A 57,671-nucleotide genomic window follows, 5' to 3' on the forward strand; every position below is an offset into this window, starting at 1 on the left:
CCGCCCCCCCCCCCCGCCCCGCCGGCCGTCGAGCCGGTCTCGGGTGATGCGGCCGACCCGGAGCTCACGAGCCTGCGTCAGCGCCTGATCGGGTCGATCGTGCTGTCGACGCCGGTGATCCTGCTGGCGATGATCCCGGCGCTGCAGTTCACCTACTGGCAGTGGGCGTCGCTGGCGCTCGCGGCGCCGGTCGTGGTGTGGGGCGCCTGGCCGTTCCACCGGGCGGCGTGGGTCAATCTGCGCCACGGCGCCGCCACGATGGACACGCTGATCTCGCTGGGCGTCTCGGCCGCGTTCCTCTGGTCGCTCTACGCGCTCTTCCTCGGCCACGCCGGCATGCCCGGCATGACGCACGCCTTCGAGTGGTCGGTGACCCCGAGCGATGGCGCCGGCGACATCTATCTCGAGGTCGCCGCCGGTGTGACGACCTTCGTCCTGGCCGGAAGGTACTTCGAGCAGCGCTCCAAGCGCCGGGCGGGCGCCGCCCTGCGCGCGCTGCTCGAGATCGGTGCGAAGGACGTGGCGGTGCTGCGTTCTTCCGGCGACGAGGTGCGGGTGCCGATCGCCGACCTGCGCGCCGGCGATGAGTTCGTCGTGCGCCCGGGCGAGAAGATCGCGACCGACGGGATCGTGGCCTCGGGCACGTCGGCTGTCGACGCCTCGATGGTCACGGGTGAATCCGTGCCGGTCGAGGTCGCACCCGGCGACTCCGTGGTCGGCGCCACGGTCAACGTGGGCGGGCGCCTGGTGGTGCGCGCGACGCGCGTGGGCGACGACACCCAGCTCGCGCAGATGGCGCGACTCGTGGAGGACGCGCAGTCGGGCAAGGCGAAGGTGCAGCGCCTGGCCGATCGCATCTCCGGCGTCTTCGTGCCGATCGTTCTGCTGATCGCGCTCGGCACACTCGCGGGCTGGCTGCTCACGGGTGCCTCCGCGTCGATGGCGTTCACCGCCGCGGTCGCGGTGCTGATCATCGCCTGCCCGTGTGCGCTCGGCCTCGCCACCCCGACCGCGCTGCTCGTCGGCACCGGCCGCGGGGCTCAGCTCGGCATCCTGATCAAGGGTCCTGAGGTGCTCGAATCCACACGCACCGTCGACACCGTCGTGCTCGACAAGACCGGCACCGTCACGATGGGGCGCATGTCGCTGATCGACGTCGTGGTCGCCGGTGCGGCCTCCGCGAACGCGGGAACGGATGCCGCATCCACTCCAGCCGCGGCCGGCTCGGCGTCTGCCGGAGCACGGGCCGAGCTGCTGCGTCTGGCGGGCGCCGTCGAGCACGCCTCGGAGCACCCGATCGCACAGGCGATCGCGCGGGGCGCCGTGGCCGAGGTCGGCGCCCTCCCCGCCGTCGAGTCGTTCCAGAACGTGCCGGGCAAGGGCGTGTCGGGCATCGTCGACGGGCACGCCGTGCTCGTCGGACGCGAGTCGCTGCTGGCCGACTGGACGCTGACCCTGCCCGCGGAGCTCGCCGCCGCGAAGGCGTCGGCCGAAGCGCTCGGGCGCACGGCGGTGCTGGCCGCGTGGGACGGCGAGGTGCGGGGACTCTTCGTGGTCGCGGATCAGCTGAAGCCCACGAGCGCCGAGGCGGTCGCGCAGCTGCGGGCCCTCGGGCTCACGCCGGTGCTGCTCACCGGTGACAACGCGGCCGCGGCGCGCGCGATCGCCGACGAGGTCGGCATCGAGCGCGTGATCGCCGAGGTGCTGCCGCGCGACAAGGTCGCGGTCATCACGCAGCTGCAGGCGGAGGGGCGCGTCGTCGCGATGGTCGGCGACGGCGTGAACGACGCCGCCGCGCTCGCCCAGGCCGACCTCGGTCTCGCGATGGGAACCGGGACGGATGCCGCGATCGAGGCATCCGACATCACGCTGGTGCGGGGCGATCTGCGCAGCGCGGCCGACGCGATCCGCCTGTCACGCGCCACTCTCCGCACGATCAAGGTCAACCTGTTCTGGGCCTTCGCCTACAACGTCGCGGCCATCCCCCTCGCCGCGCTCGGCCTGCTGAACCCTATGATCGCGGGAGCGGCGATGGCGTTCTCGAGCGTGTTCGTGGTGGGCAACAGCCTGCGGCTGCGGAGGTTCCGGAGCCTGTCCGGCGGTACCGGCGGCCGCGCATCGCGGAAGGAACCGGTGCCCTCCGCGCTGGTCGGAGCCTCGTAGCGGACGGCGCTGATGGCTCCACGTTTCCACCCTTATACATAATGAACATTGTTCACAATGAAGGACAGACAGACATGACGATCGACACTCACGGCGACGCGATCCTCGACCACGCCTCCGCGCCCGGCGCCGACGCCGCACACCACGGCTACATCACGGACAAGGACAAGTACCTCAACCGCCTCAAGCGCATCGAGGGGCAGGCCCGCGGCATCCACAAGATGGTCGAAGACGAGAAGTACTGCATCGACATCCTCACGCAGATCAGTGCCCTGACCTCCGCGCTCGAGGCCGTCGCCGTGGGGCTCCTCGACGACCACCTGCGCCACTGCGTGGTGGATGCTGCACGCCTGGGCGGCGCCGAGGCCGACGCGAAGATCACCGAAGCCACGCAGGCCATCGCCCGCCTCGTGCGCTGAAGCCGCGAGACCGGGGCACGATCACCGAAACCGGGGGTTGCGGCCGAGACCGAGGACGTCAGCCCCCGGTCTCAACGCGGATCCGCGGTTTCACCGCATCCAACGGGGGCGCGTCACGTCACCGGAGTCACCGCGGCGCCGCCGGCGGACGCCGGCGTGAGCGCCCAGCGCGCGCCGGGCGCCGGAATCACCGCAGGCAGCGCGGCAAACGCCGGCGTCAGCGCGCGGCGCGCGTGCGCCGGGCGTACAGCACCGAGTCCACCGTGAGCACGACGAGCGCCACCCACACCAGCCCGAAGCCGATCCAGCGCTCGACGGGCATGGGCTCGTGAAGCACCCACACGCCGATGATGAACTGCAGCACCGGCGCGACGAACTGCAGCAGGCCGATCGTCGTCAGCGACACGCGTCGCGCGCCGGCGGCGAAGAGCAGCAGCGGAATCGCGGTGACGATGCCCGCGAGGCCCAGCAGCACCGCATGCTCCCAGCCGTTCGCACCCATCGTGAGGCCCTGCGTGACGCCCACGACCACCAGGACGACCGTCGCGATCGGGGTGAGCCACAGCGTCTCGAGCGTGAGACCGCTCACCGCGTCGACCGACGGACCGACCTTCTTCTTCACCAGGCCGTAGACGCCGAAGGATGCCGCGAGCGTGAGTGCGATCCACGGGAAGGCCCCGTAGCCGATGACGATGACGAGCACGGCGACAGCCGCGATGCCGATCGCGACCCACTGCGTCGTGCGAAGGCGCTCGTGCAGCACCAGCACCGCGAGCAGCACCGTCGCGATGGGATTGATGAAGTAGCCCAGGCTGGTCTCGATCACCTGGTCGCTCAACGCGCCGTAGATGAAGACCTGCCAGTTCACGTAGATCAGCAGGCCGGCGATCACGGTGAGCCCCAGCAGGCGCGGCTGCCGGAAGATCACCGCCAGCCGGGGCCACGTGCGCGTCACCGTGAGCAGAAGGGCGCAGAATCCGAGCGACAGCACGATGCGCCATGCCACGAGCTCCCACGGCCCGGTCGGCACGAGCAGCAGGAAGTACAGCGGCATGAAGCCCCAGAGCAGGTATGCGCTGAAGGCGTACACGCCGCCGATTCTCCGCTCCCGCGAGGAGTGGAGCTCCGATCCGGATGCCGCGGGCAGAGCGATCCCGCCGGTCGCAGCGGCGGCTTGCGCGAGTTCGTCGATGCCGCCTTCGCCAGGTTTCGAGGACGGTTCGGGAGTCACCGCACAAGCCTACGTCCGAGCAGGTCCGGCCAGCCGCGGAGGGTGGACCGCTCCGACCAGCCTCGAGGGTCACGACATGCCGCAACGTCGCCCAGGAACCCGCCGTTCGTGACACCTGAACCATGCGCGCTCCCACGCCGGGCATGACGAGAGGGCCGGATGCCGAAGCATCCGACCCTCTCGGTACGCGCTGTGCGCGGAACTCAGCGAACGACGACCGCGAGCACGTCGCGAGCCGACAGGACGAGGAACTCGTCGCCACCGAACTTCACCTCGGTGCCGCCGTACTTGCTGTAGATCACGCGGTCGCCGACGGCGACGTCGAGCGGGATGCGGTTGCCGTTGTCGTCGATGCGACCCGGACCCACCGCGAAGACCTCGCCCTCCTGGGGCTTCTCCTTGGCAGTGTCGGGGATGACCAGACCGCTGGAAGTGGTCTGCTCGGCCTCGACCTGCTTGATGACGATGCGGTCCTCGAGCGGCTTGATGGAAACCGACACGGTCTACCTCTTCTTTCTTGAGACTAAGACTCGTTAGCACTCTGACGTTGAGAGTGCTGATGACAGTCTAGGCAACCGTCTGGCACTCATGCAACGTGAGTGCCAATTGCGGCGTCACACCCGGCGCCTCGTACACACCTGCCCGAAACACAACCGACACATGCCCTTGAGGCTTTGTCCGGCCGCGGCGTATCATCGCAGCAGCGACTCATCTCTGGGGAGAGAGGATCGCTGCGAGTTCGGGGGAGCTCGCACACAACGTGGGGGCATGCTTCATCATGGCTGAGCGGTATTTCCTGGCTGTGGATCTCGGGACCAGCAGGCTGGGAGCAGCGACAGCGCGCGTCGCTTCGGACGGCAGCATCACGGCTGCCGCGTTTCCACTCGGGCGTCGCGGCGACAGCGTCGCGACGGTGGTCTTCGTCGCCGAGGACGGCGAACTCCTCTTCGGGGATGCTGCGGAACGCCGCGGCGTCGGCGCGCCCGAGCGACTGATCCGCGAGTTCAAGCGGAGCATCGGCGACGAGGTGCCGCTGGTCGTCGGCGACCAGTCGATCCCGGCCGAAGAGCTGTACGCGCGGACGGTGGCGGGGGTCATCGACGCGGTGACCGAACGCGAGGGCGGCGCGCCGGCAGGTGTCATCATCACGCACCCTGCGATGTGGGGTCCGCACCGTGTCGGAACGATCAGCTCGGCGTTCGCAGCGATCGGCATCCGCGATGTGGAGTTCATCACCGAGCCCGAAGCCGCGGCGCGGCACTACGAGGCGTCGCGTGTGCTCGAGCCGGGAGAGACGATCGCCGTCTACGACCTGGGCGGCGGCACGTTCGACTGCGTGCTGCTGCGGAAGACCGAGACCTCGTTCGAGCTCGTGGGAGAGCCGATGGGGCTCGACAATCTCGGCGGGGCCGACTTCGACGACGCCGTGGTGCGCCACGTGCTGCGCTCCGCCGAGGTCTCCCCCGAGGCGCTGGACGACTCCTCCGCCGACGCGCGGATCGCGCTGTCGCAGCTTCGCCGCGAATGCGTCGACGCCAAGGAGGCACTGTCGTTCGACTCCGATGTCGTCATCCCGGTTCTGCTGCAGGCCGGCCGCTCGAGCGTGCGACTGACGCGCGCCGAGTTCGAGGACATGATCGATCCCTACGTCGCGCAGACGGTCGACGTGCTCGAGGATGCCCTGGAAGCGGCCGACGTCGAGCCCGAGCAGCTCGAGTCGGTGCTGCTCATCGGCGGATCCTCGCGGATCCCGCTGGTCACGCAGCGGATCTCCGAGCGCCTGGACCGGCCGACCGCGATCGACGCGGACCCGAAGGCGTCCATCGCGCTCGGCGCGGCCCACACGGCTCTCGTCCGCGCGATGGATCGCGAGATCGCCGCTCCGGGAGAGCTCGTCGTCTATGAAGGCGCCTCGGCCGGCGGGCTGGAGCTCGCCCTCCCGGCCGGCGCTGCGCTCGCGGCACCGGTCGCGCCCGTCGCGGCATCGTCGGCGCACGGCGCGCGCCACTACATCGCCATCTCGGCGGCGGCGGCCCTCGTCGCCGCGGCGATCATCTTCGGCAGCACCATGACGCTCGGCAACGGGAGCGGCACTTTCCTTTCACTGTCGGGCTGGGACCCGGCCGCCCCCGCACCCGCCAAGGCTGAGGCCGACCCCGCCGCTCAGGTGGAGCCCGCCGGTGAAGCGAACCCACCCGAGACCGCGACGGCTCCCGAGCCGGACAAGAGGGCAGGCGGCACGGTGAATCCGAAGGCCGGGAAGCCGAAGTCGCAGAACGACCCTCCGGTCTCGAAGGCGGGGCCGGACCGGACCACCACGACCACGACGACGGCCGCGACGAAGGAAGGCACGTCCACGCAGCCGGCCGCCGGATCGTCGGGCACCGCTCCCACGTCGACCGGCGGCGAGACGCCGGGCCAGACGACACAGCCGCAACCCGAGCCGACCACCCAGCCGGAACCCGAGCCGGCGACGCAGCCGGAGCCGGAACCGGAGCCGACCACCCAGCCGGAGCCCGAACCGGAGCCGGAGCCGGAGCCGGAGCCCGAGCCCGAGCCCGAACCCGAGCCCACGACTCCACCGGCCGACCCCGAGCCGGAGCCGGCCCCCGCTGATCTGCAGCCGGCGCCCGAGACCTCACCCGCGCCCGAGATCGTCCCCTGACGCCGGGTTCGCCTGGGGAATCTCATGTCAACGCCGACAGCCGCACTGGCTACGTTCTTCGACGCCGCCGACTTCACAGGATCTCGCCATGCGCATCCCCTCATCGACGCTCTCGCCACACGCGAAACGCCGCCTCGCATGCTCATCTCGGGCAACGCCGGATCGGGCAAGTCGACGATCCTGCGCGGGGCCCAGCGATTCCTCACCCGCAACCGTGTGCCGCTGCACCTGCTCGGGCCCGACACCGACGTGACGGGCGTTCCCGCCGCCAGCGTGCTGCTCGTCGACGATCTGCATCTGCTGCCGCCGGCGCAGATCGAGGGCCTCATCGTGCGGGCCGCGGATCCGGACACCGCGCTCGTCGTGACGAGCAGGCCGTGGCCGAGCTCGCACGAGCTGGCGAGCATCGCGCGACACCTGGAGCGCAGCCGCCCCGCGGTCGTCCTCGGACACGTGACGCGCTCGGACGTCCTGGACTACCTCGCGGGAACGGGTCGCGACATCCCGGCGCCGTGCCTGGATCACATCCTCGAGATCACCGGCGGCGTCTCATGGCTCGTGTCGGCGGCACTGTCGGCACACGACGAGAGGGACTGCGCCGACGACATCGACCACTCAGCGCTCGGTCGTGTGCTCGAGCAGAGCGTCGCCCACCGCCTCGGGGTGGTCGACACGGACGTGAGACGAGCGGTCGAAGCGGTCAGCGTGGCGGCGGCGGAGGAGAATCCGCTCGACCCCGAGCTGCGCGGCGACTCGGAGGGGATCCTCGTCCAGGCGTACGCCGACGGCCTGCTCCTGCGCAATGGCCGACCGGTGCCCGTCGTGCGCACCGCCGTCCGCGCGACCCTTCCCACGCGCCGGCTCGTCGAACTGCTGACGGCCCATCCCGGGGGTGTCGACCCGGCTGCCCAGCACGGAACCGACTGGCTGTCGGACGTGTCCGACCCTCGGCTGGGGGCGGCGCTCGTCGAACGCGGGGACCAGTTGATCGACGCGGATCCGGCGCGCGCCGGCAGCTTCTACCGCGCCGCCGCCGAGGCGGGGACATCGTCCGCCGACCTGCATGCGAAGCGGGCGCAGGTGGCCTGGGCGACCGGAGACGTCGACGGCGCCGCGCATCACATCGATGAGGCCATGGCGTCCGGCGAGCGCGACGCCGCGGTGGACACCCGGCTCGCCGATGTCGCCGCGGCGACCTGGTCGATGCGGGGGATGCTGCAGACCGGGTGCACCGTCTACGACGTGCTGCCTCCCGCGTCGGCCGAGGCGTCCGCTCGCGAGTACATCGCCCGGATCGGCGTCGGGGATCCTCGCGCGCAGGATGACGAGGGCAAGACGGCAACGGCCGCGCTCGCGGCGCCCTCGACCCTCACCGTTGCGATGAAGCTCGTCCATCGAGGTCTGCGTGCATCGCTGCGGGCAGACCGGGCCGACACCGCGCTCGCCGACCTCGTTCGCGGGTCTCATCTGTACACCGCGTCCCGGTCCTCGGCACCCATGCCGGAGCTTCCCGCCGTGATCGCCGCGGTCGCCGCGATCAGCTCCGGCGACCTCTCGACGGGGCGATCGGTCATCGACGCGGCCATCGAGGGTCACACGGGAACACCGTGGATGCTCTCGCGGCTGCTGCTGTGGCGCGCGTGGATCGCACTCGGTCTCGCCCAGGGCGGGAAGGCGCGCGAGGACCTCGACGCCGCGCTCACCCTCGCACCGACGCCGGTGCCGCGGGACGACCTGCTGGCGCAGGCCATCCGCGTCGGCCTCGCGCGACGGTACGAGGATGCCGCAGGCCTCGCCGAGGCATGGGAGTCCGGGCGCGACAGCCTGCTGGACGCGGACGTCGACCTCTACACTCTGCTGCCGGTCGCGGAACTCGTGACCGCCGGCTCGCGCCTCGGCGACGAGTCGGCGACGCAGCCGCTGTTCGCACAGGCCCTGCGCATCGTGGAGTCGCTGGGTTCGCCGCCGGTCTGGGCCGCGCACCTGCGGTGGGCCGGCATCCAGCGCGGGATCCTGCTGGACCACCCCGACTACCTCGGCCCGCACGCGCATGCGCTCGTCGACGCCGCGCCCGGCAGCCGCGTGGCGGCGACGATGGCCACCGCCGGACGCCTGTGGACGTCGGTGCTCGCCGGGACGGTGGACGCCGACGCCGTCGAAGCCTCGGCCCAGGGGCTCGGCGCCATCGGGCTGAGGTGGGACGCCGCACGCCTCGCGCGACACGGCGCCAACCGCTCGGACGACCGGAAGGTCTCCGCCCGCCTGCTCGCGTGCGCGCGCGAACTGCACCCGCAGGAGACCCGCGCGACCGATGCGTCGGCGGAGAGCTCCCCGGCATCCCGCGCGAGCGCAGCCGCCGGACTCAGTGAGCGCGAGACGGATGTCGCGCGCCTGGTCGTGCAGGGCAAGACGTACGCCGAGATCGGCGAGACGATCTTCATCTCACCACGCACGGCCGAGCATCACATCGCGAGCATCCGGCGCCGACTCGGAGCGACATCGCGCTCGGATCTGATCGCCAAGCTGCGTGTCGCGCTGAGCCCGACCGGCCTTTCCGCGGACGGGAACACCTGATGCCCTCGCCTGCCCGCGCAGATCCCCGTGCCGCCTCCCGTCGGCATCGGGGAAACCCCCGATTCACCGAACACACCAACCACCTACTCTCGAGAATGAGCCTCGAAGTGACAGGAGCCGAGACATGACAACACCGCTCGCAACAATCGCCGATGCACTGATCGAGTTCATCCTCAGTCTGCTCAATGACCCCGCGGCAGCCGCGGAGTTCGAGGAGGACCCGGAGGGCACCCTCGCCCGCAACGGGCTCAGTGACGCCTGCGTCGACGACGTCCGGGCCGTCGCGCCGGTGATCGTGGACCGTCCCGACGTGTATCCGAAGCCGGCGGGACAGCCGGCGGCCCCTCCCGGACCTCCGAAGCCGACGACCGTGGAGAAGGAGATCACGAACATCACCCAGTCCTTCTCGATCGACAACCGGGCGACGATCGTCGACCAGTCGGTCAACCAGAACATCTGGGCGGACGGCGACGTCAACCAGATCTTCGACCAGGAGGCTGTAGTCAACAGCGGCGACAACGGCGCCGCCGCCGGCGAAGACGCCACCGTGGACAACTCGAACGACACGACGACCGTCGGCGATGTCAGCATCGGCAACGAGGACACGACGACGAACATCGACGGCTCGTTCAACGACGGTTCGACCAACACCGAGACCGACATCGAGGTCGGCGTCGAAGACTCCGTCAACGACAACTCCACGGATGTGGCGGTCGACGTCGAGGTGGAGGAGTCGTTCAACGACACCACCACGACCGAGACGGCGACCGACGTCGACGTGTCGAACGAGGGCAACTACGAGTCCGAGGACGCGACGGCCATCTCCATCGACGAGACCTACATCGAGCCGGAGTCCGAGGAGGAGTTCTGAGGCCCGACGTGACCGATCCGGAAGACGACGACCGCTCGCGCGCCTTGGCACACCCAAGGCGCGCGAGCGCGCGCCCGAAGCCGCAGCCACCGAGCTTCGGAGATACGGCGCCGGCGACCGGCACGGCGATCGGTCGCGTGCCGGTGGCGAAGCTGCCCGCCTCCGAGGTGCTGGCCCCGCAGCCGAGCCCCTCACGCGACCGGACTCCGCCTCCACCTCCGCCGCGAGAGCGACGTGAAGCGCCTGAGCGTCCGCCGACGGCGAGCCCGAACGTCGCGCCCGTCTTGACGAAGCTTCCGCCGCCGTTCACGGTGCGCCTGAGTCAGCTCCTGTGGGTGCTGAGCCTTCTCACCGGTGGCGTCGCGGTCGTCTACCTGTTCGTGATCCGCGAAGACCTGGTACCGCTCATCACGGAGGTCGTGAAAGGCGTCGCGGAGGGGCGCAGCGAGGAGACCTACACGGCGGCCGCCGACATCCTCTACTGGTCCGTCTTCGCCGTGGCGGTCACCCTGCTGCTGATCCAGACCGTTCTGCTGGTGTCGTTCTCGAATCGCAAGCCGAATGCGCGGTGGTGGCAGCTCGCGACGGTGGTGGGACAGATCGGGCTCTTCCTGCTGTCGTCCGAGTTCTTCGCCACCGGTGAGCACGGCACCGTCCTTCGCCAGGTGCTGTTCGCACAGTGGTCGCTAGCCCTCCTCGCGCTCCTCTTCAGCTCGTTCCGCGGCGCTCTGCACTGGACCGCCCGCAAGTACGACGTCCGTCGAGCCGGTGGCGGCGAAGGTGACTTCTGACGCCACCTCTTCGAGACTCCGGATCACCTGACGGGCCACCTCGACCGTCGCCCGTTCCGCGATCGGAGACGCGCTGAGCTTTCGCCATCGCGCCAGCAGCTCCTCGACCTTCTCGCGCAGCTCTGACTGCGTCGCCGAATCGGGCAGCCCGAGGCGGGCCGATGCGGACGGGCCCTCACCTCCGATGATCCGCTCCGCCTCGGTGGCGTCGGACCGGCTCAACGGCAGATCGGACGACCGCGCGCGGGCCAGGAGCGACAGTTCGCGCAGCGAGTGCGCGGAGGCGTAGATCCGCTCCACTCCCCCGACGATCGTCTCGGTGCCGGGCCGCGGGCTGTCGCGCAGAAGCGTCTGGAGGGCGTCGAGCACACCCCGCACTTTGAGCGCTGCCGCTCGCGTACGGAACTGCAGCCGAATGAACTGCTGGAGTTCGTTGAGCCCGCTCTGCTGCACGAGCAGCTCCGACAGTTGTGTGGAGTCCGTGGCGCCGGCGCGGATGAGCGCGCTCGCGAGACGCACGCCGAAGATGCCGAAGCGGCTCAGGAGCTGACGGCGAACCTCCTCGCTCAGCGACATCGAATCGGAGGGTCGCACGAACCGATCGGCAGAGACCATGAGCGCCTCTCGTGCCTTGCGCTCGAGGGAGGCGAGCTCCTGGAAAGAGCTGAACTCGTCCTCGCGCATCGTCCGTGCGCTCTCGGCGAGGAGTCCGGCGACCGGGACCACACCGAGGGACAGCGCCGCGAGCTCGCCGTCCTTCTCGTAGCGCCGCGCGACCTTGCCGGCCGACAGCAGGGAGTCGATGCGGCCGGCGCCGATCTCGTCCGCACGGGACAGCACGGCCACGGCGTTGACCGTCTGTGAAGCCCCTGCCGCGGTGTCGCGGAAAGACTCCAGGAACTTGAGGTCGGACGCGTGCATATGGCGCATGAGGTACACGATCGCGTCGGCCGACGACGGCTCGGTCTCGGGAACGAGGAAGTCCGTGGAGCGGGCCGATACGTCCTTCGAGAGCGATGCAATGCCGGGCGTGTCGATGAGGATGAGATTGCGCAGCCCGGTCGACGGCCACCCCACATCGATCCAGGCCGTCTCGTCCGGCGAGATGTCGCCGAGCTCGAGGACGAGGCGGCCCTCTTCGCGACGGATCGGCATGCGCCGCGGCGGCCCGTCGTGGGGGTGGAGCGTGATGGTGGGCGTCGCCGAGTACCGATACCACGTGACCACCCGGGTGCACTCGCCGGCGTCGGTCGGCGCGAGCCGCTCGCCCAGCATCGCGTTCAGGAGTGTGGACTTCCCGGCCTTCACCATCCCCGCGATGGCCAGACGCAGCGGCTCCCGCAGCCGCCGATCCAGGTCGGACAGCACGTCCATGGCCGCGGGGTCATCGATATAGAGCTCCGAAGCGGCGCGGATCAGGGCGGCCGTATCGTCTTGGGTGGTGGTCCTCACCGCTTCGCCGCCTCCAGGGCCCGCGCCGGGGGCAGCGCGGGGATCCTGGCCCTGAGCGCCTCGAGCTGCTGCACCTGGGCGTTCAGCTCCTTCACCCGCTTCTCGCTCTCTCCGGCATAGGTGCCGGCCGCCTGCTTGGCGGCGAGCACCGCATCGGACAAGGAGCGGTGGATCTCATCGGCCATGCTGCCGAAGTGGTCGCGCGCCGCCCGCTGGACGAGGCGCAGGCGGTCCTTCAGCTGCTTGCCCACCTGGAACTGCACCTCATCGAGGTACTTGCGGACGAGCGACTTCGCCTCGAACCGCCGGCGGGACAGCCGCGAGCTCATGTCTTCGCGATACGCCCGGCGGCCGACGAGCACGCCGGCGAGGAGTGAGAGCGGGTTGATGAGGGTCAAGCCGATGAGGCCGGTCGCGAGGCCCACCATGAGCACGCCGCCATACGAGCCGCGGACGCCGATGAAGATCTTCTCGGCTGCGCCCATCTGACGATGGCCGAGGTCGGACAGACCCTCGACCGGGTCCAGCACGCCCTCGGTGTCGCCCACGTCGATGAGCGGGAGGCCGGCTTCACCTTCGCTGAACAGCTCGGCGACCTCCTCCGACAGCCACCGTGAGCGCTCGTCGGTCCACACGAACGTCTCCGAGACTGCCGCCGACACCCGCTGGTCGAGCCATTCGGTGATCTGGTCCCAGATGGGGCCGGGGTCGCCCTCGTCGATCGCATCCTCGGCCTCGCGCTGCACCTTGCGGAGTCGATCACGGAGGTCGTGCTCCATGTCGGAGATGAGGTCGGCGACGCCGTCGTTGAGGGTGATCTGCCACTTGGACGAGCGACCGCGGAAGTCGTCCGCGCGCGCCTTGGCATCTTCGAGCTGCGCGATGAGCCTCGGGGTGTCCTCCGGGTGGAGGATCGCCTCCAGCTCGGAGGTGAGCGACATCTTCAGCTGTTCGACCACCGACACCAGATCGTGCACGGCGCTGCGCGCATGGATGATCTCCGCGCGGCCGAGCACCTCCTGCCGGAGGTGCGCCACGAGCGCGGGGAATCCGGACTCGCTGTTGAGCTCGCGGTCCTGCTCCTCGGCCGCGATGAGGCGCAGATCGCTGGAGACCGCGAAGATCGGGACGTCCCCGATGTCGCCGAGATGCGCGCGATCGATGCGCTCGATGTCGCGCCACTGCGGGTACATGTCGGTCTTCGCGAGCACGGCGGCCACGTTGGGCGACACGCGCATGGCGTGCTTGAGGAACTGCACCTCGGGCTCGGTGTACTCCTGCGAGGCATCGGACACCAGCAGGACGGCATGCGCCGATGACAGCGCCGCCAGAGTGGCGAGGGCGTTCGTCGAGTCGAGGCCTCCGACACCGGGTGAATCCACCAGTCGGAGTCCGCCCTTGAGCAGTTCGCGAGGGAGCACGACCTCGGCGGCGACGACTCTGCGCTCGTTGGCGGGGTTGCCGCGCTCCGACACGAACTGTGCGATGTCTTCCAGCGCGATCTGCTGACGGACCGGCGCTTCGGACTCGTTCGCGGACTGCAGGGTCACCCATGCGTCGGGGGTTGCCGCATAGCCGACCGAGGTCGGCACGCTCGTGGCCACGTCATCGTCGACGGGGCACACCGGGGCGTTCACGAGGGCGTTGATGAGCTTGCTCTTGCCCTGCTTGAACTCGCCGACGACGATGACCCGCACGTTGGGGTCCTGCAGTCGTTCGTGGGTGTGCTCCAGCCGCCGCGCCAGGTCCGCGCGCCCCGTCGATGAGGCGAGCTGACCGACGTTGTCGACGATCGTGACGAGCGCCTTGCTCGTCGAACGCTCCACCGCGGACGGCACCGCCGGCTCGGCATCCTCCCGGCTCGGCTTGTTGACGACTACAGCTTCAGACACGTGTGTCCCCCTCGACGCATGTCCCCCGCATCACGCTACGGCATCCGAGCGGCCTCGGGGTTGCGGACCGGGCGATCGATCCGCATCGCAAACTGGTCTTGCCCGGCCGCCTCGAGAGAGGCGACCGGGCAAGGGTAGAGAGGGATCAGAGGTCGATGAGGTTGTCGCCTGCGACGTCCCCACCAGGGCTGAAGTAGTTGCCGCTGTTCTCCCACTCGAAGTCGTTCTCGACCTCGGTGTTGAACTCCTCGTTGAAGGCGTCCTCGATCTCGACCTCGACGTTGGTGTTGTCCGAGTAGTCGTTGAACGAGTCGTCGATCTCGACCTCGAACTCGTTCCACTCGTTGGTCGAGTTGTCCTGGAACGAGTCGTTGATGTGGGTCTCGATCCAGGTGTTGCCGATCGAGACGTCGCCGACCTCGGTGTTGGTCCACGAGTTGTCGACGGTCGCGTCGTCGCCCGCGGCAGCTCCGGCGTCACCCGAGTTGACGACGGCCTCCTGGCCGAACCCCTGGTTGACGTCGTCGCCGGCCACGATGGACTGGCTCACCGACTGGTCGACGACCGTCGCACGGTTGTCGAGCTCGAGGTGAAGGGCACCCGCACCCGCAGCCGCAGCCGCAGCGCCGCCGCCCAGGACGCCGCCGATGCTGAGGTCGCCGCCGACGCCGGTGTTGTACTGGCGCACGCCGACGGTGACGGAGTCGTCGTTGAGCGTGGTCTCGTTGAAAGAGTCCGTGATGTCGACGTCGATGTCGGTCTCGTTGTACGAGTCCTCGTTGCCGACGTCTTCGACGTCGACGTCGGTCTCGTTGTACGAGTCCTCGTTGCCCGAGTCCTCGATGTCGACGTCGGTCTCGTTGCCCGAGTCTTCGATGTCGACGTCGGTGTCGTTGTACGAGTCCTCGTTGCCCGAGTCCTCGATGTCGACCTCGAGGTCGTTCTCGGTCGAGTTGTCGGTGTTGCCCGAGAAGTTGCCGTTGCCGGAGTCGTCGATGTCGGTGGCGTCGCCACCCACGTTGTCGGAGAAGTTGCCGTTGCCGGAGTCCTCGACGTCGACGTCGGTGTTGCCGATCTCGTTGTCGGAAGCGATGTCGTTGCCGACGGCGCTGTTCACGTTGTTGTCGTCGTTGCCGACCGCACTGTTGACGTTGTTGTCCTCGACGTCGACGTCCGTGTCGTTGCCGACCACGTTTCCGTCGTTGCCGACAACGTTGTCCTCGACCTCGACGTCGGTGTTCCCGACCTCGTTGTTGGAGAGGACGTCTTCGATGTTCGTCTGAACACCCAGCACGTTGGTGTTGTCGTCAGCCATGATTGATCCTTTTCTCGCTGAGCCAGGGTGGCGGTGTATGAAGAGTCTCTTCCCAGGCGGTCGCGGCCACATCCGGAGGTTCCCCGCACTTCCCCCCTCCGTGGAGGGGGATCCGGTCGGGGGTTTCGGGGATGCACCCCGGGGTACCCCCGTAGGCTCGGCGGGTGGAACTCTCCGAATTCGAGGCGCTCCTGACGCCCGAGGGACTCCGGCTGCTCGACGCCATGCCGCCGGTCGACTCGTCCGACGACGTCGCGCGGGCGGTGACCCGGCTGCGCCGCGACGGCCACTCCCCCGATCTCGTCTCCGCCGTGGTCGGGCAGGCCCGCCTTCGCACGCGCGGGCGCGCGAAGTTCGGTGATCTCGCCGAGCGGATGCTGTTCACCCGGGCGGGTCTCGAACAGGCGACGCGCCTGTCCATCGCCGCCCGCCATGCCGCGCGGTTCCGCGACACCGGCTTCACGCACATCGCCGATCTCGGCTGCGGCATCGGGGGCGACGCCCTCGGTCTCGCCGGGCTCGGGCTGCGTGTCACCGCCGTCGACGCGGACGAGGTCACCGCCGGCATCGCCGCATACAACCTCGCCCCGTTCGGCAGCGACGTAGAGGTGCGCCTCGGCACGGCCGAGACCACCGACCTCGACGGCATCGACGCCGTCTGGCTCGACCCCGCGCGGCGCACGGCCGGGCACACCGAGACCGCCCGCACCCGGCCGGCGGACTGGTCACCGTCGCTGGAGTGGGTCTTCGACCTCGCGCGACACATGCCCGTCGGCGTCAAACTCGGTCCCGGCCTCGATCGTGAGGTCATCCCCGACGACGTCGAGGCGCAGTGGGTGAGCGCGGACGGCTCGACGGTCGAGCTCGTGCTGTGGTCGGGCGCGCTGGCTCGCGAGGGCGTGCGGCGAGCGGCGCTCGTCATCCGCGATGACAGGGCGCACGAGCTGACGGCGGAGACGGATGCCGCGGACGAGCCCGCTCGCGAGCTCGGTGCCTACGTGCACGAGCCCGACGGCGCCGTCATCCGCGCACGGCTCATCGGCGAGGTCGCCCGGAGCCTCGAGGCCGGCATGCTCGACGAGCACATCGCGTACCTCACGTCCGATGCCGCCCTCACCTCACCGTTCGTGTCGACGTTCCGCGTGCGGGAAGTGCTGCCGGCGGAGGTGAAGGCGCTCGGCAAGGCCCTCCGCGAGCGCGACATCGGGCGTCTGGAGATCAAGAAGCGCGGGGTGGATGTCGATCCCTCGGCTTTGCGTACCCGCTTGAAGCTCCGCGGGTCGGCGTCGGCCACGCTGCTGCTCACGCGCATCGGCAACCGGCGCACCGCGATCCTCGCCGACCGGGTCTGAGCCAGCCCCGCTGCTGGCGGTCCGCGATGTCCGGACATCACGGGTTCAGGATGCCGGAACTCGGGCGACTTCTGGACCGCGTCGCAGCCGGCTCCCGCGCGGCGCCGCGCGTCAGCGCGGTCCGGACATCGCAGGTTCAGGATGCCGGACCTCCGGGACTTCTGGACCGCGTCGCAGCCGGCTCCCGCGCGGCGCGTCCGCGCCGTCCGGACATCGCAGGTTCAGGACCCCGGAACTCCGGCGACTTCTGGACCGCGTCGCAGCCGGCTCCCGCGCGGCGCGTCCGCGATGTCCGGACATCACGGGTTCAGGGTGCCGGAACTCGGGCGACTTCTGGACCGGACGACCGGTCGGCCAGCAGTGGGCACCGCGAGGTCACCGATCGACGTGGTGACGCACCACGCGCACCCGGGGCGCACTTCGCACCCATACGCGCGACGCGCGGGCTTTGCGCTGAACCGCGTCAGCCGATGAGGTTCGCCCGCATCGCGGTGTAGAGCAGCCAGCCTGCGCTGTAGAGGATCGACAGCCCGCCGAGGGTGATCGCCCACACCGCGAGCGCGCGATTCTCGAGCGGACGACGCAGCGCCAGGATCGCGCAGACCACGGCCACCAGCCCGATGGGGAAGCCCCAGCCGACGAACAGCGAAACGAGGAGGCCGACGACGGCGAAGGCGAGTGCCCAGCCTGCCAGGCCGCGGTGGAACGCGGAGTCGGTCGCGTGCCACGACGTGTCGTCGGGCGTGAAATCCCCGCCCGGCTCGGCGGGAGCGGTCTCCACGGTGACGGCGACCGGTGCCGTGGGCAGCCGCTGGAACCCTCCGCGGTGCGCCCCTGGGAGTGGCGAGGCGTCCTGCGCGAGATCGACGTCGGGCGAGACCGACGTCACGGTCGGACCGGCCGGTCGCGCGGGAGGCGCCGGGATCGGTGCCGGTTCGCTTGCGCCGATCGTGGGCCGGGCCGCGGCTGCCGGCGACTCGGTAGCGGCCGACGCCGGGTCGGTCGTCACTGCCGCCGGTTCAGGCGCCGCCGGCGCCGCGTCGGTCGCCGCTGCTGCCGGATCGGTCGCCGCCGCCGGCGCCGCGTCGGTCGTCACTGCCGCCGGTTCAGGCGCCGCCGGCGCCGCGTCGGTCGCGGCTGCTGCCGGATCGGTCGTCGCCGCCGGCGCCGCGTCGGTCGCCGCTGCCGCGGGGTCTGTCGTCGCCGGCTCAGTCTCGACCTCCGCACGGCCGCTCGTCGGGCCAGCGGGCTCGGTCTCGTCCGCAGGCGGGTCGCTCGTCTTCGCGGCCGGCCGAGGCGGGGCGGCGGGGGCCGGCTCGGTGGTTTCGGCGGGCGGCGGCGTGGTCGCCGCGCCGGGCAGGACGGGCTCAGGCGTGACGTCGTCGCCGGGCGGCGGCATCCGTTCGTCCGTCATGCCGATTCCGCGACCTGGATCTCGGTGACGGGCAGCGTCGAGTCGGCGCCGAACTCGAGGGTCGAGGGCGCACGCCCCGCCATGATGAGCTCGGAAGTCAGCGCGGCGATCATCGCGCCGTTGTCGGTGCAGAGCGACAGGGGCGGAATCCGCACCGTGACACCCTCGGCCACGGCGCGTTCGAGCGCCACCTCGCGCAGGCGACGGTTGGCGATGACGCCGCCGCCGAGCAGCAGGCGCGGCACGTCGTGGTCGCGGCACGCGGCGAGCGCCTTGGTCACGAGCACGTCGACGACGGCTTCGCGGAAGCTCGCCGCGACGTCCGCGACCGGAACCGGCTCGCCCGCAGCCTCGCGCTGCTCGACCCAGCGGGCCACGGCCGTCTTCAGCCCCGAGAACGAGAAGTCGTAGCGATGCCCTGCCATGTCGGACGCCCGCGACAGCCCGCGGGGGAACGGGATCGCCTTCGGATCTCCGGATGCCGCGGCCCGGTCGATCTCGGGCCCTCCGGGATACGGCAGCCCGAGCAGCCGCGCGACCTTGTCGAACGCCTCGCCGGCCGCGTCGTCCATCGTCTCGCCGAGGAGCTCGACGTCGGTGGTGAGGTCACGCACGAGGAGCAGCGACGTGTGCCCGCCGCTGACCAGGAGCGCGACCGTCGGATACTCCAACGGGGGCGCCTCAGCATCGAGGACGTCGGCCGCGATGTGACCGACGAGGTGGTTCACGGCGTAGAGCGGCTTCTCGAGCGACACAGCGAGCGCCTTCGCCGCGCCGACCCCGACCATGAGCGCCCCGGCGAGCCCTGGACCGCTCGTCACGGCGACGGCGTCGAGGTCGGCGAGCGCGACGCCTGACTCGGTCAGCGCCGCCTCGATCGAGGGCTGCAGCGCCTCGAGGTGCGCGCGGGCGGCGACCTCCGGCACGACGCCGCCGTAGCGGGCGTGTTCGTCCATCGAGCTCGCGATCGTGTTCGACAGCAGCGTGCGACCGCGGACGATCCCGATGCCGGTCTCGTCGCAGCTCGTCTCGATGCCGAGCACCAGCGGTTCGGCCCGGTTCACGTGCACACTCCTCCTGCAGAACTCCACGGATCCGCGTCGGTCGCCGCGGCCTCGCCGACGCTGAGAGCGGCCGACGAGCGAATCCGTGGAGTTTCGCCGGCGCGCTGAGAGGCCCAGGCCCGCACGTCGAGCTTCATCACCACGGCGTCGACGTCATCAGGCTGGTAGTACCGCGGCTTCCGGCCGATCTCGGCGAACCCCTCCGACGCGTACAGCTTCTGGGCCACGGGGTTGTCGGCGCGCACCTCGAGGAAGACGTGGGCGACCTCCCGGTGTGCGGCCTCGTCGAGCAGCGTGCGCAGGAGCGACCGCCCCCGGCCGCGGCCGCGCGAGACATCGGCGATGGCGATGGTCTGGATGTCGGCATCCTTCGCCCCGGCGACCGCGCGCAGTCCCGCGTAGCCGACGAGGCGGCCGGCCTCGTCGTCGACGACATACCAGCCGTGCGGCGACACGAGCTCTTCGCGCATCATCGCCTCCGACCACGCGTCGGTCGGGAACGACGCGCGCTCGAGCGTCATGATGGCGGCGAGGTCGCCGGCGGTGGCCCTGCGGATGCTCATGCCTCATCCCGCTGCTGTTGGTAGGCCTGTCGCTCGGCCGACACCGGCGTGCGCTGCTCCCCCGGCGTGCCCGACGCGAGCGGGTTCACCCGCTTCGGGGCGTGGGGCAGGGTGACGTCGGGTGACCGCAGGTAGAGCGCGTCGGCGTGGCTGATCGTCCGCCCGGCCGAGAGGGCGCGAGCCGCGGCGAGGGCGAGCATCGCCGCGGGGATGTGGTCGGCGTCGCGGCGTTTCGCCTCGGCGTGTGCGAGCGCGGCCTCGAGCTCGTCGCGGGGAACGAGTGCGGGCTCGGCCACCCGGATGGGCAGGCCGTCGTCGTCGATCCCTCGGTACAGCGTGTACGCGAATTCACGCCGGCGTGCGTCCGTCACCACCGCGAACGTCTCTGCCGCTCCGTCGTCGACGTCGCCGACGAATCCCCAGTCGGCCGTGAGCGCGCTGTGCAGCAGCAGCTCGAGCGCGACGGCGTCGTGGCTCACGACGGGCACGACGGGCAGGCCACGCCCGAGGGCGAATGTGCGTGCCGCGGCGATGCCGACGCGCAGCCCGGTGAACGGGCCGGGTCCCATTCCGGCGGCGACATGCGTGATGTCGGAAGGGGTGACGGATGCCTCGGCCATCGCCCGCTCGAGCAGCGTGCCGATGACCTCGGCGTGGCCGCGGGGGTCGAGGCTCCGGACCTCGGAGCGGATGACGCCGTCGGGCTCGACGACCGCCACTGCGGAGCCGAGCGACGTGTCGATGCCGAGGATCACCCTTCCAGGGTAGTCGGCGCCCTGCGTCCCTCGGCCGGCACCCCGGCGCCTGGGATCGCGAAAGGGTATGTCTCCGCACGCGGGGCGGCGCTCGCGGTGTGAGGAGACATACCCTGTCGCGATTCCCGGCCGCGAGGAAGCGGATCCGGCGCAGAACTACGGGTGCCGGGCGATCTTGACGAGCCGGGGCGCATCGGCGTCCAGCTCTGCCTCGTGCGCAACGCCGTAGCAGGCGTCGTCCTGTCCCCGTCCGTGCCACTCCCGCTCGAGCTCGACGTCCCACCAGTGGTCTCGGATGCCGTCGACCAGGCCCCGGCCCCACTCCACGATGACGACCGAGGCGTCGAAGTCGATGTCGAGGTCGTCCAGCTCAGCGGCCGAGCCCAGCCGGTACGCGTCGACGTGCACGAGCGGCGCACCGCCGATCAACGACGGATGGGTCCGGGCGAGCACGAACGTGGGGCTCTGGATCGGGCCCCGCACGCCCAGCCCGCGCCCGATGCCGCGGGTGAGGGTGGTCTTGCCGGCACCGAGCGGGCCGGTGAGCACCACCATGTCGCCGGGGCGCAGCATCCGTCCCATCTCCTCGCCGAGCGCCTCCATGGCCTCGGGCGACGAGATCTCCCGCGTGCCGACGAGTGCGTCGATTCCCTGAGTCACGGTCTTCGAGGTTGCGGTGTCCACGCTCGGTTCAACAACGGGCGTGTCGTCGGCGTTCCCGCTCATTCCGCTACCTGCCGGCGGGCGACCCGGGGGCCGACGCGCGTGACGATCTCGTAGTTGATCGTGCCCGCGGCATCCGCCCACTCCGTCGCGTCCGGAGCGCCGAGCGTCGGATCGCCGAACAGCACGACCTCGTCGCCGACGGCGACGGGAGCGTCGCCCACGTCGACGACGAACTGGTCCATCGCGATGCGGCCGGCGACCGTGAACCGGCGGCCGCCGATCGACACCGGTCCCGCGCCCGAGGCCTGTCGCGGAACGCCGTCGGCATAGCCGAGCGGCACGAGGGCGAGGGTCGTGTCGCGCTCGGCGCGGTAGTCGTAGCCGTACGACACCCCCTTGCCGGCGGGCACGCGCCGTACCGCGGCGACCGCGCCGCGCAGCGTCATCGCCGGTCGGAGGCCCAGGTCGGCCGAGGTGCGGTCGGCGAACGGCGACAGTCCGTACAGGCCGATGCCGATGCGCACGCAGCCGAGGCGCGACTCGGGCAGGTCGATGGCCGCGTGGGTCGCGGCCAGGTGCCGCAGCGGCGGCGCGAGGCCGAGGGTGGCGGCGATGCCGATGCCCTCCTCGAAGGCGCGCAGCGCGGCCCGGTCGTCCTCGACCGAGGCGTTCGAGAGGTGGCTGAACAGGGCGATGACGCGCACCCGCCCGATCCGCTCGAGCCGCGCCGCCTCGGCGAACACGACGCGAGAGTCCTCGGGCGCGATGCCGTTGCGCGACAGCCCGGTCTCGAGTTTGAGGTGCACTCCGACGGGACGATCGGCGGATGCCGCAGCCGCCGCCTGCTGCAGCTGCTCGAGGCTCGAGATGCCGAGCTCGATCCCGCGTGCGGCCGCCTCGGCGAAGTCGGCGCCGGGGGCGTGCAGCCACGCGACGATCGGCGCATCGATGCCGGCCCGGCGGAGGGCGAGTGCCTCGGTGATGTCCGAGACTCCCAGGCGCGTGGCGCCGCCCGCGAGGGCCGCGAGCGCCGAGCGCACCGCGCCGTGCCCGTACCCGTCGGCCTTGACGACGGCGATGATCTCGGACTCGGTGAGCCGGCGGAGGTGACGCACGTTGTCCGCGATGGCGCCGACGTCGACGACGGCCTCGCGCAGCGCGCCGCCGGGGAGGCGGCTCATGCGGCCCCCTCCGCGGTCGGGGCGGCCGCACTCACCGAGCGCCGAGACAGGGGATCCGCGCCGACACCGATGACGTCGCCCTCGGTCTCGGCGCGATTCCCCTGGTTCGGCGAGACCGGGGATTCCGGCGCCGCCTCGGCGATCACGTACGCGGTCGCGAGGCCGGCGTCGTGCGACATCGAGAGGTGCAGCGCGGTGATCCCGCGCTCCGCGATGACGGCGGCCGTCGAACCTGTCAATGAGAAATGCGGGCGACCGGATGCCTCGGACGCGATCTCGATCTCGGTCCAGTGCACGCCGTCCGAGCCGCCGAGGGCCTTGATGAGCGCCTCCTTCGCCGCGTACCGCGCGGCGAGCGAGTGCGGCTTCAACCGGCGTTCCGCGTCGGAGAAGAGCCGCTCGACGAGCCGCGGTGTGCGCTCGATGGTCCGCTCGAACCGCGGGATGTCGACGAGGTCGACACCGATTCCGACGATCACGTGAACCTCCTGCCGCGCCGCGCGCGCGGCATCCGTCAGACTATCGCGCCCCGATTCCCGGTCCTCGAGCGGGCCGGTGAAACAACCCGCCCCCGCTCGCTCAACGACCGACAGGCCTTATTCCACAGTGACGGACTTGGCGAGGTTGCGCGGCTGGTCGACGTCGAGGCCCTTGGCCGTGGCGAGGCCCATCGCGAAGATGTGCAGCGGCACGACGGCCAGGAGCGGCTCGAAGAACGGGCCCGCGAGGGGGATGCGCAGCACCTCGTCGGCCTTGGGAAGCACCGCGGCGTCGCCCTCCTCCGCGATCGCGATCACGCGGGCGCCGCGGGCGCGGATCTCCTCGATGCTCGAGATGACCTTCTTGTGCATCTCGGCCGACTTGCGCGGCGACGGCACGACGACGAACACGGGCTGGCCGGGCTCGATGAGGGCGATGGGTCCGTGCTTGAGCTCGCCGGCGGCGAAGCCCTCGGCGTGGATGTACGCCAGCTCCTTGAGCTTGAGCGCGCCTTCGAGGGCGATCGGGTAGCCGACGTGGCGACCGAGGAACAGCACCGAGCGCGTGTCGGCCATCCAGTGCGCCAACTGCTCGATGCGGGGCTGCTCGCGCTCGAGGATCTGCGCGATCTTGCCCGGAATCGCCTCGAGCTCGCGCACGTGGTCGGCGGCATCCGTGGCGGCGATCGCCCCGCGGATGCGGCCCACGTGCAGGCCCAGCAGATACAGCGCGGTGATCTGCGCGACGAACGCCTTGGTCGAGGCGACCGCCACCTCGGGGCCCGCGTGGGTGTAGACGATCGCGTCGGACTCGCGCGGGATGGTCGCGCCCTGGGTGTTGCAGATCGACAGGGTCTTCGCGCCGCGCTCGCGCGCGTACTTGACGGCCATGAGCGTGTCCATGGTCTCGCCCGACTGGCTGATCGACACGACCAGCGTGTCGGGTCCGATCACCGGGTCCCGGTAGCGGAACTCGTGCGCGAGCTCGACGTCGACCGGGATGCGGGTCCACTGCTCGATCGCGTACTTGCCGACCTGGCCGGCGTACGCCGCCGTGCCGCACGCGATCACGATGATGCGCGAGATGCCGAGGAAGAGCTCGTCCAGGCCGTCGAGCTCGGGGATGACGACCTGGCCGTCGCGCACACGCCCGCGCAGCGTGTTGGCGACGGCGTCCGGCTCTTCCGAGACCTCCTTGGCCATGAACGACGACCAGCCCCCCTTCTCGGCGGCGGCGGCATCCCAGGTGACTTCGAACGGCTCGACCTCGACCGGGTTGCCCGCGAAGTCGGTGACCTCGACGCCGGAGGGCGTGATCGCGACGATCTGGTCCTGCCCGATGGCGAGCGCGTTGCGGGTGTGCTCGACGAACGCCGCGACGTCGGAGCCGAGGAAGTTCTCACCCTCGCCGAGCCCGATGACGAGCGGCGAGTTGCGGCGCGCGCCGACGACGAGCCCCGGTTGGTCCTGGTGCATCGCGAGCAGCGTGAAGGCACCCTCCAGGCGCGAGACGACGGCGCGGAAGGCCAGGACGAGATCGCCGGTGCGGTCGTACTCACGGCCGAGCAGCACGGCGGCGACCTCGGTGTCGGTCTCGCTGCGGAAGGTGAAGCCGTCGGCGAGCAGCTCATCCTTGAGCTCACCGAAGTTCTCGATGATGCCGTTGTGGATGACGGCGAGCTTGTCGTCGTCGGCGAGGTGCGGGTGCGCGTTGCCGTCGGTCGGGCCGCCGTGGGTCGCCCAGCGGGTGTGGCCGATGCCGGTGGTGCCGTCGGCGAGCGGCCGGGCGGCGAGGTCGTCGCGCAGCACCTGCAGCTTGCCCGCGCGCTTGCGCATGCCCAGGCTCCCGTCGCCGTCGATCACGGCGATGCCGGCGGAGTCGTAGCCGCGGTATTCGAGACGCGAGAGCCCCGAGATCAGCACGGCCTGGCTCGGCCGCGGGCCCACGTATCCGACGATTCCACACATGCCGACAATGGTAGGCGGGGGCTTTCGCAAGGAGCCTTTACGAACCCGTCACCCCGCCGTCTCTGCGGTCCCGCATCAGCCGGTCGGCCGCCGCGTGCGGTCGAACCTCAGTCCGCTCTCCCCCTCCCCGGCTGCGGGACGCACGTGCCGGCCGATCCACTGGACCCATGATCCGTCGGCCCGGCGCGCCAGGCGCGGCACCCGCTGCACCCGCACGCCCTGACGCGGCACTTCGCCCGCGAAGATGATCCGCTGCTCCTCCTCGGACAGCAGCACTCCCGCCGGCTGCACGGTGTCGTCGCCCCGATCCAGGTCCGCCCGCTGGAGCACGACGCCTCGTTCGTCCACGCGCGCCACGTAGGGGAACCAGTTCCCGGGAACGAACGTGACCAGCTCGTAGCCCAGCACCTGATCGGCGGGCTCGTCGCCCGGGTCGATAGGCGGGAGCCCCCGTGCCGACGGCGGCACCACCGGAGACGGATCTCCCGAAGGCGCGGGCACGGTCTGCTCGATCGCCCACACGAGATTCGCGGTCTCGTCCCGCAGGAAGCGCACATCCTCGACCGGGGCGCCCACGAGCGCGCTGGCCGGCGCCGGCGGCACCAGCACGCCCGCGACCTCGGCGCGCTGACCCGGCCCGTCACGGCGGGATTCGGTGACGGTGAACATGCGCCACGGTGCCGAGAACCGGCCGCCTGGCACCTCTGAGGGCTGCTCGTCGGCGAACCACAGCGAGCCGAACGTATCGCGCCACGTCACGCGCTCGACGCGCAGCACTCCGCCGGGCGGGCAGTCGACCGGAAGTACGAGCCAGTCGTCCCCCGTGACCAGGGCGGCCTCCACGACGAGCACGCGAGCGAGTTCGTGCGGGTCCGCCCAGACTTGGCCGAGGTCGAGATCGGCATCCTCGAACTCCCAGAAGCGCGAGGTCGGCATCCCGGGGAACGTCAGCTGCGATGCGAGCAGATGACGGGTGATCGGGACGGATGCCGCGTCCCCGGCGTCGGGCGGATCCCGGTCCGGCTCGAGGTCGAACGCCGCCCATCCGATCTCACCGCCGCCGTGCGCGGGGGCGTGCAGCACTGCACTGGTCGTCGAGACGGCGAACTCGTACTCGAGGCGACCGGGCAGCCAGCTCGACGGCGCCGCGGCGGGCGCGACCTCCGCCGCATACCAGGCGAGCCACTCGTCGACGGCGTCCATGGCGCGGCGCCGTCGCGCCGGCCCCGGCCGCAGCGCGGCCGTGAACCAGGCGGGCGCACCCGCCGAGAAGGCCGCCGCGACGCGGGCAGCGTCGAGCGCGGCACCCGCGAGCACCCCGTGGATGCCCGACCAGTCCCCCGCCGGCTCGGCCTCGGGGTCGGCCGGTGACGGCGCACGCTCGACTCCGCACCTCTCGATGAGGGCAGCCACCGCGGCCACCTCGCCCAGCTCGGCCAGCGCGTCCTGCAGCGCCCACGCCACCGCGGCAGCCGCGCGCGGCGGGAGCGCGCCCTCCGGCTCGTCCTCGACGAGGGGCTCCAGCAGTTCTCCGTCGCCGAGAGGTCGCCATCCCGCCCCGTCGCCCGCGAACGGGCCGGGGTGCCACGCGACGAGCGGATCGAACCGTGCCTCGACGGTCACGGCCAGCGGCGTGCCGGTGTCCTCGCCGGCGAGCTCGCCGAGCTGCCACTGCCGCGCGAGCATCCACAGCGGATCCCACACCTGAGCCATCAGTCCCAGCGCGGGGTCTCCGCTGACCGGGTTGGGCTCGATCCTCGTCGTGAACGGCCGGATCGAACCGCGTCCGGGGAACGGGACCGCTCGGAAGAGGCCGGCCATCGTCAGGCTCCTCTCGTGAACGTCGCGACGATGCTCTGCGGCGAGAGGAGCAGCTGCGGGTCCACCACGTGCTCGTCGATCAGCGACCAGTGGTGCACGCCGATGGCGGGCAGGATCTCGCCGAGACCCGGCACGTCGGCCGGCGTCGCGAGTCGCATGCGCAGCAGCAGGCGCACCTCGTCGAAGACGGCGTGCACGCGCTCCTCGGTCCACCCGGCGCCGTCCGGTGACACCGCGAGCAGCAGGGCCTGCGGCGCGCGGGCACCCGGAGCGTTGGCGTGCACGGCGAGGCCCGTCGACACCAGATGCTCGCGCGTGGGCGGCTCGGTCGCGTCGTCGACCGTGCGCAGGGCAGGGCGGTGCTCGGTCCACTGGTCGATCACGAACCCGGCGATCGTGGCCGTCGCCTCGAACCGCGCGGTCGGCTCGAAGACGAGGGCGGTGACCGGCTCCGACGGCGGTTCGGCATCGCCGATCCATCTGTCGGCCCCGAACACGGCCGCGCGGACGGTTGCGCCGCGCCCTGTCGCACGGCGCAGGGCTGCCAGGGTGGCGTACGCCCCGACGGCGGGGCGCACGGTCGACAGGCGTGCGATCCACTTCCGCACGCCGAGTCCGTCGGCGATCGGCAGCAGCGCGCCAGCGAGCTCCGGGGCGGCGGTCGGGTCGAGCTGCGCGACGGCCGGCACGCCGCCCACGAGCTCGCCGAGCGCTTCGCGCGGCGGTGCGGTTGCCGCTGCCGCCAGTCGGCTCGCCAGCAGGCCGTCCAGGCCGGCGACGTACCCCCTGAGCATCTCCAGCTCTTCCACTGTCGTGCCGGCGAGCGTCGCGGGGTCGGTGCCGTCGCCGATCCCGACGAGTGCCAGGGCGTCGGCACGACGGAGGAGCCCCGTCCGGTCGGTGGGCAGATCACCCACGAGGGATGAGAGGTCGTCTCGAGCCTGCTGCGCCCGCGCCGCGAGGTCGGTCTCGTCCACGGCGAAGGCCGGTGCGACGGAGCCGCCGCCGGCGACGAGGTCACCCGGCTCGAGCGGCCGCGCCGCCGTCAGCACGGCCCGTGCGGCCGTCGCGAGCTCCCACGCGTCACCGAGGCTGATGCGACCGTCGCGCAGCCCCTCGCGGCCGGTCGGCGGCTCGGCGGGAAGCGAAGGTCTCACGCGCCGGCACCGGGCCCAGAATCGGGCCAGACCGTCGACGCTGCCGTCGGCGGCGAGCACCAGGTCGAGGGCACCGAGGCGGAGAATGGAGAGGTGGGTGGCGGTGCCGTTCGGTCGCACCTGCACCGCGATCCGGTCGGCACGCCCGAGCACGTCACGACACCACGCTTCGAGCAGGGGGTGAGCACGAGAGCGGATGCCGGGGACCCACCCCTGCCCCTGCTGCATACCGCTCGCGGCGCCGCCGCCCAGCACCGCCACGCGCGACGTGACACCGTGCCGCTCGACCGGCGAGCGCGGCACGTCGGGCTCCTCGGGCAGGGTGTCGCCCGACATCGCGTTCATCGCGGCGGTCGCACGCGCCGCGTCGCCTCCGGCCAGCTGATGAACGCCCTCCGCGAGCAGCAGATCGGCGACGGCGTCGGCCACCTCGTCGAGCCGCGCGATGAGCGACTGCACGACGGCCACCTCGTCAGCGCTCGCGGGGGTCACCCCGGGCCCTGGGCTGGCGAGCCCGCCGGCGACCGCGGACGGCGGCTTCTCGCGCAGCACCACGCCGTCGACCACCGCGCCGGTGTAGGCCAGCGCGTCGCTGCCGGCCGTCGCGGGAGTCTCGCGGCCGACGACGAGCGGAGCGAGGGCGCGCAGGGCGGGCACGAACCGGTTGAGGGAGAGATCGGTCTCGTGCAGCCAGCGCTCGAACCGGTAGCCGAGGAGCGCCCCGAGCTGCTGGCCCTGCCGCATCCCGCGCACGATGTCGATCGCCTCCCGCGATCGAGTGCTGCTGAGGTCGATCTCGAGCGCCTCCGCCGCGCCGTCGCCCGGCGCGTGCGTCAGGCGCGCGCTGCGGAGCACAGCGGCGGTGGCGGCGTGACGGGGCGAAGGCGCCTGCAGCCATCCCACGCCCGGCGAGCGCACGGGCTCGTCGGGGTCCTCGGGCCGCGGCGAGAGCGCGATGTCCTCCAGCCACGCGTACGACGCGACGACGACACCGCGGGGGCGCGAGGCGCGCAGCTGCTCGAGCCGACGCGTCGCGAGCGACGTCGCCCACGCGTCGAGCCGGTGTGACGAGGCGTCCAGCGCCCCGGCGAAGAGCCGTTCGCGGTGCGGCTGATCCAGCCCGGTGAGCCCCGCGACGCCTTGCCGCACCCGAGACGCCGTGTCGAGGGCGAAGAGGTACTCGAGGAGCATCGCGGCGAGCTCACGAACGAGCGACGCCAAGCTGAATGCGGGGAAGAGCCGGTCCGAGAGCGGCGACCGCCGCAGTGCCTCGATGAAGCCCCTCCCCTGGCCGCGAAGCCGCTCCAGCTCTCCGCGCGGTACCTCCGTGGAGGTCATCTCGCCGAAGTCGAAGACATCGGGCCGGGTCACCTGCGACATGAGCGCGTCGAGCCGGATCTCGTCCTCCGAGGCGTCGCGGCCCGGCTGCATCGTCCCGCGCAGTCGTTGGACGAGCGTGTCGCGGAGCTCCGTGCCTGGCCCCGATTGCGGCTCCCGCACGACGATGTCGATCTCCTCGTCGCCGAAGTCCATGCGCCGCATGATCTCCGCGAGCGACGCGCGCGCGGCGGCGAACGAGCTCGCTCGCGCCACGGTCGCGAGCAGCTGCAGCACGCTCTCCTCGAAAGTCTCGTCGGTCGTCTCGGCCAGCACGGCCAGCGCGTCGTCGTCGGTATCGTGCACCAGCGGAAGACCCAGCATGCGCGGCTGCCCGATGTGCGGCACCCCGCGCAGCGCTCCCGGCCTGACGCCGAGTCGCATCTCGAGGTCGCGCGTGACATCGGCGCGTTCCTCTTCGAGACCCGGGGCCGTCCGCCGCAACGACGCGCCGAGGGCGCTGTCGGTGCGCAGGATGCGTCGGACGCGCACGTTGCGGCTCGCCGGCGCGAGCCCGAGGATGCGCGGCAGGGCGCCCGCGAGGTCGCCGCCGGTGACGGTGGGCGGCGCCGCCGCCGACGTCCACGACGGCCAGGCCGCGCGCACCGCGAACGCGACCAGCGCATCCGCTCGCTCCGCCGCCGTGTACTCCGGGGTGACGGTGACGGGGAGCAGGCCGTACGGTTGGCGTCCGGCACGCAGCGTGGGAAGCGGACCGGAAGGACGCACCCAGTCCGCGAGGTGCTCGCGCACGTCCCAGCGATCGAACGCCGACAGGGCACGGGCGGCCACGGCGTCGCGCAGCCATGGTTCCCACGTGACGGGCCACAGCACTTCGGCCATCCGCCTCGGAAGCTCGTCGTCCTCGGCGCCGCCCGCCCAGTCGTCGAAGGCGGCCGGGTCGTCGAGCCCGAGCGCGCGCGCGACGACGGCGCCCCCCGTCGCCGGAACGCCTGCTCCCGGCTCCGTGCCGCTCGCGTGCCACCCGGAGCGCGCGGCCTCGGTGTTGTTGGTCGGCGTTCCCGGGCCGAGCAGCGCCCGATCGCCGTGCGCGCGGAGCGCGGCGAGCACGGCGTCGGATTCGGCATCCGGGTCCGCGCGCCGCAGCCCCGACACGTACAGCCGGTCGATGGTCGCGTCGCCGCCCGCCAGTGTCACCGTGACGGCGAGTCCGCGCTGCACCGCGACGTCGTAGTCGCGCATCCAATCGGCGGCGCCGGCAGCCTCGGACGCGAGCGCCTGCATCGCGAGGGTGCGTTCGCGGAACTCCGCCTCCGCCCGAGCGCGGTCCTCACCCGGCGCGCCGAGATGGCCGAGACGGACGCCGAGGTCGTCGAGCATGACCGGCTCGCCGTCGGCGGCGGACTGCACGTCGCCTTGCCACACGACCACGCGGAACGAGTCCGGAAGCAGCGTCGGCCGTCCGGTCGCCTCGTCGATCGCGATGTCGTCGGGGTAGATGCGCACCCGCAACTCGACGACAGGCTCGCCGTCGCGGATGGCGTGCCGGGACTGGGTCTCCACCCGCACCGGAACGAAAAGCACCGGCACGGTGGGTTCCACATCGCCCCAGGCCTCAGCCATCGTCGTCCTCCCGTTCGGAGAAGATGTCGTCGACCAGCGTCCGCACCCGGAAGCCCACTCGCGCCGGCTTCTGGAACAGCGCCCACGCCACCTTCGCCGAGGTCTCGGGCACGTCGGGGGCGTCGGTCGTGGCCGGGACCGTCGCCGGCAGGTGGCGCCCACCCGACGGCAGCCACCGGTCCCACGCGAGATCGTCGCGCTTCGGGGTGGGAGCACCCGCGGGCGTCGCGGTCTCGTCCAGTCCGAACCGCGGCGCACCGACATGCTCGGCGAGGGTGAACCAGAAGGCGCCCGTCGGGGGCTCCGGCGGCCCGGCGTCGGCCGCGACCGCGGCGACGGCGGTGAGATCGACCGCGACCAGCAGCAGGTTCGGGGCGAGGGCGAGCCGGAAGAGGCTCGGCACGGGGCGTGACACGTACCCGACCGGGTAGTCGGCGTTGGTCGAGGCCGCCACGTTGGCAAGCACGTTCGGGAACCGTCGCACCAGCTCGCCGCGTACGACGAAGACGAGCCTGCCCGCGCGCGCCGGGTCGAGATGTGTTCCCAGCCCACCCGTGCGCATCGTGTGGATGCCGGCAAGGAGGTCGGGCGCCGGCGTCCAGAACCGACGCAGGCTCGTCGCCCGCCCGTCGGTGGGGTACTCGCGCCACACGAGTTCGCGCGCGAACTCGTGGTTGGCCCCGACGAGGAAGCTCTCCACGAAGACCGCGTTGGTCTGCAGCGCGGTCACCATCTCGGGCTCCGGAATCGCCGCGACCCCGGGCATCAGCCACTCGCGGTCGTACCTGCTGAGGGCCTCGTAGAGCGGATGCCGGAACTCCGGCGCCGCCAGCACGTCATCGAGGTCGTCGGGGTCACGGCCGAACAGGCCGGCGAGGCCGGGCAGCCGCGTGCGCGCTCGCCGCGGCAGCGTGAGGAACGGCCGGAGCCGCCCGACGAGGTCGAGGCCGGCGATGTCGAGACGTTCCCGCGGCGGTTCGACGGGCTCGGCGAACTCGCCGGTGAACGCCTCGCCGAAGGACGCGGTGATCTCCTCACTCGGCCGTTCGGCGAGTCCCCGCAGCTCTTCGATCGAGGGCTCGGTCTCGAGCGGGTGCACACCCTCGAAGCCCCGCTCCTCGAGCGCCGTCATCACCGGGGAGAACACACCGGCATCGAGCAGATCTGTGTCGAACGGGTCGGGGTGCGTCGGGTCCACCCCGGCATCGGGGAAGCGCGCCACGCTCGGGGCCGGCAGCGCCCAGGGAGAGTCCGACAGTGCGAGCTTCCAGCCCATGCCGAGGACGGCGGCGATGCCCTCCAGGCGCAGCCGAAGACCGGGCTCGTCCTCGAGCGCCCGTACCTCGTCGGGGGTCGGCAGCGCGTCGATGAGTTCCGTCAACAGCGCGACGGATTCGTCCTCCGCGCCGACATCGCTCAGGAGAGACGCGTCTCCCTCCTCGAGCCGAACCATGAGCTCGCTCGTCTTCCGCGCGTCCGGCGCGGGGACCGGCAGCACCCAGTCGGCGCCCAGCTCGCCGTCGGCGATGAGACGTTCGCTCGCCTGCACCCGCTCCCCGGGAGGGATGAACCGGGCGGTGCGCCCGAGGGGTCGAGCGAGCCGGCGCAGCGCTCCGCCGACCGCGGCATGCGGCAGCGCGCTCGCCGCGACGGTGGCCCGCACCGTGACTCCGCCGAGGTCGACCTGGGCGTGCGCGCGCGCCGTGGCCGCCAGCAGGGCGGGCGGCGGCATCCGTTCGATCGTCCGTCTGTGCAGCGCCGTCGACACGATCCGCGCGAACTGCGCCGCGCGCAGCACCTCGTTCGCCTCGCGCAGGTTCTGCAGCTGCGACCACGCGGCCGCCATGAGCGGCTCCTGGTCCATCTGCACCACCGCGGTGCCGAGCGCGGCTGCGATGCGGTGGGCGGGATCGAGATTGAGCTCGCTGAGCCAGCCGGGCTCGGCCGCATCCGCAGGGAGCGCGTCCGCCAGCAGATGCGCGCCGCCGTAGAGCGGCGGCCCCACCTCGGGGTCGGCCGCGGGATCGGTGCTCGCATCGACGAGCGCACGCAGACGAGTCGTGGCCGCGGCATCCCACCGTCCGTCGTCGGACGGCTCGGGCTCCCCCGACGCAGTGGGCGCGATGAGCGCGCCGTGCACCGGGCGGGGACCGTCCTCGCCGACGACCGTGATCCCGCTCCCCGGCTGCGAAGTGTCCACCCAGCGCCGGCCCAGGCCGTCCGCGGCCGGCACCGGCACGATCGCCCGCGCAAGCTCCTCGAAGCCGCGAGCCTCGCCGGTGGCGAACTCCCAGCGGTCGTAGACCGGGAGGACGACGGTGTCGGGGCCGTTCGGGTCCCACGCCCACGCGAGCGTGCCGATCGGACTCTCGCGCAGTCCCGCGCGCCGGCCCGCATCGAACGTGGGCACGACGAGAGCCGTCCACCGCTCCCGCGGGCGCAGACGCGTCGGGCTCACCAGGCGCGAGAGGTTGAGCTGCGGCGATCCCGACCCCAGATGGCCGGCCAGTGCGGCCGCGTCGTGCCCCTTGCCCGACACCTGCGCGTGCGCCCACGCCCACGCGTCGCCGGGCGGGGGCAGCTCGGCGCGCGGCACTTCGATCGCCGGGGGCAGGTCGGGGCCGGCCGGCGCGAGGTCGCGCACGATGGAGGCGGTGGGCACGACGACGAGACGCAGCCAGGGTGGCAGCCGCCCCGCGGACGGCGCGGCGGGCGTGAACATCCAGGGCAGGTCGGGCGTGTCGAACTCGATGTGGACGAGGTCGCCGGTGGGTGCGTCGCCGGTGCCCGGCTCGGGGTGGCGCCGGATGATCTGCGCGGGATCGACGCCCACCACGTCACCGGGACCGCGCAGCGTGATGGGCTGCGAGACCGTCTCTGTGCCGGCACCATCGGTGAGGGCGAACGACACGTCCACCGTGGTGCGCACGCCCGCGGCGGTCGAGAAGACGGGACGACGGATGCCGGCTGCCGCGCCCGTCCGGTGGTAGGGCAGGAACGTGAAGCTCGCCGCACCCGCATCCTCGGGGGCGATCGCGGCGATCCTGGCCGTGACGTCGAGCACCTTCACGACACGACCACTTTCGTCATCGACGCCAGCCCGCCCAGCGACTGGCTCGCTGTGTGCACCGCGTCGGTCCACGGCGCGAACTCGGCGATGACCGCTCCCGTGCGGACGTCGGTGACGAGCGTCTCGCTCACCTGCCGCACTGCGATGCGCCGCTCCAGGTCGTCGGCGCGGTAGCGGTCGTCGACGCGCAGCCTGGTCGCTCCGGCCGGTCCGGCGTCCAGGACGAAGCGCGCCCAGCCCGACAGGTCGAAGAAGCCCACACCGGAGCTCTTCTTCTCGGGCGCGCCGGGCCACGAGTCCTCGTACGCCATCGTCGCGCTCGTGGCGAAGCCGCGCAGCACACCCGCATCCGCTGCGGCGTCCGACGGGTCGATCGCGACACCGCCGGTGCGCTCCTCGAACTCCGGCGCGGCCAGCTGCGCATCCTTGGTGAGCGACATGAACTGGCCGACCCCGAACGTCTCGGCGACCGGGGAGTGGTCGGCATCCGTCCGCTCCGGCCCTTCCGGGCCGATGCGGACCGCACCCGCCAGCGCAAGTCGGCATCCTGCGGGTTCGACGGATGCCGCACCCCAGCGCTCGAGCGTCATGTCCAGTGGCGCGAGCCGCTGACTGGTTCTCATGAGCCCCCAAGGCTCGAGCACCAGCGCCCCATCCGGCAGGGGTGCGAGCCGCACCGGCGACGGCGCGCCCTGCCGGTCGATGCGCTGCCACGCGCCGGGCCGGCGCAGGGCGTCGGCGACCAGTCCCAGCGGGCGAACGGGGGGCGGCGGCGGCGCAGCCGGCGCGTCACCGAACTGCACCGGTCCGAACGAGATGCTCGGGTCCGGCAGTGGCCACGGGAGCGTCACCTTGCCGGTGCCGCTCACGCGCCACGGGCTCGGGCCGGACAGGTGCAGTGCGAGCGAGACGCCGAACAGTGCGCACCCGAGGGCCTCGACGTGGGCGCTCGCCGTGATGTCGACCTCGAACCCGAACGGATCGAACTGGATCAGGGCGTCGAGAGTGAGGGCACCGCGCACCGCGGCGATGCCCACCGAGTAGGCGATCTCGATCGCCCCGCCGAACTGCACGGTGTTGGGCGTGAGCGCCACGTACCCCTGCACCCGCAGCTGCAGGCCGATCGGCGGGGACATCTCGGCGCCGATGCGACTGAGGTCGGCGAGCTCGGGAGGCTTGCGCGTGTAGGTGGGATGGAATCCCCCGGCGCTCAGCACCACCGTGCGGTCGTCGCCGAAGCGGATGAGCAGGCCGATGCCGCCGTAGACCGACACGAACCCGATGCGCGACGAGTACAGCTCGGCGCGCACCAGCACGATCCCGCGACCGACCTGGGCCATGACCGCGGCGCGCAGGTCGATGATCGCCACGCTCTCGTCGGGGATCACCGACCGTGCGCGCCCGAGCACGATCATCACCGGATCCGGCACGGCGAGGAGGACGGCGACATCGAGTGTCACCAGGGTGACGGGGCGGCCCCATCCGAGCCGCAGCATGGGCCCGACGACGAACCCGCCGCGCTGGGCGGGGAAGATCCTGCCCAGCGACTGCAGGATCGTGGGCGCTGCCTTACGGACGTCCTCGGGGAAGAGCAGGTTGTCGAGCACGCCGTCCTTGAGACCCGACGAGATGGCGGCGGGATCGATGCCGACGCCGAGTCCGACGATGCCGCCGACGGCGTTCAACGTGAACAGAAGTCCCAGTTCGATCGGCACGGGGAAGCTCACCGACATCACCGCGACGAACGACATCCCGTCTGCGCCGCTCGAACGCAGCAGGCCGAACGCCGTCACCTTGACCGGCCCGAGCATGATGTCGAGCACACCGCCGTACCCGTCCGGAAGCACGAGCAGGTAGCCCGACCCCCGCGCCGGTCCCGCGGTCAACGACAATCCGATGCCGCGGGGCGGCACCGCCACGACGGCACCCTCCCCCTCGCCGAACGGCGGCTCACCGCGCAGGATGCGGGTGGCGTCGAGCATCAGCCGCACGCCGGAGCCGTCGACCCGGGCGCCGATCACGCCCGCGATGTCGACCGCCAGACGGCTGCGCACCGTCAGCCCCATCGTGGGCCCCCCGGGTTCGAGCGCGAGTTCCAGCCCCTCGAGCTCGACCACCTGTGCGTCCAGACGCGCCGGCAGCGCGATCGGGCCGAGACTGCCGCCGGCCGTCAATCCACGGTGATCCACCGTCAGTTCGAAGTCGGCGGCAGCGCTGCCCGCAGCGCCGATGAGGATTCTCAGCACGCCTGCCGTCGCCTGACCGAGATCGATCCGCACCTGTCCGCCGCGCACCGACATGCGCAGCCCGGTGCCCGAGAGTGCGACGACGAGGCGGACCGTGCCGACGCGGAACAGTGCGACGCGCACGTCGCGCCGCGTCCACGCGAGCTCGACGGCCGATCCCGAGGCGGTCGCGGTGGGCGCAGTCAGGCCGAGCTGGCTCAGCAGCGCCTTCGGCCTCTGCTTCTCCACCGCCCTCTGGGCGGCGCTGCCCGCGTCCACGCCGAGCAGCGCGGCGGCGGCGAAGAACTGTCCGACCGCGTCCCACGTGGCGACGGCTGCGCCTGCGATGTTTCCCGCGGCAAGCAGGGCTGAGGCCTCATCGGCCTTCGCGAGTCCGGCGTCGATGAGCGCCGCGACGGGCCCGGTGTCGGGTGGCAGCGCGCCGTCGACGGCGTCCTTCAGCTTCGCCGGCGTCGCCATGCCACGGAGGCGTCCGAGGACGTAGTCGAGAGCCGCTCGGAGAAGCTGGGCGGGCAGGTCGTCCATCCGACCCCCTGCGGTCGATGGAAGGAACGTGCTGGAGCGGGACGTGCGAGGCACGGACCGTCGCGCCAGCCACGGCACGGCGGTGCGGGAACACCGGACTTCGGGCGCCGTTGCCCCTGACCAGCGGCGTCACTGACGAATCTGGCCTCCGCACGCGCTGTTGTCAACAGCCCGCGCTCGCGGCGGCGTCAGAGCTTGCGGAGCAGCACCTTCTCGACCGTATGGTCGGCGGCCTTCTGCAGCACGAGGTTCGCGCGGTGGCGGGTGGGCAGCACGTTCTCCTCGAGGTTCGGGAGGTTGATCATGTTCCAGTAGCCGAGGGCGCGCTTCACGGCCTCCTCGTCCGACAGCTGCGCGAAGACGTTGAAGAACGAGTTCGGGTTGCTGAACGCGGCCCGGCGCAGGGCGAGGAAGCGGTCGACGTACCACTGCGAGATGTGGGCGGCATCCGCGTCGACGAAGATCGAGAAGTCGAACAGGTCGCTCACCGCGACGTCGTTGGGCGTGGGCGGCGGCTGCAGCACGTTGAGGCCCTCGACGATGACGATGTCGGGGCGGCGCACCGTGACGACGGCGTCGGGGACGATGTCGTAGCGCATGTGCGAGTAGAACGGCGCCCGCACCTCGGGTGCGCCGCTCTTCACCTCGGTGAGGAACGACACGAGCGCCCGGCGGTCGTACGACTCGGGGAAGCCCTTGCGGTCCATGAGTCCGCGACGCTCGAGCTCGGCGTTCGGGTACAGGAAGCCGTCGGTGGTCACGAGCTCGACGCGCGGCGTTCCGGGCCAGCGCGAGGTCAGCTCGCGCAGCAGGCGCGCGATCGTCGACTTGCCCACCGCGACCGACCCGGCGACACCGACGATGAACGGCGTCGTCGAATCCGCCTCGCCCAGGAACCCCGACTCCTCGGCGCCGAGCCGCTTGGTGGACTCGGCGTATAGCGACAGCAGCCGCGACAGGGGCACGTACACCTGCGCGACCTCGGCCATGTCGAGGCGGTCTCCGAGTCCGCGGATCTGCACGATCTCGGTCTCGCTGAGCGGCTGCGTCAGGCCCGAGGCCAGCCGCGCCCAGTCGGCGCGATCGATCTCGCGGTACAGCGAGAGAACGGGGGTGACAGCACCCATGTCATAGGTGGTCGCTTCATCGGCGGACATCGCGTTCATCGTAGCCGCTGGCGGCGGGATGACGGATGCCGCGGCCCGCGGCATCCGTCATCTCCTCGCTGTTCCCACACGGCGACATGGCCGGGCACGCTGCTGCCGCTACTCTGAACGCGTGCGCCTCGGAGTCCTCGACATCGGCTCGAACACCGTCCACCTGCTGATCGCCGACGTCCGTCCCGGCGGCCGGCCTCTCGCGACGACGAGCCAGCGCACCGTGCTGCGCCTGATGCGCTACCTGGCGCCCGACGGCTCGATCACCGAAGAGGGCGTCACCGCGCTGGTCGCCGCGGTCACCCAGGCGCGCGAGGTCGCCGCGTCCGAGCACGTCGACGAGCTGCTCGCGACGGCGACGTCGGCCGTCCGCGAGGCGAAGAACGGCCCCGCGGTCATCGCGCTCATCGAGGCGGCGCTCGGCCAGCCGCTGCAGGTGCTGGGCGGCGAGACCGAGGCGCGGTACACCTTCCTCGCCGTGCGCCGCTGGTTCGGCTGGGCCGCCGGGCAGATCCTGCTGTTCGACATCGGCGGCGGCTCGCTCGAGATCGCAGCCGGGCCCGACGAGCTGCCCGAGGCCGCGGCATCCGTCCCCCTCGGCGCCGGGCGCATGACGATCCAGTTCCTTCCCGACGACCCGCCGGGCGAGGCCGCCGTCGAGAAGCTCCGCCACCATGCCCGCGCCACGCTCGCGCCTGTCGCCGCGACCTTCGGCAAGCTCGACCGCCCCGATCACGTGGTCGGCTCGTCCAAGGCGATCCGGTCGCTCGCGAAGCTCGTCGGCTATCCGGCGCCCGGCTGGTCGGGGATCGAGCGGATGCTGCTCCCCCGCGCCTCGCTCGGCTCGTGGATTCCGCGGCTCGCGCGCATCCCGGCATCCGCTCGACAGGAGCTGCCGGGGATCACTCCGGATCGCACGTTCCAGATCGTGGCCGGCGCCGTCGTGCTGCACGAGGCGATGCGCGCGCTCGACATCGACGAGCTCGAGGTCTCACCGTGGGCCCTGCGCGAAGGCGTGCTGCTGCGCTACATCGAGTCCCTCAGCTGGAGCGCGCCGAGCGCCTGACCACCGGGCGGCGGCCGCAGGACTACGTCTCGATGCGTTCCGTGAAGGCGGTGTGGATGCCGGAGATCGCGATTCCCGCCAGGTGCCAGTCGCGCGGACCTTCGACACCGAGCGAGACCGTGCGCGGACCGTCGATCATCACGGGGTTGATGCGGCGGTGGTCGCCCATGCCGTCGATCGTGGCCATGACGGCGATCGCGAGGTCGCGCTCGTCGAGCCCCGACCGCATGCGCAGCCCGAACGCGGCGTTGAGCACGCGGTAGAGCTCGGCCATCCGATCCAGATACCGCCCGACGATCTCCGACAGCAGCGCGCGGATTTCATCGCCGCCCGGCACCGCATCCCCGCTCGAGAGCGCCGCAGACATCGTCCGGTACACGCGCCAGGCGACGGTGTCCTCGACGGCGGCCATGTTGTGCGCCACCGTCGCGCGCAGGACTTCGCGAAGCGCCGCCTGCTGCTCCTCGGGTGAGCTCGCCGCTTCGGCGCCCCCGGTCACGGCGTGCTCGATGAACCCGAGCGTCTCGGCGTCGAAGCCGGTCTCGAACCCGGGATCGGCCTCGAACAGCGCACGGACCAGGTCCGCGACGAACGCCGCACGGTCGGGCCAGATGCGGAAGACCGTCGAGCGCGGGACGCCTGCGGCGCGGATCAGGTCTTCGAGCTCGATGTTGGCGTAGTCGAGCTGCAGCCCCTCCGCCTTGACCCGGGCGACGGCGACCTCGAGCATGAGCGCGCGCGTCTGACCCGCGGGTCTCCGCGATCGGGGTTCGGCATCCGGCATCCTCCGATTATCGCCCCGACGCGGTCTGTGTCGGACGGATGCCGCGCCACGGCCGGGATCGCGGTGCCGGGTCCCCACAACCCGGCACCGGCCCGGCTCTCCGCACGACGGCATGAGGCCGTCGACGCATCGCCGTGCTCGTCCCCCCAGAGTCCGAGCACCTTGGTCACTCTAGAGACTGGGAGTCTCAGGTCTCAAGTTACGGGTGTCATCGTTGAGCAGAACCTGATCCTCCGTAACCAGAAGCCGGTCCCCCTCCCACGCCACGGGCATGGGATCGGTGATGCCTCCGACGAACGCCCCGTCGTCGCCGGCGTTGCGGAACGCGAAGAGCAGCCACCGCCCATCCGAGCGGCGTCGCAGCAGACGCCCGACGTAGAGCCGCTCGTCAGTCAGGGGGTACGCGGCATCCACGTCGAACGGGCCGAGCAGGCTCTCCGCCGGCACCGCCCAGGTGCCTCCGCCGCCGTCGCGCCGCGCGTCGGTGGCGTGTTCGGCAAGGCAGGAGAAGATCAGCACCGGCCGCCCGTCGACGACCTCGGCCTGCAGCACTTCCAGCTGCCCGAACCCCTGCTCGCTCGGCACGGTCAGTGGAGCGCGCAACTCCCACGTGCGCAGGTCGGGCGACCAGGCGTGACCCACCACGCCTCGCCCGGCGACCGGCCCCTCCGGGGCGCGGGCGGTGAACAGCATGTGCCACCCGTCGCCGTCCGGGTCGGCGAACACCCAGGGGTCGCGGAAGGCCTCATCGTGCCAGGCGCCGCTCTCGAGCTTCTCGTACCAGGGCGCGCGTGCTTCGAGCACCGGTCCCTTCGCCTTCGTCCAGACGAGGAGGTCGGCCGAGGTGGCGTAGCCGATCCGCTGGACATTCCGGCCGTCGGCGGAGAGCGAGGCACCCGTGTAGAACATGAACCACGTCCCGTCCGGATGCCGCACCACCGAGCCCGTCCAGGTGGCGAGCTCGTCGAAGGCCGGAGCATCACTGTGCACGAGCGCGTCAGCGACCTGCGTCCACTCGACGAGGTCGGTCGACACCGCGTGGCCGATCGCCGCACGATGGTGGCGGGCGTCGGGATCATGGAGCGCGCGCGAGGCGTAGAGGAAGAACAGGTGGTAGCGGTCGCCGTCGTCGGCGAACCAGAAGTCCCATACCCAGGAGCCGGGGAGGTCGAACAAGGGAGAAGCCTTTCGAATGAGGCGTGACACAGCACGCCGGATGAAGTGGCCGGCTGGACGGCCGGAAGTGGGAGCCGCCCCGAAGAAGGAGCGTCGGTCGGTCCGCGTCACGCGATCCCCGCGAGCAGCTCCTCACGGCGCGGTGGGTCGGCGCCGGGTCGCGACACCGTGATCGCGGCGGCCTCGGCAGCGCGGCGCAGGAGCGCCTCGAGTTCGTCGGGATGGATGCCGCCACCCGGCGCCCGCAGGCCGAGTCCCGCTGCGCGAGCGAGAAGGCCGTCGATGAGCGCGCCCATGAAGGTGTCGCCGGCACCGACCGTGTCGACGACGTGGGTCGACGCGGCGGGAACCACGACCTCTGCGTCCGTCGTCACCGCGGTCGCCCCGTCGGCGCCGCGCGTGACCACGACCAGCGCAGGACCGACCATCACCCATTCACGTGCGACCTCGATCGCATCCCGACCCGGTTGCAGCCACTGCATATCCTCGTCACTGGCCTTGATGACGTCGGCGAGGCCGATGAGCTCGTCCACTCGGTCGCGGACCACCTGCGGGTCGCGCACGAGCGAGGGTCGGACATTGGGGTCGTAGGTGATGATCGCGCGGCCGTGCACCGCGCGCACGAGTGCGGCGACCTGGCCGGCGCCGGGCTCGAGGACGGCGCCGACCGAACCGAGGTGCACCAGGTCGGCCGAGGCGAACACGTCCTGCGCGAGTCGTGCGACATCGTCGCCGAGGTCCCACTCCAGGTCGAACGTGTAGGTCGCGGCCCCGCCCGCATCCAGCAGCGCGGTGGCGGTCGACGTTCGCACCGCGGTGACGGCGTCGACCGTGACCCCGGACTCCTCGAGCCAGCGGCGCACGCGGCGTCCGCCGTCGTCATCGGCGAGCCGTGTGACGAGGACCGGAGCGCGGCCGAGGCGACCCAGTGTCAGGGCGACGTTCGCCGGACTGCCGCCCGGCGCCTCGTCGACCGCCCCGCCGGCGCGGTGCACGATGTCGACCAGGGACTCGCCGACTACGACGACGCGCGGTGCGGCATCCGTTCTCATCCCTTCACCCCGCTCGCTGCGATGCTGCTCACGAATGCCCGCTGGAAGATCAGGAACACGATCAGCACCGGCAGCGTGATGAGCGACGTGTACGCCATCACCTCGCCCCAGGCGGTGTTGAGCTGGAAGAAGTACTGCATGCCGACCATGACGGGTCGCAGCTCCTCCTTCTGCACCACCATGAGCGGCCAGAGGTACTGGTTCCACGCGGGCAGGAAGGTGAGGATCGCGACGGTCGCGAAGGCCGGTCCCGACAGCGGCACGAGGATGCGACGGTAGATGGTGAACCAGCTGGCCCCGTCGATCCGCGCCGCCTCGTCGAGCGACTTCGGGATCGTCGAGAAGTACTGCGTGAACAGGAAGATCGAGAACGCGTTCGCGATGAACGGCACGATCTGCACCTCGTAGGTGTTGAGCCAGCCGAAGTCGTACTTGAGCACTCCGCCTTCGATCACGAGCGTCGGCAGCTGCGCCACCCAGTAGACCATCGGCACCGCGATGGTCTCGAACGGCACGATGAGCGTCGCGATCACGATCGCGAGGACGACGATGCGCCCCTTCCACTCCAGTCGCGACAGCGCGAAGCCCGCCATCGAGTTCACGATGAGACCGAGCCCGACGGTCAGGACCGTGACGAACACGGAGTTGAACAGGAACTGTGCGACGGGCACGCGATCGAAGACGCCGAAGTAGTTGTCGAGGCTGATGTCTCCGGTCGGCAGGAACGCGTTCACCGAATCGACGTCCTGCAGGATCTGCGCATCGGGCTTGAGGCTCGAGACGAACATGAACACGAGCGGGAACAGGAACAGCATGCCGAACAGCGACATCGCGATGTACAGGAGGATCTTCCCGCGCCGTCGATGCGACTTCTCGCTGCGGACGGGGCGCGCAGGCGGCGACGGGTGACGTGCGTCGCTCGCCGTGGTGAGGGTTCGGGTCTCGGACATGGGTCAGTCCTTCTCTCGCGTCAGCCGGCGCTGGATGAGCGCGATGATCAGCACGGCGACGAAGAAGATGAGCGAGATCGCGGCGGCATAGCCGATCTCCTGCTGCTCGTAGCCCTTCCGTACGGCGTGGAAGACGATGGTGGAGGTCGAGCCCTGCGGACCGCCCTGGGTCATCACATCGATCTGCACGAAGAGGCCGAGGGCGGCGATCGTGATCGTGACGAGCACGAACACCATCGTCGGGCGAAGGCCCGGCCAGGTGACGTTCGTGAACTGGCGCCATGGGCTCGCGCCGTCCATCCTGGCGGCCTCGTAGAGCTCCTCGGGAATCGTCTGCAGACCCGAGAGCCAGATGATCATGTGGAATCCGACGGCCTGCCAGATCGACATGAAGATGATGGCGCCGAGCGCGGTCTGCGGATCGTTCAGCCAGTCGGCCCCCGACCACAGGCCGAAGGTGAGGGCGTCGATCATCGAGTTGATGAGGCCGTCCTGCTGGTACATGAACTTCCACAGGATCGACACCACGACGATCGAGGTGACGACCGGGATGAAGAAGATCACACGGAAGGCGGTGACCCCGCGCATGCGCCGGTTGACGAGCACCGCCAGCAGCAGCCCGAGAGCCGCCTGCACCGGCACGACCACCAGCGCGAAGACGGCGGTGTTGCCGACGGACTGCACGAACAGCGGGTCGGCGGTGAACGCGCGGGTGAAGTTGTCCAGCCCCACGAAGCGCGGGGGGTTGGGCGAGATGAGCCGCGCGTTCGTGAACGAGAGCGTGAACGCGAGGATCACGGGGATGATGAGGAACAGGACCAGGAGGATGCCGGCGGGGGCGATCATCCCGAGGCCGGCCCAGGTCTCGCGCCCCTTGATGGAGCGGAAACGACGGAGTTCGCGCCGAGGTTCTTCGGCGGCGACCGTCGGTGGAGTGACAGTCATGGCAGGTCTCTCTGAGGATGCGCCGGCGGGGGCATGAGGCCCCCGCCGGCGCGGCGGATCACTGGAAGCCGTACCCGTCGTTCGACGCGATGTTCGCGTCGATGTCCGACACGGCGCGATCGAGCGTCTCCTGCACGTCGGCGCCGCTCATGATGTCCTTCGCGGCGGTCTCGAACGTGGCCGAGATCACGGCGTAGGCGGGCGTCTCGGGACGCAGCACCGCGTACTCCTGCGAGAACTCGACGAACGGGCGCAGGGCGCCGTCGTCGCCGAAGTACTCCGACGCCTGCGCGGCCGCCTCGGTGGCGGGGATCACGACCTGCTTGTCGGCGAACTCGGTGATGTACTCGTCCTGGAAGCTGAACTCGAGGTACTCACGAGCGCCGTCGGCGTCGTTGCACTCCGAGGAGATGCCCCACTGCCACGAGCCGCCGCCGATCTTCGGGCCGTTGCCGAGGTCCGGCGGGGGCAGGATGAGCAGGTCGTCGCCGACAGCGTCGAGCGCGGCGACGGCGTTCCAGACACCCGTGTAGCTGAGCGCCACCTCGTCGTCGACGAACTCCTGGTTGCCGACCGTCCCGCTGTTGTCGGCGTAGCCGTCGGCGAAAAGACCGGCGAACCACTCGCCCCACGCGACCGCGTCGGGTCCGTTGAGCGCGCCGTCCGCGGTGAGCATGGTCGAGCGATCGATCAGGTCACCGCCGAAGCTCTGCAGCAACGGCGAGTACGCGTACGGCCACCATTCGCCGGTGTCCTCGGCGCCGATGTCGATCGGCGTCTCGTACCCGGCATCCTTCAGCGTCGCCAGAGCGGCGCCGAACTCGTCGGCCGTCCACGGCTCCTCCATCGTCGGGATGCGGATGCCGTTGCCCTCGAGCACCGACTCCCGCGCGAAGATGGCGAGCGCGGCATCCCAGTACCCCGCCGAGTAGATCTCGTCCTCCCACACGCCGACCGCGGTGGGCAGCAGCGAGTCGGTGAGCTCGGTGGGCAGCTCGAGCGGCTGCAGGTACCCGGCCCACGCCCAGTTGGGCATGATCGGCCCGTCGAGGTCGAGAAGGCAGGGAAGATCTCCGGATGCCGCGGCGGCGACGATCGCGTCGTTGTAGGCGCCCTGCGGGAACGACTCGTGAACGACCTCGTACTCGTCCTGCGAGTCGTTGAAGTCGGAGATGATCTGCTCGTAGACCTCGAGCTCGGCGGGGTTGCCCGCCGAATGGGTCCACATCGTCAGCTGTGTGCGGCCGTCCGCGGTCGTGGCGTCTCCTTGACCGGCTTGCCCGCAGCCGGTCAAGGCGATCGCCGTGACCAGACCCGCGGACACGAGGATCGGGGTCCTTGTGCGCATTGTTGTGGTTTCCTTTTCTTGGTGACTCACGCCCGCGTGGGTCACCGATCGGTGGCCGCCTCCGGCGGCCTCTCGGTGTGTGAAGCCCGTCGCCGGTTCGGTTTGGCGACTTGCGCCGGCGGCGGGCCTACGGAGTCTCGTCGGATGACGGGACACTCCATGAGGTGCGTGGCGTCCTCATCCCCCTCTGCGCGGACGCCGAGCGCGACCTCCATCGCCCAGCGCCCCATGGCGTAATGGGGCAGGGCGACGGTGGTGAGGGGGGGATCCTGTTCCGCGGCGATGAGCTGCTGGTCGTCGTAGCCGACGACCGAGAGGTCACGCGGAATGTCGAGGCCGCGGCGGTGGGCGGCGATGTACACGCCGGCTGCCATGCGGTCGTTGAAGCAGAAGACGGCGGTGGGGCGTCGCTCGTCGGGCAGGTCGAGCAGGAGGTCCGCCGCGGCGCGACCGCCCAGCGCGGACGTCTCGGCCCGGACGTGGAGGGTTGCATCGACCGGGATGCCGGCTTCGGCGAGCACCTCGACGTAGCCCTCATGACGCAGGGTCGAGGCGATCGGCGTTTCATCGGTGTCGATGTAGGCGATGCGACGGTGCCCGGCCGCGACGAGTTCGCGCACCGCGGCCGCCCCGCCGGCGCGGTCGTCGGGGACGACGCTGCGATGGCCGCCCGCCTCCGGCCGGCAGTCGAGGAACACGGTCTGCGCGGGGAGACCCTGTGGGACGTCGACCACCCGGTGCCACATGCAGGCATAGATCATCGCATCGACCTGCTGCGCCGTGAGCGCGCGGATCGCCTCGCGCTCGATGGTCTCGTCGCCGCCGGTGTCGAGCAGGTAGACGAGGTGTCCGTTTTCGCGGGCGGCATCCTGCGCGCCGGCGAGCATGCGACCGGCGAAGGGCGTCGTCGCGATCTGGTCGGAGATGAGGCCCACCGTGCGCGTCTGCTGGGTGCGCAGACCTCGCGCGACAGAGCTGGGTGCGTAGCCGACCGTGCGGGCGGCCTCGCGCACCCGCTGCCGTGTCTCGTCCGAGATGCGAGACTCCACGTCGTTCATGACGAGCGACACCGTCGTCACCGAGACGCCGGCTGCCGCCGCGACGTCTGAGATCCGTGCCCTTGCCATGTTTGCTCACTCCGGTGTGATAAATCGATTTATCGAACGGGTCGATTATGAACCGACGATCGGCGTCACGTCAAGCACCATGTCTCCGAAGCTCCCTGTCCCCCGAACGGCCGACATGCGCGATCCGCTTGTCCGTGTCACTATGGAGATCGGTGCAAATCGATTTGCATCATCTGATCTCGAAGGAGCTCCAGAAATGAACACTCCCCCGAAGCGCGTCAGGCGCATCCTGACCGGCGGCATCACCGCCGCCGCCGTCGCGGTATCGGCACTGGTCGGCCTGCCCGCCGCTGCCGCCGTCGGCCCGACCACCGCAGCGGCTCTGCCCGACCTGCAGGACGGACCCGAGCCGACCGTCCACACCCAGGAGGCGTATGCCCCCGAAGACGACTTCACCGCCAAGTGGACCCGCGCGGACGCGCGGCAGCTCAAGCGCCTGTCCGACCCGACCGCGGGCTCGAAGCAGAACTCGATGCCCACCGAGCTCACGATGCCTGCCGTCCCGCAGGACTTCCCCGACATGAGCAACGAGGAGGTCTGGGTCTGGGACTCGTGGCCGCTGACCGATGAGGACGCGAACCAGTACAGCGTCAACGGCCAGGAGATCATCTTCTCGCTCGTGGCCGACCGCAACCTCGTGTTCGACGAGCGGCATGTGTTCGCGAAGATCGGCTACTTCTACCGCCCCGCCGGCGTCCCCGCCGACCAGCGGCCCGAGAACGGCGGCTGGACCTACGGCGGCCTCGTCTTCGACGAGGGCGTGACCGGTCAGATCTTCCCCGACCAGTCGTACAGCCACCAGACCCAGTGGTCGGGTTCGGCGCGCATCTCGAAGGGCGGCGAGATCAAGCTGTTCTTCACGGACGTCGCGTTCTACCGCAACGAGGACGGCAGCAACCGCAAGCCCTACGACCCGCGCATCGCGCTGAGCGTCGGCAAGGTGCACGCCAACAAGAACGGCGTGAAGCTGACTGGATTCGACGAGGTCACCGACCTGCTGCAGGCCGACGGCACGTACTACCAGACCGGCGCGCAGAACGAGTTCTTCAACTTCCGCGACCCGTTCACGTTCGAGGACCCGGCCCACCCCGGTGAGACCTTCATGGTCTTCGAAGGCAACTCCGCCATGCCGCGCGAGAGCGCGACCTGCAACGAGGAGGACCTCGGCTACCGCGAGGGAGATCCCTTCGCAGAGACGGTCGAGCAGGTGAACGCCTCGGGCGCCACGTACCAGATCGGCAACGTCGGTCTGGCGAAGGCGAAGAACGAGGAGCTCACCGAGTGGGAGTTCCTGCCGCCCATCCTGTCGGCGAACTGCGTCACGGATCAGACCGAGCGTCCGCAGATCTACATGAAGGACGGCAAGTACTACCTCTTCACCATCAGCCACCGCGGCACGTTCGCGAACGGCATCGACGGTCCTGAGGGCGTCTACGGCTTCGTCGGCGACGGCATCCGCAGCGACTACGAGCCGATGAACGCCGGCTCGGGCCTCGCTCTCGGCAACCCGACGAACCTGAACTTCGCGGGCGGACAGCCCTTCGCCCCGGACTTCAACCAGCCGATCGGGCACTTCCAGGCGTACTCGCACTACGTGATGCCCGGTGGACTGGTGCAGTCGTTCATCGACACGATCGGCACGGAGGGCGACTTCCGCCGCGGCGGCACTCTCGCCCCGACGGTGAAGATCGACATCGACGGCGCCTCGTCGGCGGTCGACTACTCGTACGGCAACGGCGGGCTCGGCGGCTACGCCGACATCCCGGCGAACATCAACATCAACCCCGGCGGCAACGAGAAGACGCTGCGCTGACCGGAACAGCAGAACGATGGATGCCTCGGCACGGCCTCGTGCCGGGGCATCCGCCCGCCGCATCCCCGCCCGATCCACAACGGAAGGATCCGTCATGCCCGAAGGCGACATCCCCTACACGCCCCGCCGCCGACGCTCCCTCGTGATCGCCGTCGCCGCCGCGCTCGCGGTGCTGGCCGTGGCAGTGGTCGCTGTGCTGGCCATCGGCCTTCCCCGGGAGCAGGACGCGCAGACAGCTCCCTCGCCGACCGCGCCGTCGACCGGTGGGTCCGAGCGACCGGCGGACTGGTCGCCGCATCGGCCGGGGATCCACATCACGCCCGGCGAGAACTGGATGAACGACCCCCAGAAGCCGTTCCTCCTCGACGGCGTGTGGCACTACTACTACCTCTACAACGCCGACTATCCCGACGGGAACGGCACGGCCTGGTACCACGCGACTTCGACCGACCTCGTGCACTGGAAGGACGAAGGGGTCGCGATCGAGAAGTACGCCAACGGCCTCGGCGACATCTGGACCGGCACGGCCGTCGTCGACGAGAAGGGCACCGCCGGCTTCGGCGCCGGCGCGGTCGTCGCCCTGGTCACGCAGCAGGTGGACGGCGTGCAGCGGCAGTCGCTGTTCTTCTCGCGCGACGACGGGTACAGCTTCGAGTCCTACGACGGCAACCCGGTGATGGACAACCCCGGCGTCGCCGACTGGCGCGATCCCCGCGTGTTCTGGGACGAGTCGGCCGGGCACTGGGTGATGGCGCTCGCCGAGCACGACCGGATCGGCTTCTACACATCGCCGAACCTGCGCGAATGGACCTACACGTCGGACTTCGCCACCACCGGGCTCGGAGTGCTCGAGTGCCCCGACCTGTTCCCCATGTCGGTGGACGGGGATCCCGACGACGTGCGATGGGTGCTCGTCGCAGGCGCCAACGGCGCCGCTGAGGGCATGACCACCGGCACCGCCTACTGGGTCGGCGAGTGGGACGGCGAGCGCTTCGTCGCCGACGGCACCGGCCACCAGTGGCTCGATCACGGACCCGACTACTACGCGGCGGTCACGTGGGACGACCCGCGGCTCGGGGAGGAGGAGCGACTCGCGACGCGCTACAGCATCGGGTGGATGAACAACTGGGCGTACGCGGGCCGGTTCCCGACCGAGGGGTGGCAGGGCGGATCCGACTCGATCGTCCGCACGATCACGCTCGGCTCCGAACGAGGGCGAGCCACCTTGCGCTCGACGCCCGCATCCGAGCTCGATGCCCTCGAGGGCGAGCCGCAGCCCATCGACGACGTGCGGCTCGCCGCCGAGAGCGCCGTGGAGCTGGAGGTGCCGGCATCCGGGGCCTACCGGGTGCGGCTCGATGCCTCGGGCGAAGCGGGCGAGCTGCGCGTCAAGGTCCAGACCGGGGACGGGAGCTTCGCAACCGTCGGCTACGACTTCGATGGGCAGGTCGCCTTCGTGACGCGGGACGCCGACGCGGTCGCGGGGAGCATGCCCGACGCGTACCGGCAGGTGCGGACGGCACGCGTCGAGCCGACGGACGGGCGGATCGAGCTCGACATCGTCGTCGACGCCGCCTCGATCGAAGTGTTCGCGGGCAGGGGCGAGGCCGCGCTCACCATGGCGACCTTCGGGACCGCGGGCGAGCGTGGGCTGCTGCTCGAGGGCGCCCGGGGTGAGGTTGTCGTGTCCGACGCGAGCCTCACGCCGCTGCGGGTCGCACCGGTCGCACGCGCACTCGAACGCGGTTAGCGGGACGGGCGGGCAGGCGGCGGGGCGACCGATTCGCGCTCGACGAGCCATCCGCGCACCAGGTGAAGGCCTTCGCCGAGGGGCGGCGCCGTGCCGTCGATCCGGTCGAGCAGGCGCGTCATCCCCCAGCGGCCCATGCCGTCGTGCGGCAGCGCGATCGTGGTGAGGCCCGGGTCGAGGGCATCGGCGACCGGATGCAGGTCGTCGATGCCGACGACCGAGAGTCCGGCAGGAACGGAGATGCCGCGCCGCGCCGCCGCCTGCATCACCCCCATCGCGATCTGGTCGTTGAAGCAGATGACGGCCGTCGGCGGCGCCGGCTGATCGAGCAGCCGGCCGCCCGCCTCGCGTCCGCCCGCCGCATCCGAGGAGCAGAACTCGAGTCGGCCGTCGCCCAGAGCGATGCCCGCGTCGCCCAGGGCGGAGCGCACGCCGATCAGGCGTCCTCGGGCCGCGCGGGACTCGTCGATCGTGCCGATGTACGCGACCTCGCGGTGCCCCTCCCTCATGAGCCGCTCACACGCCAAGGTGGCGATCTGCGCCTCATCGGGCACCACCGCGTCGACCTCCCAGCCCGGCTCCGGCGCGGCGTCGACGAGAACGACCGGCACCTCGTCCGGTACCGCTGGTCGATCGACGCGCTGGTGGTACATGCGCGCGATCAGGAGCCCGTCGACGCGCTGCGCGAGGAAGCGGGCGACGAGGTCGCGTTCCACTTCCGCGTCACCGCCGCTCTCGGCCACCATGAGCAGCACATCCCGCTCGAGGCCGGCGCGTCGTGCGCCCTCGATGATGCGCCCCGCGAACGGCGTGGCGGCCAGGTCATCACCGATCAGCCCCACGACGCCGGTGCGGCGCCGACGCAGTCCGCTCGCGACCCGGTCGGGGACGTACCCCAGCTCGCGTGCGACCGCCAGGATCCGTTCGCGGGTCTCGGCATTGACGGCCCGCGCGCCGCTCAGCGCGTGCGAGACGGTCGTCGGCGAGACGCCGGCTGCTGCGGCGACGTCGCTGACCCGCGCGCGTCCACTCCCGGGAGTCGCAGCTGTCGGCATGCATTCAGCCTATGGGTGCGGGTGCGCGCGCCGAGAGGAACGCCGAGAGGGTGGATTTCCGCACCGGCCGACCACCGGCCGGCCGGAGCGGAGAAGTCATGCCGACGGATGCCGCGGCCGACGTCCGGGCGGCGAGGAGGCCGGTCCTGGACCGCCCCCTCGCCGCCGATGTCAGCCGGAGAACGGCACCACGCTGCCGAACAGCCGGAGCTCGGCGACGCCGAGGATCTGACCGTTCGCGATGCGGATGTAGCGGTACTCGGCCTGTCCCTGCACCGGCCACCGCTGCCATTCGAGCGTCTTCGCGGGAACGCCCGGAGTCAGCCGGGTCCACGTCTGGAGGTCGTTCGAGCCCTCGAGGCGCATATCCGCGATGCGGGACGTTCCGTACCCGTCCTGCCGCACGAGCAGTTCGGCGCCCGTGAGCGTCACGCGGGAGTCGGTGCCGAAGTCCCACACGTTGCCGTAGGTTCCCGCGTTCAGGCGCGTGTCGGAGTGCGTCGCCGCATCGCCGTCGAACATCTTCGCCGCGTACTGGGTCCACGCGGCATCGACGACGCCGTCTGGACGCAGCACGGTCGCGCCGCGGAACGCGTCGTCGAGCAGTCCCTCGTCGGTGGACAGGAACAGCTTCGAGCCGTCGGTGGTCGCGGCGACGGGGTCGGCCGTCCGGCCGTCCGGCGTCGTGAACGCGATCGCGAAGGTGACCGCGGCGCCGGCCTCGGCCGCAGCAGGCACGGCCGCGGAGGCCACCCACTCGCCGGGGGCGGGAGACGTGACCTGTGCCGGTTCGCCGAGCAGCGTCACCTCCACCGCGGTGTTGCCCGCCGGGCCTGTCATCCGCAGGTCGACGCGGTCGCCCGCCACCACCCGACCGGCCACGCCGTCCGGCGACGACATCGTGACCGTGTCCATGGCACCGGTCGCCTCGCTGCGCACCCCGTCGATGCGGATGTCGGCGATGCTCCAGATGCCCGGGTACGCCGGATCCGACGGCACCCCCGGCTCGTCGACCTGGAACTTGAGGAACCGGAACCGCTGGTCGCGGACCTCGTCGCGCACCGGGATCCACTCCACCGCGGCATCCTGTCCCGCATTCGGGTGCTGGGTGAGGAGCGTCCAGGTCGCGCCGTCGTCGGAGCCGTACACATTGGTGCCCTCAGCCCGGTTGGGGAACGTGTCGCGCGCCTGGATTCCGAATGCCTCGGCGGAGACGCGGAAGCCCGGCCCGAAGTCGAACGCGATGCCGGTCACACGCTGATCGCCCCACGACGTCTGGTTGTCGCCGTCTGCGAGCGCCCGGAGCTGCGAGGAGCTGAGCGCCGGAGCGGTCACGATCCCGGTGTAGTCGAGCGAGCCGTCCGTCAGCCGCGGGTTGAGCAGCTGCAGCTGCGCGATCGCATCGCCCAGCCGATCCAGCAGATCGGCGAACTCGGCCGGGCTCGCGGTCTTGCGGGCCCGCTGCGCTTGTGACTGGAGATCCTCCACCGGCTGCCACGTCGCCGTCGTGTACAGCTCCGCGCCGCCCTCGATGCGCTCGAGGAGCTTGCCGATCGCCGACGCGCGGTTCGGGGCGACGGTGACCGCGACGGGAAGCGCCGTCACGGTGGTGCCATCGGACGCGGTGACGATCATGTCGGCCCTGCCGCTCTGCGACGGCGTCCAGCTGACGGTGCCACCGGCAAGGTCCGCGCCCGCGGGCGCGTTCTGCAGCTCCAGCTGCCCCTCGCCACCGCCGGTATCCGTGGTCGGGAAGGCCCGCGTCCACGCCTCGCCAGCGACGGCCATGACGTCCACGGCGGGGGCGTCGGCGAACACGGGTGGGGTGAGCACGCCGTTCGCCTGGGCCAGCACGCCCGCGACGTCGACCACGGCGTCCGATCCTGTGGCCTTCAGGAACACGATGTTGTCGCCGACGGCGCCGGGCGCCTTGTCGGCGTTCACGTCGAGCCAGACATAGCGCCACTGGCCGTCGGTATCGGGCACCACGATCTCTTCGTACTGCTGCTCCTGGGAAGTGCGCGCGACCTGGAGCCGTGCGACCCCGTCGCTGCGGACCCTGACGCCGACCAGGGAGGTCTTCGTCCTGTCGGACCACACCGCACGCCGCACGGCGAGCTGCGCGTCGTCCGCCGCGGCGTCGAGGCGGATGAAAGAGGTGCCGTCCTCGTCCGTGTCGCGCTGTGCTCCTCCGCCGAGCGACGTGCCGAAGCTCCCCGTCGAGAGCTCGGGGCCGTCGGCGAGCGGCGCGGCCGCGCCGGGGACGTCGGCGAGCTCGGGCGGGTACGCCACCCAGTACTCGGCAGCGGTGTAGTCCGAGCCGCGGTCGTTCCAGAAGTTCTGGACGGCGGAGCCGTAGTAGTACAGCGGTCCGTCACGGTGCGCGTAGAGCTCGGCGACGTGGGGCGCCACGGCCTCGACGTCGACACCGGCGACATAGCGATACTGCAGGTACGCCTCGCTCATCGGATCCTGCAGCCGGCCGCGGTAGGCCTGCGAGATCGCGCCCCCCTCGGTCGCGGGGATGTACGGCACCTCTTCGCCCATCATGAACGCGCCGAAGGTGTCGGCACCGGCGAGGATGCGGTTGTCGAGGAACCGGTAGGGTGACACGGCGTCGGGCGCCGACGAGACGGTGCCGGCGACGGGGTCGAGAGTCGTGCCCTGGTTGTCGACGAGGCGCGCGAGGGCGACGAAGATGTCGACGTCCCCCTGGCCGTGGGCCTGGTCGCGCAGCATCTCCATGTGCTGGACGAACGGCGCACCGGTGGTGTTCCCCGGTGCGTCGGCGGGAATCTCACGGAAGAGCGAGGCGAGGGCGCCGTTGACGTCTCCGCCGTACAGGTCGTGCTCGCTCTGGTAGCCCGCGTTGACCGTGAACCATTCCACGCGCTCCGCGTAGAGGTCGGCGTCGTCGAGGAAGATCGCGGCGGCCACCATGCCGATCACACCGTACAGGTGCTGGTTCCACAGCCGGTTCTGGGAGGAGAGGAACGTGTCGAGCACAGGACGCACGAGGTTGTCCTCGAGGCGCTGCTGGTCCTCGTCGGTCCAGCGCAGGTCGTAGCCGTCGAGCGAGTCGTTCGCGGTGTCGGTGCCCCGCACCACTTCGGCGGCGATCAGCATGTAGTACAGCGGCACGCCGGTGTGGATGTGCGCGTCGGCGAAGTAGGCGTACTTGGCCGGGTCGAGGTTGCTCCAGGTGCGCAGCACGTGCAGCGCGTTCGCGCGGTACTGCTCGTCGCCGGTGACGACGTACTCGAGCGCCTGTGCCATGGCACCGAGACTGTCGCGGAGGGCGCTGGAGCGCATGCCGGCGCTCGCGTACGCGTCGTTCTTCGGAGTGTCGGTGGCGTCCTTCGCGTTCTCGGGCACGAAGGTGCGCGCGGCGTACTTGGTCTGGGTCATGGCTTCGTAGTAGCTCGCCCAGGGATCCACGCCGGCGAGCACCTGGGTACGCATGTTCTCGAGGTGGTCCGCGGTGAACCCGACACCGGGATGCGCGAAGCCGGCCTCGCTGATCGTCCGGACGATGGCGGGCACGGATGCCGGAGCCACCGGTTCTTCGGCGGCTGCGGGGCTGGCGACCGCGGGCTGCAGCGCCGTGAGGGCGCCCGCGACCGTCAGGGCCATGACCGTCAGCGCTCCGATCGCGCGGCGCGCGGCTCGTTGTTGCTGGATCTTCATCGATCTCTCTTCCTGTCGCCGCGATCGACACCGGTCGCGGATGGAGGGTGGATAACGTTTGCCGGTTAACGATGTCGTCCCCGGCGCATCACGTCAAGGGGCAATCAGCGCGCGGGGTCGGGCTCGAAGCGCACGGCGACGCGATCGAGGTCGGCCGTCCACCCGCGCCCGTCGAGGTCGTCGGCGCGCACGCCGAAGAACAGCCCGGTGAAGCGGAGCCGGGGCCCGTGGTCGTCCGACAGCGTCCATGCGGGATGAACGCCGGGGACCGGCATCCACTCTTCCGAATCGGGCTCGGCCCACGCGCACCGCAGCTCCGGACCGTCGAGCGACAGCCGCAGCCGCAGCGGGCCCGAAGGCACGGAGACAGGCGCGGACCTTGTCGTGGTCGCGCCGTCGCGGCGCACTACGCGCAGGTGCCGGCCGTTGTCGTCGTCGTAGGTCAGCTGCAGCTGGATCCATCCCGACCGGTCGTACCAGGCGATCGGGCCGGCGGTCTCGCGAGGCGTGCGCGGCGCCGCGTCCAGCAGCACCTCGAGCGAGGCGCGGTGCTCCTCGACGCGCGTCAGGATCAGGGATTGGTCGAAGACGGATGCCGCGGAGTGACCGCCCCGCAGCCGCAGCCATCCGGGCCGGGCGCCGAGATCCGCGACCGCGCCGGGCAGTGCTGCCCGCAGCGCCGACCAGCGCCGCGAGTCGAGGGCGTGGGTGTCGAAGTCGTCGGTCCAGCCGCGCGGGCCGGGTGCGGCATCCGTCCCCTCCGCCACACCGGGCGCTGCGACCTCGACGCTCGCATGATGCCCGCCGTCTGCGAGCCGCAGCCAGCCGTCGTCGTCGAAGACGACGTGCTGCAGACAGGTCTCGCGACCGAGCGTGCTGTACCGCTCCCCCAGATGCAGGGTCGGGCGACTCGCCAGGTGCGCGAGCACCCAGTCGCCGCCGGGCGTCTGCACCAGTTCACCGTGCCCCGCCTTCTGGAGCGGATGCCCCGGCGCATCGCGCGTCGTGAGCACCGCTTCGCGCGGGTCGCGCTCGTAGGGTCCGAGCAGGCTGCGGGATCGCGCCATGGTGATGCCGTGGTTCCACCCGGTGCCTCCGGCGGCGATCAGCAGGTAGTACCAGTCGCCGATGCGGTAGAGGTTGGGCCCTTCGACGAGGCCGCTCTCACCGTAGATGCGCACGGCCTCGCCGCTCGTCCGGCGCTCGGCGGGCAGGTACTGCTCCACCACCAGCCCCGAGAACGACGGGAACTCCGGCCGCTGGTCCCACTGCACGCCGACGATCCAGTGGGTGCCGTCGGGGTCGTGGAAGAACGAGAAGTCGAATCCGCGCGATCCCAGGTGGACCGGCTCGCTCCACGGACCAGTGATGGCCTCGGCGGTGACGAGGTAGTTGTCGATGTCCTTGTCGTCGCCGTCCATGCTGCGCACGATCGAGTACGCGAGCCAGAACTTCCCGTCGGCATGCGTCAGACTCGGCGCCCACACGCCGCCGGAGTCGGGGATGCCGCGCAGGTCGAAGCCGTCGTCGAGTGCGTGGCCGATCGTGGACCACTGCGCGAGGTCGCGCGAACGGTGCAGGCGGACGGCCGGGTGGTATTCGAACGTGCTCGTCGCGAGGTAGTAGTCGTGCCCGACGCGCAGGATCGACGGGTCGGGGTTGAACCCGCGCAGGACCGGGTTGTGGATCACGGGCACGATGCGCCTCCAGGGACGACGGTGTCAGGGCAGGACGGGCATCGGGTGCGCGAAGGGCGCGCCGGCGACGAAGCGTTCGATCTCGGCGAGCGCCACCTCACCCAGGCGTCGCAGTTCGTTGCCCGTCGATCCTGCGAGGTGGGGCGTGAGGAACGCGTTCGGCAGGGTGTAGAGCGGATGCCCCGGCTCGAGCACGTCCGGCTCGGTGACGTCGAGCACGGCCCGCAGCCGTCCGCGCCGGAGTTCGGCGACGAGGGCCTCCTGGTCGACCAGCGCACCTCGTGCCGTGTTGATCACCGTGGCGCCGTCCGGCAGCGCCGCCAGGACGGCAGCCGACACCATGCCGATCGTCGACGGCATCTCAGGTGCATGGATCGAGAGGATGTCGCACCGTGCGGCGAGCGCCCCGAGGTCGGGGACGAGCTTGGCCCCGAGCCGCGCCGCGGTCTCGGGGGTGGCATAGGGGTCGTAGAGCAGGACGCGGACGTCGCTGCGCTGAAGCTTCTCGATGACGAGCGTGCCGATGGTCGAGGCCCCGACGATCCCGACGGTCGTGCCGTACAGCCCGGTGCGCGGCAGCTCGGCTTCGCGGTCGATGAACCGCTGCTCGGCGCTGTAGCGGCGCGAGGCCCAGAACGCGTCCTTCGCGGCGAGCGTGATCATCGCGAGGGTGAATTCTGCGACCGGGATCGCATTGGCCGCGCGAGCGGTGGAGATGCGGATGCCGCGGCCCGACGCCGGGCCGTCCAGCCCGCCGTTGCCCCCACTCCAGTGCACGATCGCCCGCAGCTTCGGGAACGCGTCCAGGTCGCCGGGGCTGATCTTGGCACCCCAGCCGGCGATCAGCAGCTCGACCCCGGACGGGTCCGGGATGCCGGCGAGCGAGGTGGCGGCATCCGCGGTGTCGATCTCGAGGATGTCGCTCAGCTTCTCCCGCTCGGCGTCGCCGAACACGAACGGCACGAGCGCCGGGTCCATCAGCAATGCGGCCCTCATGCGCCGAGCTCCTCGATGCTCCACCGGTCGCGCCACTCGAGCTCCACGCCGCCATCGCGGATCCGCAGCGGGAGCCACACCGCCGGCGACTCCGCCAGCCGGGACGGATCCCAGCGGTCGCCGATGTACACGTACCCGTCGCCGACGGGCGCCACGACGCTCACCTGCGACTCGAAGGTACGGGTGCCGGGCGGCGCGACGGGTCGCCACGGATCCCACGGGCCGTCCAGCGCCGAGGCACTGGTGTACATGTTGTCGTTCATGCTCCAGCCGGTGAGATCCGAGCCGAACAGGTAGTAGCGGCCCTCGTGACGCACGAGGGTGGGCGACTCGTAGCCGATCGCCGGGTTCGCCTGCTGGCGGAGCGTCGCCACGACCGCCTCGACGCCGAGATGATCCTCGCGGAGGCGGTAGATGTGCAGGCCGTGGTCGCGGTCCTCCGAGAGCAGGTACCCGACACCGTCCTCCTGGTA

At 71.1% G+C, this 57,671-nt stretch carries 39 protein-coding genes and 1 pseudogene (1 of these 40 running past the window's edge); 10 read left to right on the forward strand and 30 right to left on the reverse strand.

Annotated features, from left to right (window positions below; all coding sequences use genetic code 11):
* On the forward strand, positions 1-2,163 hold a 2,163-nt coding region (locus tag B1729_RS07370), incomplete at its 5' end, for a copper-translocating P-type ATPase (protein ID WP_163631673.1).
* Positions 2,164-2,237: 74 nt separating this feature from the next.
* The gene (locus B1729_RS07375; protein ID WP_239525921.1) at positions 2,238-2,582 is read left to right on the forward strand and encodes a metal-sensitive transcriptional regulator; all 345 of its coding nucleotides are present in this window, start codon (positions 2,238-2,240) and stop codon (positions 2,580-2,582) included.
* Between the two features lie 217 nt (positions 2,583-2,799).
* Here the strand turns inward: B1729_RS07375 and rarD are convergent, their stop codons facing one another.
* Positions 2,800-3,813, reverse strand: a complete 1,014-nt coding sequence (gene rarD / locus B1729_RS07380; RefSeq protein WP_163631676.1) for an EamA family transporter RarD — start codon at positions 3,811-3,813, stop codon at positions 2,800-2,802.
* 203 nt (positions 3,814-4,016) lie between these two features.
* Complete coding sequence (gene groES / locus B1729_RS07385; protein WP_163618107.1) at positions 4,017-4,313, reverse strand: co-chaperone GroES; 297 nt, start codon at positions 4,311-4,313, stop codon at positions 4,017-4,019.
* 278 nt (positions 4,314-4,591) lie between these two features.
* Here groES and B1729_RS07390 point away from each other — a divergent pair, with 278 nt between their 5' ends.
* The 4 genes from B1729_RS07390 to B1729_RS07405 all read left to right on the forward strand — a co-directional run bounded on the left by B1729_RS07390 (position 4,592) and on the right by B1729_RS07405 (position 10,714).
* Positions 4,592-6,478 (forward strand): Hsp70 family protein, encoded by a 1,887-nt coding sequence (locus tag B1729_RS07390; protein WP_163631679.1) that lies wholly within the window; start codon positions 4,592-4,594, stop codon positions 6,476-6,478.
* Positions 6,479-6,502: 24 nt separating this feature from the next.
* Positions 6,503-9,052, forward strand: coding sequence for a helix-turn-helix transcriptional regulator (locus B1729_RS07395; protein ID WP_163631682.1), 2,550 nt, complete (start codon positions 6,503-6,505; stop codon positions 9,050-9,052).
* Positions 9,053-9,176: 124 nt separating this feature from the next.
* Positions 9,177-9,923 carry an IniB N-terminal domain-containing protein gene (locus B1729_RS07400; protein WP_163618110.1) on the forward strand — a complete coding sequence of 249 codons (747 nt, stop codon included), beginning with the start codon at positions 9,177-9,179 and terminating at the stop codon, positions 9,921-9,923.
* Between the two features lie 284 nt (positions 9,924-10,207).
* Entirely contained in the window at positions 10,208-10,714 is a 507-nt protein-coding gene (locus B1729_RS07405) for a hypothetical protein (RefSeq protein ID WP_163631685.1), read from the forward strand.
* Here the strand turns inward: B1729_RS07405 and B1729_RS07410 are convergent.
* The 3 genes from B1729_RS07410 to B1729_RS07420 all read right to left on the reverse strand — a co-directional run bounded on the left by B1729_RS07410 (position 10,610) and on the right by B1729_RS07420 (position 15,373).
* Positions 10,610-12,166, reverse strand: a complete 1,557-nt coding sequence (locus B1729_RS07410; RefSeq protein ID WP_163631688.1) for a dynamin family protein — start codon at positions 12,164-12,166, stop codon at positions 10,610-10,612. The two genes, B1729_RS07405 and B1729_RS07410, sit on opposite strands and share 105 nt — an antisense overlap.
* The gene (locus tag B1729_RS07415) at positions 12,163-14,058 is read right to left on the reverse strand and encodes a dynamin family protein (protein WP_239525923.1); all 1,896 of its coding nucleotides are present in this window, start codon (positions 14,056-14,058) and stop codon (positions 12,163-12,165) included. The genes B1729_RS07410 and B1729_RS07415 overlap by 4 nt, the downstream gene beginning before the upstream one ends.
* Positions 14,059-14,203: 145 nt before the next feature.
* Positions 14,204-15,373: a hypothetical protein gene (locus B1729_RS07420; protein ID WP_163618113.1), complete on the reverse strand. Its 1,170-nt coding sequence runs from the start codon at positions 15,371-15,373 to the stop codon at positions 14,204-14,206.
* 164 nt (positions 15,374-15,537) lie between these two features.
* Between B1729_RS07420 and B1729_RS07425 the strand changes: the two genes are divergently transcribed.
* The gene (locus tag B1729_RS07425) at positions 15,538-16,725 is read left to right on the forward strand and encodes a class I SAM-dependent methyltransferase (protein WP_163631691.1); all 1,188 of its coding nucleotides are present in this window, start codon (positions 15,538-15,540) and stop codon (positions 16,723-16,725) included.
* Between the two features lie 463 nt (positions 16,726-17,188).
* Here the strand turns inward: B1729_RS07425 and B1729_RS20580 are convergent, their stop codons facing one another.
* From B1729_RS20580 to coaA, 13 genes and pseudogenes are all read right to left on the reverse strand, one after another.
* The gene (locus B1729_RS20580) at positions 17,189-18,139 is read right to left on the reverse strand and encodes a DUF4190 domain-containing protein (protein ID WP_204318884.1); all 951 of its coding nucleotides are present in this window, start codon (positions 18,137-18,139) and stop codon (positions 17,189-17,191) included.
* A complete protein-coding gene (tsaD, locus tag B1729_RS07435) occupies positions 18,136-19,203 on the reverse strand; it encodes a tRNA (adenosine(37)-N6)-threonylcarbamoyltransferase complex transferase subunit TsaD (RefSeq protein WP_163631694.1) in 1,068 nt (355 codons plus the stop codon). Before tsaD ends, B1729_RS20580 begins: the two co-directional genes overlap by 4 nt.
* Positions 19,200-19,766 (reverse strand): ribosomal protein S18-alanine N-acetyltransferase, encoded by a 567-nt coding sequence (gene rimI / locus B1729_RS07440; protein WP_163631696.1) that lies wholly within the window; start codon positions 19,764-19,766, stop codon positions 19,200-19,202. Before rimI ends, tsaD begins: the two co-directional genes overlap by 4 nt.
* Positions 19,763-20,521: a tRNA (adenosine(37)-N6)-threonylcarbamoyltransferase complex dimerization subunit type 1 TsaB gene (gene tsaB, locus B1729_RS07445; protein ID WP_163631699.1), complete on the reverse strand. Its 759-nt coding sequence runs from the start codon at positions 20,519-20,521 to the stop codon at positions 19,763-19,765. Before tsaB ends, rimI begins: the two co-directional genes overlap by 4 nt.
* Before the next feature lie 156 nt (positions 20,522-20,677).
* Positions 20,678-21,124, reverse strand: a complete 447-nt coding sequence (gene tsaE, locus B1729_RS07450) for a tRNA (adenosine(37)-N6)-threonylcarbamoyltransferase complex ATPase subunit type 1 TsaE (RefSeq protein ID WP_239539521.1) — start codon at positions 21,122-21,124, stop codon at positions 20,678-20,680.
* Positions 21,125-21,243: 119 nt separating this feature from the next.
* The gene (gene alr, locus B1729_RS07455; RefSeq protein ID WP_163631706.1) at positions 21,244-22,368 is read right to left on the reverse strand and encodes an alanine racemase; all 1,125 of its coding nucleotides are present in this window, start codon (positions 22,366-22,368) and stop codon (positions 21,244-21,246) included.
* Positions 22,369-22,499: 131 nt separating this feature from the next.
* A pseudogene (locus B1729_RS07460) lies at positions 22,500-22,847 on the reverse strand (holo-ACP synthase); the annotation flags it as partial.
* A gap of 117 nt (positions 22,848-22,964) precedes the next feature.
* On the reverse strand, positions 22,965-24,815 hold the full coding sequence (gene glmS / locus B1729_RS07465) for a glutamine--fructose-6-phosphate transaminase (isomerizing) (protein WP_163631712.1): 1,851 nt from the start codon (positions 24,813-24,815) through the stop codon (positions 22,965-22,967).
* Between the two features lie 75 nt (positions 24,816-24,890).
* A complete protein-coding gene (locus B1729_RS07470; protein ID WP_163631715.1) occupies positions 24,891-26,636 on the reverse strand; it encodes a hypothetical protein in 1,746 nt (581 codons plus the stop codon).
* Between the two features lie 2 nt (positions 26,637-26,638).
* Positions 26,639-30,754: a hypothetical protein gene (locus B1729_RS07475; RefSeq protein WP_163631718.1), complete on the reverse strand. Its 4,116-nt coding sequence runs from the start codon at positions 30,752-30,754 to the stop codon at positions 26,639-26,641.
* On the reverse strand, positions 30,747-33,824 hold the full coding sequence (locus B1729_RS07480; protein ID WP_163631721.1) for a hypothetical protein: 3,078 nt from the start codon (positions 33,822-33,824) through the stop codon (positions 30,747-30,749). Before B1729_RS07480 ends, B1729_RS07475 begins: the two co-directional genes overlap by 8 nt.
* On the reverse strand, positions 33,821-36,595 hold the full coding sequence (locus B1729_RS07485; RefSeq protein WP_163631724.1) for a DUF6603 domain-containing protein: 2,775 nt from the start codon (positions 36,593-36,595) through the stop codon (positions 33,821-33,823). Before B1729_RS07485 ends, B1729_RS07480 begins: the two co-directional genes overlap by 4 nt.
* Before the next feature lie 188 nt (positions 36,596-36,783).
* Complete coding sequence (gene coaA / locus B1729_RS07490) at positions 36,784-37,752, reverse strand: type I pantothenate kinase (protein ID WP_163617035.1); 969 nt, start codon at positions 37,750-37,752, stop codon at positions 36,784-36,786.
* Between the two features lie 121 nt (positions 37,753-37,873).
* On the opposite strand from coaA, the gene B1729_RS07495 reads away from it, so the two are divergent.
* A complete protein-coding gene (locus B1729_RS07495; protein WP_163631728.1) occupies positions 37,874-38,818 on the forward strand; it encodes a Ppx/GppA phosphatase family protein in 945 nt (314 codons plus the stop codon).
* 22 nt (positions 38,819-38,840) lie between these two features.
* Here the strand turns inward: B1729_RS07495 and B1729_RS07500 are convergent, their stop codons facing one another.
* The 7 genes from B1729_RS07500 to B1729_RS07530 all read right to left on the reverse strand — a co-directional run bounded on the left by B1729_RS07500 (position 38,841) and on the right by B1729_RS07530 (position 46,200).
* Entirely contained in the window at positions 38,841-39,602 is a 762-nt protein-coding gene (locus B1729_RS07500; protein ID WP_239539494.1) for a hypothetical protein, read from the reverse strand.
* 171 nt (positions 39,603-39,773) lie between these two features.
* Positions 39,774-40,778, reverse strand: coding sequence for a family 43 glycosylhydrolase (locus B1729_RS07505; RefSeq protein WP_163631734.1), 1,005 nt, complete (start codon positions 40,776-40,778; stop codon positions 39,774-39,776).
* 107 nt (positions 40,779-40,885) lie between these two features.
* On the reverse strand, positions 40,886-41,830 hold the full coding sequence (locus tag B1729_RS07510) for a carbohydrate kinase (protein WP_163631737.1): 945 nt from the start codon (positions 41,828-41,830) through the stop codon (positions 40,886-40,888).
* On the reverse strand, positions 41,827-42,780 hold the full coding sequence (locus tag B1729_RS07515) for a carbohydrate ABC transporter permease (RefSeq protein WP_163617031.1): 954 nt from the start codon (positions 42,778-42,780) through the stop codon (positions 41,827-41,829). Before B1729_RS07515 ends, B1729_RS07510 begins: the two co-directional genes overlap by 4 nt.
* 3 nt (positions 42,781-42,783) lie before the next feature.
* Entirely contained in the window at positions 42,784-43,725 is a 942-nt protein-coding gene (locus tag B1729_RS07520) for a sugar ABC transporter permease (RefSeq protein WP_163617030.1), read from the reverse strand.
* A gap of 58 nt (positions 43,726-43,783) precedes the next feature.
* On the reverse strand, positions 43,784-45,073 hold the full coding sequence (locus tag B1729_RS07525) for an extracellular solute-binding protein (protein ID WP_163617029.1): 1,290 nt from the start codon (positions 45,071-45,073) through the stop codon (positions 43,784-43,786).
* Between the two features lie 41 nt (positions 45,074-45,114).
* A complete protein-coding gene (locus B1729_RS07530) occupies positions 45,115-46,200 on the reverse strand; it encodes a LacI family DNA-binding transcriptional regulator (protein WP_163631740.1) in 1,086 nt (361 codons plus the stop codon).
* Between the two features lie 196 nt (positions 46,201-46,396).
* On the opposite strand from B1729_RS07530, the gene B1729_RS07535 reads away from it, so the two are divergent.
* Both B1729_RS07535 and B1729_RS07540 read left to right on the forward strand, forming a co-directional pair.
* On the forward strand, positions 46,397-48,013 hold the full coding sequence (locus tag B1729_RS07535; RefSeq protein ID WP_163631743.1) for a glycoside hydrolase family 68 protein: 1,617 nt from the start codon (positions 46,397-46,399) through the stop codon (positions 48,011-48,013).
* Positions 48,014-48,107: 94 nt separating this feature from the next.
* Positions 48,108-49,763 (forward strand): glycoside hydrolase family 32 protein, encoded by a 1,656-nt coding sequence (locus B1729_RS07540; RefSeq protein ID WP_163631745.1) that lies wholly within the window; start codon positions 48,108-48,110, stop codon positions 49,761-49,763.
* On the opposite strand, the gene B1729_RS07545 is transcribed toward B1729_RS07540, so the two are convergent.
* The 5 genes from B1729_RS07545 to B1729_RS07565 all read right to left on the reverse strand — a co-directional run.
* Entirely contained in the window at positions 49,760-50,818 is a 1,059-nt protein-coding gene (locus B1729_RS07545; RefSeq protein WP_163631748.1) for a LacI family DNA-binding transcriptional regulator, read from the reverse strand. The two genes, B1729_RS07540 and B1729_RS07545, sit on opposite strands and share 4 nt — an antisense overlap.
* 171 nt (positions 50,819-50,989) lie before the next feature.
* Positions 50,990-54,505, reverse strand: coding sequence for an alginate lyase family protein (locus B1729_RS07550; protein ID WP_163631750.1), 3,516 nt, complete (start codon positions 54,503-54,505; stop codon positions 50,990-50,992).
* A gap of 104 nt (positions 54,506-54,609) precedes the next feature.
* Entirely contained in the window at positions 54,610-56,202 is a 1,593-nt protein-coding gene (locus B1729_RS07555) for a family 43 glycosylhydrolase (RefSeq protein ID WP_239539496.1), read from the reverse strand.
* Between the two features lie 24 nt (positions 56,203-56,226).
* Positions 56,227-57,198, reverse strand: a complete 972-nt coding sequence (locus tag B1729_RS07560; protein ID WP_163631753.1) for a hydroxyacid dehydrogenase — start codon at positions 57,196-57,198, stop codon at positions 56,227-56,229.
* A protein-coding gene (locus B1729_RS07565; RefSeq protein ID WP_239539498.1) for a family 43 glycosylhydrolase crosses the window boundary here: on the reverse strand, positions 57,195-57,671 show its 3' portion. It continues 441 nt past the right edge of the window; 477 of the gene's 918 nt are visible here — the last part of the coding sequence; the start codon falls outside the window, past its right edge — the gene reads right to left on this strand; the stop codon is at positions 57,195-57,197. Before B1729_RS07565 ends, B1729_RS07560 begins: the two co-directional genes overlap by 4 nt.

The organism is Microbacterium sp. B35-04, from assembly GCF_010634885.1.
Lineage (GTDB): Bacteria > Actinomycetota > Actinomycetes > Actinomycetales > Microbacteriaceae > Microbacterium.

Excerpts from the sequence above, each read along its gene's own strand:
- B1729_RS07375 (WP_239525921.1), top strand. The coding sequence starts at position 2,238 with ATGACGATCGACACTCACGGCGACGCGATCCTCGACCACGCCTCCGCG.
- B1729_RS07390 (WP_163631679.1), top strand. The coding sequence starts at position 4,592 with ATGGCTGAGCGGTATTTCCTGGCTGTGGATCTCGGGACCAGCAGGCTG.
- B1729_RS07395 (WP_163631682.1), top strand. The coding sequence starts at position 6,503 with ATGTCAACGCCGACAGCCGCACTGGCTACGTTCTTCGACGCCGCCGAC.
- B1729_RS07400 (WP_163618110.1), top strand. The coding sequence starts at position 9,177 with ATGACAACACCGCTCGCAACAATCGCCGATGCACTGATCGAGTTCATC.
- B1729_RS07420 (WP_163618113.1), bottom strand. The coding sequence starts at position 15,373 with ATGGCTGACGACAACACCAACGTGCTGGGTGTTCAGACGAACATCGAA.
- B1729_RS20580 (WP_204318884.1), bottom strand. The coding sequence starts at position 18,139 with ATGACGGACGAACGGATGCCGCCGCCCGGCGACGACGTCACGCCTGAG.
- rimI (WP_163631696.1), bottom strand. The coding sequence starts at position 19,766 with ATGAGCATCCGCAGGGCCACCGCCGGCGACCTCGCCGCCATCATGACG.
- tsaE (WP_239539521.1), bottom strand. The coding sequence starts at position 21,124 with ATGGAGGCGCTCGGCGAGGAGATGGGACGGATGCTGCGCCCCGGCGAC.
- alr (WP_163631706.1), bottom strand. The coding sequence starts at position 22,368 with ATGAGCCGCCTCCCCGGCGGCGCGCTGCGCGAGGCCGTCGTCGACGTC.
- glmS (WP_163631712.1), bottom strand. The coding sequence starts at position 24,815 with ATGTGTGGAATCGTCGGATACGTGGGCCCGCGGCCGAGCCAGGCCGTG.
- B1729_RS07470 (WP_163631715.1), bottom strand. The coding sequence starts at position 26,636 with ATGGCCGGCCTCTTCCGAGCGGTCCCGTTCCCCGGACGCGGTTCGATC.
- B1729_RS07475 (WP_163631718.1), bottom strand. The coding sequence starts at position 30,754 with ATGGCTGAGGCCTGGGGCGATGTGGAACCCACCGTGCCGGTGCTTTTC.
- B1729_RS07485 (WP_163631724.1), bottom strand. The coding sequence starts at position 36,595 with ATGGACGACCTGCCCGCCCAGCTTCTCCGAGCGGCTCTCGACTACGTC.
- coaA (WP_163617035.1), bottom strand. The coding sequence starts at position 37,752 with ATGTCCGCCGATGAAGCGACCACCTATGACATGGGTGCTGTCACCCCC.
- B1729_RS07500 (WP_239539494.1), bottom strand. The coding sequence starts at position 39,602 with ATGCCGGATGCCGAACCCCGATCGCGGAGACCCGCGGGTCAGACGCGC.
- B1729_RS07510 (WP_163631737.1), bottom strand. The coding sequence starts at position 41,830 with ATGAGAACGGATGCCGCACCGCGCGTCGTCGTAGTCGGCGAGTCCCTG.
- B1729_RS07515 (WP_163617031.1), bottom strand. The coding sequence starts at position 42,780 with ATGTCCGAGACCCGAACCCTCACCACGGCGAGCGACGCACGTCACCCG.
- B1729_RS07520 (WP_163617030.1), bottom strand. The coding sequence starts at position 43,725 with ATGACTGTCACTCCACCGACGGTCGCCGCCGAAGAACCTCGGCGCGAA.
- B1729_RS07525 (WP_163617029.1), bottom strand. The coding sequence starts at position 45,073 with ATGCGCACAAGGACCCCGATCCTCGTGTCCGCGGGTCTGGTCACGGCG.
- B1729_RS07530 (WP_163631740.1), bottom strand. The coding sequence starts at position 46,200 with ATGGCAAGGGCACGGATCTCAGACGTCGCGGCGGCAGCCGGCGTCTCG.
- B1729_RS07535 (WP_163631743.1), top strand. The coding sequence starts at position 46,397 with ATGAACACTCCCCCGAAGCGCGTCAGGCGCATCCTGACCGGCGGCATC.
- B1729_RS07540 (WP_163631745.1), top strand. The coding sequence starts at position 48,108 with ATGCCCGAAGGCGACATCCCCTACACGCCCCGCCGCCGACGCTCCCTC.
- B1729_RS07545 (WP_163631748.1), bottom strand. The coding sequence starts at position 50,818 with ATGCCGACAGCTGCGACTCCCGGGAGTGGACGCGCGCGGGTCAGCGAC.
- B1729_RS07550 (WP_163631750.1), bottom strand. The coding sequence starts at position 54,505 with ATGAAGATCCAGCAACAACGAGCCGCGCGCCGCGCGATCGGAGCGCTG.
- B1729_RS07560 (WP_163631753.1), bottom strand. The coding sequence starts at position 57,198 with ATGAGGGCCGCATTGCTGATGGACCCGGCGCTCGTGCCGTTCGTGTTC.